Annotated in this window: 56 protein-coding genes, 1 tRNA gene and 1 pseudogene (2 of these 58 cut by a window edge); 29 read left to right on the forward strand and 29 right to left on the reverse strand. The window is 69.7% G+C overall.

Annotated features, from left to right (window positions below; translation table 11 throughout):
• Positions 1 to 166, reverse strand: partial view of an APC family permease gene (locus AC1DG4_RS04320; RefSeq protein WP_477376445.1) — the 5' portion only. Its footprint begins 1247 nt before the window's first position; the window shows 166 of its 1413 coding nt (coding positions 1–166); it begins with the start codon at positions 164 to 166; its stop codon lies off the left edge, out of view.
• Between the two features lie 14 nt (positions 167 to 180).
• Positions 181 to 1902: an amidohydrolase gene (locus AC1DG4_RS04325; RefSeq protein WP_477376447.1), complete on the reverse strand. Its 1722-nt coding sequence runs from the start codon at positions 1900 to 1902 to the stop codon at positions 181 to 183.
• Between the two features lie 143 nt (positions 1903 to 2045).
• Between AC1DG4_RS04325 and AC1DG4_RS04330 the strand changes: the two genes are divergently transcribed.
• From AC1DG4_RS04330 to AC1DG4_RS04355, 6 genes are all read left to right on the forward strand, one after another.
• Positions 2046 to 2642 (forward strand): TetR/AcrR family transcriptional regulator, encoded by a 597-nt coding sequence (locus AC1DG4_RS04330; protein ID WP_477376448.1) that lies wholly within the window; start codon positions 2046 to 2048, stop codon positions 2640 to 2642.
• A 92-nt stretch (positions 2643 to 2734) separates the two neighbouring features.
• Positions 2735 to 2908: an alpha/beta fold hydrolase gene (locus tag AC1DG4_RS04335; RefSeq protein ID WP_477376450.1), complete on the forward strand. Its 174-nt coding sequence runs from the start codon at positions 2735 to 2737 to the stop codon at positions 2906 to 2908.
• Positions 2909 to 3327: 419 nt separating this feature from the next.
• On the forward strand, positions 3328 to 3957 hold the full coding sequence (locus AC1DG4_RS04340) for a DNA-directed RNA polymerase subunit beta (RefSeq protein ID WP_477376452.1): 630 nt from the start codon (positions 3328 to 3330) through the stop codon (positions 3955 to 3957).
• A 158-nt stretch (positions 3958 to 4115) separates the two neighbouring features.
• Positions 4116 to 4490, forward strand: coding sequence for a VOC family protein (locus tag AC1DG4_RS04345; RefSeq protein ID WP_477376454.1), 375 nt, complete (start codon positions 4116 to 4118; stop codon positions 4488 to 4490).
• Positions 4491 to 4684: 194 nt separating this feature from the next.
• Positions 4685 to 5575 (forward strand): aminodeoxychorismate lyase, encoded by an 891-nt coding sequence (locus AC1DG4_RS04350; protein ID WP_477376456.1) that lies wholly within the window; start codon positions 4685 to 4687, stop codon positions 5573 to 5575.
• 50 nt (positions 5576 to 5625) lie between these two features.
• On the forward strand, positions 5626 to 6357 hold the full coding sequence (locus AC1DG4_RS04355) for a flavodoxin family protein (RefSeq protein WP_477376457.1): 732 nt from the start codon (positions 5626 to 5628) through the stop codon (positions 6355 to 6357).
• A gap of 74 nt (positions 6358 to 6431) precedes the next feature.
• On the opposite strand, the gene pstB is transcribed toward AC1DG4_RS04355, so the two are convergent.
• The 7 genes from pstB to AC1DG4_RS04390 all read right to left on the reverse strand — a co-directional run bounded on the left by pstB (position 6432) and on the right by AC1DG4_RS04390 (position 14716).
• Complete coding sequence (gene pstB, locus AC1DG4_RS04360; protein WP_477421092.1) at positions 6432 to 7211, reverse strand: phosphate ABC transporter ATP-binding protein PstB; 780 nt, start codon at positions 7209 to 7211, stop codon at positions 6432 to 6434.
• An 18-nt stretch (positions 7212 to 7229) separates the two neighbouring features.
• Positions 7230 to 8285 carry a phosphate ABC transporter permease PstA gene (pstA, locus tag AC1DG4_RS04365; RefSeq protein WP_477420193.1) on the reverse strand — a complete coding sequence of 352 codons (1056 nt, stop codon included), beginning with the start codon at positions 8283 to 8285 and terminating at the stop codon, positions 7230 to 7232.
• Positions 8286 to 8320: 35 nt separating this feature from the next.
• Entirely contained in the window at positions 8321 to 9334 is a 1014-nt protein-coding gene (gene pstC / locus AC1DG4_RS04370) for a phosphate ABC transporter permease subunit PstC (RefSeq protein WP_477376463.1), read from the reverse strand.
• Positions 9335 to 9502: 168 nt separating this feature from the next.
• The gene (locus AC1DG4_RS04375) at positions 9503 to 10630 is read right to left on the reverse strand and encodes a PstS family phosphate ABC transporter substrate-binding protein (protein ID WP_477376465.1); all 1128 of its coding nucleotides are present in this window, start codon (positions 10628 to 10630) and stop codon (positions 9503 to 9505) included.
• Between the two features lie 122 nt (positions 10631 to 10752).
• Positions 10753 to 11760, reverse strand: a complete 1008-nt coding sequence (locus AC1DG4_RS04380) for an NUDIX hydrolase (RefSeq protein ID WP_477376467.1) — start codon at positions 11758 to 11760, stop codon at positions 10753 to 10755.
• The gene (locus tag AC1DG4_RS04385) at positions 11757 to 13922 is read right to left on the reverse strand and encodes an RNA degradosome polyphosphate kinase (RefSeq protein WP_477421093.1); all 2166 of its coding nucleotides are present in this window, start codon (positions 13920 to 13922) and stop codon (positions 11757 to 11759) included. The genes AC1DG4_RS04380 and AC1DG4_RS04385 overlap by 4 nt, the downstream gene beginning before the upstream one ends.
• A 101-nt stretch (positions 13923 to 14023) precedes the next feature.
• Positions 14024 to 14716, reverse strand: coding sequence for a winged helix-turn-helix transcriptional regulator (locus AC1DG4_RS04390; RefSeq protein WP_477376470.1), 693 nt, complete (start codon positions 14714 to 14716; stop codon positions 14024 to 14026).
• Positions 14717 to 14784: 68 nt separating this feature from the next.
• On the opposite strand from AC1DG4_RS04390, the gene AC1DG4_RS04395 reads away from it, so the two are divergent.
• The 5 genes from AC1DG4_RS04395 to AC1DG4_RS04415 all read left to right on the forward strand — a co-directional run bounded on the left by AC1DG4_RS04395 (position 14785) and on the right by AC1DG4_RS04415 (position 20098).
• Complete coding sequence (locus AC1DG4_RS04395; RefSeq protein ID WP_477376472.1) at positions 14785 to 15075, forward strand: hypothetical protein; 291 nt, start codon at positions 14785 to 14787, stop codon at positions 15073 to 15075.
• A 220-nt stretch (positions 15076 to 15295) separates the two neighbouring features.
• Positions 15296 to 15919: a nitrobindin family protein gene (locus tag AC1DG4_RS04400; RefSeq protein ID WP_477376474.1), complete on the forward strand. Its 624-nt coding sequence runs from the start codon at positions 15296 to 15298 to the stop codon at positions 15917 to 15919.
• 2 nt (positions 15920 to 15921) lie between these two features.
• A complete protein-coding gene (gene ygfZ, locus AC1DG4_RS04405) occupies positions 15922 to 17052 on the forward strand; it encodes a CAF17-like 4Fe-4S cluster assembly/insertion protein YgfZ (protein ID WP_477376476.1) in 1131 nt (376 codons plus the stop codon).
• Positions 17053 to 17065: 13 nt separating this feature from the next.
• Complete coding sequence (gene pabB / locus AC1DG4_RS04410; RefSeq protein ID WP_477376478.1) at positions 17066 to 19192, forward strand: aminodeoxychorismate synthase component I; 2127 nt, start codon at positions 17066 to 17068, stop codon at positions 19190 to 19192.
• A gap of 81 nt (positions 19193 to 19273) precedes the next feature.
• Complete coding sequence (locus AC1DG4_RS04415) at positions 19274 to 20098, forward strand: DUF1206 domain-containing protein (RefSeq protein WP_477376480.1); 825 nt, start codon at positions 19274 to 19276, stop codon at positions 20096 to 20098.
• Between the two features lie 53 nt (positions 20099 to 20151).
• Here the strand turns inward: AC1DG4_RS04415 and AC1DG4_RS04420 are convergent, their stop codons facing one another.
• From AC1DG4_RS04420 to AC1DG4_RS04430, 3 genes are all read right to left on the reverse strand, one after another.
• A complete protein-coding gene (locus AC1DG4_RS04420; protein WP_477376482.1) occupies positions 20152 to 20544 on the reverse strand; it encodes a hypothetical protein in 393 nt (130 codons plus the stop codon).
• A gap of 117 nt (positions 20545 to 20661) precedes the next feature.
• Positions 20662 to 21483 carry a class I SAM-dependent methyltransferase gene (locus tag AC1DG4_RS04425; RefSeq protein ID WP_477376484.1) on the reverse strand — a complete coding sequence of 274 codons (822 nt, stop codon included), beginning with the start codon at positions 21481 to 21483 and terminating at the stop codon, positions 20662 to 20664.
• A gap of 68 nt (positions 21484 to 21551) precedes the next feature.
• On the reverse strand, positions 21552 to 23624 hold the full coding sequence (locus AC1DG4_RS04430) for a HelD family protein (RefSeq protein WP_477376486.1): 2073 nt from the start codon (positions 23622 to 23624) through the stop codon (positions 21552 to 21554).
• Positions 23625 to 23736: 112 nt separating this feature from the next.
• Between AC1DG4_RS04430 and AC1DG4_RS04435 the strand changes: the two genes are divergently transcribed.
• Positions 23737 to 24240 carry a GNAT family N-acetyltransferase gene (locus AC1DG4_RS04435; protein ID WP_477376488.1) on the forward strand — a complete coding sequence of 168 codons (504 nt, stop codon included), beginning with the start codon at positions 23737 to 23739 and terminating at the stop codon, positions 24238 to 24240.
• Between the two features lie 12 nt (positions 24241 to 24252).
• Here the strand turns inward: AC1DG4_RS04435 and AC1DG4_RS04440 are convergent, their stop codons facing one another.
• Entirely contained in the window at positions 24253 to 25218 is a 966-nt protein-coding gene (locus tag AC1DG4_RS04440; protein ID WP_477376490.1) for an intradiol ring-cleavage dioxygenase, read from the reverse strand.
• A gap of 146 nt (positions 25219 to 25364) precedes the next feature.
• On the opposite strand from AC1DG4_RS04440, the gene AC1DG4_RS04445 reads away from it, so the two are divergent.
• Positions 25365 to 26108 (forward strand): phosphoglyceromutase, encoded by a 744-nt coding sequence (locus AC1DG4_RS04445; RefSeq protein ID WP_477376492.1) that lies wholly within the window; start codon positions 25365 to 25367, stop codon positions 26106 to 26108.
• 163 nt (positions 26109 to 26271) lie between these two features.
• On the opposite strand, the gene phoU is transcribed toward AC1DG4_RS04445, so the two are convergent.
• A complete protein-coding gene (gene phoU, locus AC1DG4_RS04450; protein WP_477376494.1) occupies positions 26272 to 26982 on the reverse strand; it encodes a phosphate signaling complex protein PhoU in 711 nt (236 codons plus the stop codon).
• Between the two features lie 228 nt (positions 26983 to 27210).
• Between phoU and AC1DG4_RS04455 the strand changes: the two genes are divergently transcribed.
• Both AC1DG4_RS04455 and AC1DG4_RS04460 read left to right on the forward strand, forming a co-directional pair.
• Positions 27211 to 28473, forward strand: coding sequence for a sensor histidine kinase (locus tag AC1DG4_RS04455; protein WP_477376496.1), 1263 nt, complete (start codon positions 27211 to 27213; stop codon positions 28471 to 28473).
• Positions 28470 to 29153 carry a response regulator gene (locus AC1DG4_RS04460; protein ID WP_477376498.1) on the forward strand — a complete coding sequence of 228 codons (684 nt, stop codon included), beginning with the start codon at positions 28470 to 28472 and terminating at the stop codon, positions 29151 to 29153. Before AC1DG4_RS04455 ends, AC1DG4_RS04460 begins: the two co-directional genes overlap by 4 nt.
• Positions 29154 to 29237: 84 nt before the next feature.
• Here the strand turns inward: AC1DG4_RS04460 and AC1DG4_RS04465 are convergent, their stop codons facing one another.
• Positions 29238 to 29783, reverse strand: coding sequence for a DNA modification methylase (locus tag AC1DG4_RS04465; RefSeq protein ID WP_477376500.1), 546 nt, complete (start codon positions 29781 to 29783; stop codon positions 29238 to 29240).
• A gap of 168 nt (positions 29784 to 29951) precedes the next feature.
• Between AC1DG4_RS04465 and AC1DG4_RS04470 the strand changes: the two genes are divergently transcribed.
• A complete protein-coding gene (locus AC1DG4_RS04470; RefSeq protein ID WP_045273462.1) occupies positions 29952 to 30434 on the forward strand; it encodes a CarD family transcriptional regulator in 483 nt (160 codons plus the stop codon).
• A 71-nt stretch (positions 30435 to 30505) separates the two neighbouring features.
• On the opposite strand, the gene AC1DG4_RS04475 is transcribed toward AC1DG4_RS04470, so the two are convergent.
• From AC1DG4_RS04475 to AC1DG4_RS04490, 4 genes are all read right to left on the reverse strand, one after another.
• Positions 30506 to 31324, reverse strand: a complete 819-nt coding sequence (locus tag AC1DG4_RS04475; RefSeq protein WP_477376502.1) for an ABC transporter permease — start codon at positions 31322 to 31324, stop codon at positions 30506 to 30508.
• Complete coding sequence (locus tag AC1DG4_RS04480; protein WP_477376504.1) at positions 31321 to 32349, reverse strand: ABC transporter ATP-binding protein; 1029 nt, start codon at positions 32347 to 32349, stop codon at positions 31321 to 31323. The genes AC1DG4_RS04475 and AC1DG4_RS04480 overlap by 4 nt, the downstream gene beginning before the upstream one ends.
• A 92-nt stretch (positions 32350 to 32441) precedes the next feature.
• Positions 32442 to 33338 (reverse strand): permease prefix domain 1-containing protein, encoded by an 897-nt coding sequence (locus AC1DG4_RS04485; RefSeq protein WP_477376506.1) that lies wholly within the window; start codon positions 33336 to 33338, stop codon positions 32442 to 32444.
• 4 nt (positions 33339 to 33342) lie between these two features.
• Complete coding sequence (locus AC1DG4_RS04490; protein ID WP_045273464.1) at positions 33343 to 33684, reverse strand: PadR family transcriptional regulator; 342 nt, start codon at positions 33682 to 33684, stop codon at positions 33343 to 33345.
• A 92-nt stretch (positions 33685 to 33776) separates the two neighbouring features.
• Here AC1DG4_RS04490 and ispD point away from each other — a divergent pair, with 92 nt between their 5' ends.
• From ispD to AC1DG4_RS04515, 5 genes are all read left to right on the forward strand, one after another.
• On the forward strand, positions 33777 to 34988 hold the full coding sequence (gene ispD, locus AC1DG4_RS04495) for a 2-C-methyl-D-erythritol 4-phosphate cytidylyltransferase (protein ID WP_477376508.1): 1212 nt from the start codon (positions 33777 to 33779) through the stop codon (positions 34986 to 34988).
• 116 nt (positions 34989 to 35104) lie between these two features.
• Positions 35105 to 36082: a zinc-binding dehydrogenase gene (locus AC1DG4_RS04500; protein WP_477376510.1), complete on the forward strand. Its 978-nt coding sequence runs from the start codon at positions 35105 to 35107 to the stop codon at positions 36080 to 36082.
• Between the two features lie 97 nt (positions 36083 to 36179).
• Positions 36180 to 37607 (forward strand): cysteine--tRNA ligase, encoded by a 1428-nt coding sequence (gene cysS / locus AC1DG4_RS04505; RefSeq protein ID WP_477376512.1) that lies wholly within the window; start codon positions 36180 to 36182, stop codon positions 37605 to 37607.
• Complete coding sequence (gene rlmB / locus AC1DG4_RS04510) at positions 37600 to 38625, forward strand: 23S rRNA (guanosine(2251)-2'-O)-methyltransferase RlmB (RefSeq protein ID WP_477421094.1); 1026 nt, start codon at positions 37600 to 37602, stop codon at positions 38623 to 38625. Before cysS ends, rlmB begins: the two co-directional genes overlap by 8 nt.
• Before the next feature lie 184 nt (positions 38626 to 38809).
• Complete coding sequence (locus tag AC1DG4_RS04515) at positions 38810 to 39451, forward strand: NAD(P)-dependent oxidoreductase (protein ID WP_477376516.1); 642 nt, start codon at positions 38810 to 38812, stop codon at positions 39449 to 39451.
• Positions 39452 to 39744: 293 nt separating this feature from the next.
• On the opposite strand, the gene AC1DG4_RS04520 is transcribed toward AC1DG4_RS04515, so the two are convergent.
• On the reverse strand, positions 39745 to 41049 hold the full coding sequence (locus AC1DG4_RS04520) for a DUF4032 domain-containing protein (protein WP_477376518.1): 1305 nt from the start codon (positions 41047 to 41049) through the stop codon (positions 39745 to 39747).
• 81 nt (positions 41050 to 41130) lie between these two features.
• Entirely contained in the window at positions 41131 to 42234 is a 1104-nt protein-coding gene (locus tag AC1DG4_RS04525) for an ABC transporter ATP-binding protein (protein WP_477421095.1), read from the reverse strand.
• A gap of 283 nt (positions 42235 to 42517) precedes the next feature.
• Here AC1DG4_RS04525 and AC1DG4_RS04530 point away from each other — a divergent pair, with 283 nt between their 5' ends.
• Positions 42518 to 43486 carry a DsbA family protein gene (locus AC1DG4_RS04530; protein WP_477376522.1) on the forward strand — a complete coding sequence of 323 codons (969 nt, stop codon included), beginning with the start codon at positions 42518 to 42520 and terminating at the stop codon, positions 43484 to 43486.
• A gap of 79 nt (positions 43487 to 43565) precedes the next feature.
• A tRNA-Thr gene (locus AC1DG4_RS04535) sits at positions 43566 to 43638 on the forward strand.
• A gap of 10 nt (positions 43639 to 43648) precedes the next feature.
• Here AC1DG4_RS04535 and AC1DG4_RS04540 read toward each other — a convergent pair.
• Positions 43649 to 44284, reverse strand: coding sequence for an SOS response-associated peptidase family protein (locus AC1DG4_RS04540; protein ID WP_477376524.1), 636 nt, complete (start codon positions 44282 to 44284; stop codon positions 43649 to 43651).
• Between the two features lie 73 nt (positions 44285 to 44357).
• Between AC1DG4_RS04540 and AC1DG4_RS04545 the strand changes: the two genes are divergently transcribed.
• Positions 44358 to 45350, forward strand: a complete 993-nt coding sequence (locus AC1DG4_RS04545; protein ID WP_477376526.1) for a DMT family transporter — start codon at positions 44358 to 44360, stop codon at positions 45348 to 45350.
• 136 nt (positions 45351 to 45486) lie between these two features.
• Here the strand turns inward: AC1DG4_RS04545 and AC1DG4_RS04550 are convergent.
• Positions 45487 to 46029: pseudogene (locus AC1DG4_RS04550) on the reverse strand (nitroreductase family protein); the annotation flags it as partial.
• Positions 46026 to 46442 (reverse strand): peptide-methionine (R)-S-oxide reductase MsrB, encoded by a 417-nt coding sequence (gene msrB / locus AC1DG4_RS04555; RefSeq protein WP_477376528.1) that lies wholly within the window; start codon positions 46440 to 46442, stop codon positions 46026 to 46028. The pseudogene AC1DG4_RS04550 and the gene msrB, both read right to left, overlap by 4 nt.
• A gap of 115 nt (positions 46443 to 46557) precedes the next feature.
• Here msrB and AC1DG4_RS04560 point away from each other — a divergent pair, with 115 nt between their 5' ends.
• The 3 genes from AC1DG4_RS04560 (at position 46558) to groL (ending at position 49232) form a co-directional block, all read left to right on the forward strand.
• Positions 46558 to 46815 (forward strand): DUF3263 domain-containing protein, encoded by a 258-nt coding sequence (locus AC1DG4_RS04560; protein WP_477376530.1) that lies wholly within the window; start codon positions 46558 to 46560, stop codon positions 46813 to 46815.
• A gap of 74 nt (positions 46816 to 46889) precedes the next feature.
• Positions 46890 to 47495, forward strand: a complete 606-nt coding sequence (locus AC1DG4_RS04565) for a LytR C-terminal domain-containing protein (protein ID WP_477376532.1) — start codon at positions 46890 to 46892, stop codon at positions 47493 to 47495.
• A 117-nt stretch (positions 47496 to 47612) separates the two neighbouring features.
• Positions 47613 to 49232 (forward strand): chaperonin GroEL, encoded by a 1620-nt coding sequence (gene groL, locus AC1DG4_RS04570; protein WP_477376534.1) that lies wholly within the window; start codon positions 47613 to 47615, stop codon positions 49230 to 49232.
• A 113-nt stretch (positions 49233 to 49345) separates the two neighbouring features.
• Here the strand turns inward: groL and AC1DG4_RS04575 are convergent, their stop codons facing one another.
• The 3 genes from AC1DG4_RS04575 to AC1DG4_RS04585 all read right to left on the reverse strand — a co-directional run bounded on the left by AC1DG4_RS04575 (position 49346) and on the right by AC1DG4_RS04585 (position 52178).
• Positions 49346 to 49633 (reverse strand): WXG100 family type VII secretion target, encoded by a 288-nt coding sequence (locus AC1DG4_RS04575; protein WP_477376536.1) that lies wholly within the window; start codon positions 49631 to 49633, stop codon positions 49346 to 49348.
• Between the two features lie 142 nt (positions 49634 to 49775).
• Positions 49776 to 51482, reverse strand: coding sequence for a sensor histidine kinase (locus AC1DG4_RS04580; RefSeq protein ID WP_477376538.1), 1707 nt, complete (start codon positions 51480 to 51482; stop codon positions 49776 to 49778).
• 3 nt (positions 51483 to 51485) lie between these two features.
• Positions 51486 to 52178, reverse strand: coding sequence for a response regulator transcription factor (locus AC1DG4_RS04585; RefSeq protein WP_292720678.1), 693 nt, complete (start codon positions 52176 to 52178; stop codon positions 51486 to 51488).
• Between the two features lie 123 nt (positions 52179 to 52301).
• Here AC1DG4_RS04585 and AC1DG4_RS04590 point away from each other — a divergent pair, with 123 nt between their 5' ends.
• A complete protein-coding gene (locus AC1DG4_RS04590) occupies positions 52302 to 52895 on the forward strand; it encodes an NADPH-dependent FMN reductase (protein ID WP_477376541.1) in 594 nt (197 codons plus the stop codon).
• 199 nt (positions 52896 to 53094) lie between these two features.
• On the opposite strand, the gene AC1DG4_RS04595 is transcribed toward AC1DG4_RS04590, so the two are convergent.
• Positions 53095 to 53631, reverse strand: coding sequence for a TetR/AcrR family transcriptional regulator (locus AC1DG4_RS04595; RefSeq protein WP_477376543.1), 537 nt, complete (start codon positions 53629 to 53631; stop codon positions 53095 to 53097).
• Between the two features lie 109 nt (positions 53632 to 53740).
• On the opposite strand from AC1DG4_RS04595, the gene AC1DG4_RS04600 reads away from it, so the two are divergent.
• Positions 53741 to 54643, forward strand: coding sequence for an alpha/beta fold hydrolase (locus AC1DG4_RS04600; RefSeq protein WP_477376545.1), 903 nt, complete (start codon positions 53741 to 53743; stop codon positions 54641 to 54643).
• Between the two features lie 45 nt (positions 54644 to 54688).
• Here the strand turns inward: AC1DG4_RS04600 and AC1DG4_RS04605 are convergent, their stop codons facing one another.
• Positions 54689 to 55679, reverse strand: the 3' portion of a protein-coding gene (locus AC1DG4_RS04605) for a DNA repair helicase XPB (RefSeq protein WP_477376547.1). 653 nt of this gene lie beyond the right edge of the window; the window shows 991 of its 1644 coding nt (coding positions 654–1644); the start codon falls outside the window, past its right edge — the gene reads right to left on this strand; the stop codon is at positions 54689 to 54691.

Below are 55679 nucleotides of genomic sequence, written 5' to 3' on the forward strand. Positions count from 1 at the left end.
TGCCGAACATGTCGAACACCGCGAGCGGTGCCATGTAGGCGAGGCCGATGAAGACGAGGTGGCGCAGCTTCAGGGTGCGCTTGAGCGCTCCCGGTTCGTGCGTGACGGCATGGGCGAGCTGATCGTCGCCGGCGGCGACGGCGGAGTGGGATGGCAGCGTTGACATCGTGGGGATCGTCCTCAGTGGGTGTGCGAGTGGCAGTGGTGGTCGGCGGAGGGCTCGCTGCAGCTCTGCCCGGCTCCGCCAGGGTCCTGGATGGGAGCGGCGGTCTCGGCCGTGCCGAGCTCACCGCGCGCGTCGTGCACCGCCGTGCCGCCGACGACGGTGAGGTCGGCGCACTGTGCGAGGATCTCCGCCGGCTCCATGGCGTAGAGATCGCCCGACCATACGACGAGGTCGGCGAGGTATCCGGTGCGGAGCATCCCGAGCGACTTCTCGTGATGGAACGCCCCCGCGCCGCCCTTCGTGTAGGCCTCGAGCGTGCGATCGAGATCGAGGCGCTCGCCGGTCGTCCAGGCGTCGCCGCCGTCGAGACGGGCGCGGGTCATCGCGCTGTAGACGCCGACGAGCGGATCCATCTCGCCCACCTGCCAGTCGCTCGAGAACGTGACGCGCGCGCCGGAATCGATCATGGAGCGGAACCGCCAGGCGCGATCCCAGCGCGCTTCTCCGACGTTGTCCATCCAGGTGCCGGCGACGAGGTCGGGGGAGGCGTGGCGGGGCTGCATGGCCGCGACGACGCCCAGGTCGCGGAAGCGCGGGAGGTCCTCCGGGGCGAGGCACTCCACGTGCACGATGCCGTGCCGGGCGTCCCGCGTGCCGTTCGCGCGCTGGGCGGCCTCGATCGCGTCCAGGGTGAGTCTGATCCCCCAGTCGCCGGTCGCGTGCGTGTGCACCTGGTAGCCCAGGCGGTCGAGCTCGACGAAGAGCCGGGTGAACTCGAGTGGCTCGAGGCTCGTGTGCCCGCGATGGCCCGGGCGGTTCGCGTAGTCCTCGAGCATCGCCGCCGTGTGCGGCTCGATCACATCGTCCGCGTACAGCTTGACCATGCCCAGACGGAAGCGGTCGTGCTGCGGGGTCTCTCGGATCGCCTCGGTGATCCGAGAGCGGAAATCGCCGTCGGAGCCGACCGGATGATAGATCGCTGCGATCGTCCGCGAGGTGAGCTTGCCCTCGCGCTCCGCCCGGTCGAACAGTGGCAGCTCGGCGAGCGGAACCTGCGGTTCGACGACCGTCGTGATGCCGAAGCGGCGGGCCATGTCGAGGCTGTTCACGATCTTGCGGTAGCGCCGGTCGGGGGAGTACATCGGGATGTCGCGCTGCAGCTCGGCGAGACCATCGGTCGTCATGGCGCTCGTGTAGAAGTCGGTGACCCAGCCCGTCGGCTCGCCCGTGCGGTGGTCGATCTCGGGGTTGCCCCAGGCGATGTCGCCGCCGCCCAGGATCCCGAGCTTCGCGAGCGCCGGCCGGTTCAGCCACACCGAGTGCTGGTCGTAAGTGGTGATGAAGACGGGCCGGTCGGTGACGCCGGCGAGGTCGTCGGCGCGCGGGCGGCGCCCTTCGACGACCGAGTAGAGGGCGTTCTCCGCGCAGATCCACTCCAGGGCGGGGTGCGCCTCGGCGAACGCCGCGATGCGCGAGCGCACGACATCGAGGCTCTGCACCTGGTCGAGGCTCACGGCGAGGTCGTCATAKCCGAGCAGCAGGTGGTTGTGGGTGTCGGCGACGCCGGGGGTGACCAGACGGCCCTCCAGGGCCACCGTGCGGCGGCTCGCCGGTGCGTCGGCGGCGGACCCTACGTAGGTGATCCGGTCGCCGGTGATGCCGACGGCCTCGGCCCAGGGCTGTTCGGGATCGAAGGTGCGGACGCGTCCGCCGGTGTAGAGGGTGTCGACCGCCATGTCGGTGCTCCAACGTCTCGGGGCGGCGCTGCTCGGGGGAGTCGCCGCAGTTCTTTGACTCAAGAGTAAATTAATTAACTCAGATGTCAAGAAACTCTTCCGATCGGATCCGGATCCCTTCTCGGGACTGCGATACTTGCTTCATGGCACGCCCGAGCACCCAGGAGCAGCGTCGCCGCGAGGTGATCGACGCGGCGCTCGACGCCGCCGCCGAGCATGGGCTGCGCAACCTCTCGCTGACGGATGTCGCGAATCAGGCCGGGGTCACCCGGGGCGCGTTGCTGTACTACTACGAGGACCTCGATGCGATCCTGGTCGAGGCCCACGCCGCAGGCATGCGCCGGGTCGGCGAGGAGCGCGAGGCGCTCGTGGCCCAGTCGGAACACCCGGCGGAGCAGCTCGCGGTCGCCATCCGCGCCGGTCTGCCGAGTGGCCCGGATGACGCGCTGATGCGGCTGCTCTACGAGTTCGACGTGCTCGCGGGCAAGTCGCCGCTGCACGACGAGCTCGTGCAGCGCCTCTACGGCGAGCAGCTTGGGCTGTACCGGCGGATCCTGCAGGCCGGCGCGGACAGCGGAGACTTCACGCTGACCGGTCCGATCGACGACATCGCGATGAACTTCGTCGCCCTGGAGGACGCCTACGGCCTGCACATCGTGGCCGGCGGCAGCATCTCCGTCGCCGACGCGGAGCGGGCCATCGCGCTGTTCGCCCGCCAGGCGGGGGCGCCACTGCCCTGAGACGCGGCCGGAGAGTCAACTGGTACCGAAACCTCAACCGCGCCTGGCATCAGCTCGCCGAAGCTGACCCGATCATCCGTCAGCCTGCGCTCATGATCTACGGCGAACGCGACGCCGTCGCCCCGGCCGAGCATCTCGCGACGTTCGTGCCCAATTTTGAGGAAACCAGCCTCGACAGCGGGCACTGGATTCACCAGGAGCGGTCCGAGGAGACGAACCGTTTGATCCTGAAGTGGCTGGTGGCGCAGGAGGCCAGCAAGAGCTGAATTCCCGCGATGACAAGAGCAAGAGGGGGCCCGGTCATTGCTGACCGGGCCCCCTCTTCACGGTGGGCCCCGTGGGGCTCGAACCCACGACCCGCGGATTAACCTGCCACTTCGGCTTTCGCCGCCGCCCGGTGGGCGTTCGTGGTCTGGACTGTCCCTTCACCCTGGCTTTCGCTGTAGGTGCCACCCGTCCAGTCTCTACACCTTCCGGACTCGCGTCCGGCTTGGCTCGGGATTGCCAACTGGTCTCCCAGGAAGGGTTCCCCGACTTTGAGTGGTGTCATCCCCGGGGTTTCCCCCGAGGCGCTCCTATTGTGTTGAAGTCCGATGCTCTGCCAACTGAGCTAGAGGCCCGTACTCCCGAGTCTATCGGTCGCGACTGGGTGCCCTGCGTCGGACAGCGCGCGTAGCCTGGGTCGGTGCCCGCACCCTTCCACCGCCCCGTCCGTCTCTCGCCGGAGACGTTCGACTACCTGCTCGGTTCCCACGATCCCGCGGAGCAGACGCGCATGGCGCACGCCACGGCGTCGGCGCTGCTGGCGCGGGTGCGGGCTGATGACAGCGGAGTGAGCGCGGAACGGCTGGTCGCGTACGCGACCGAGCACGGCATCGACGAGGTCGCCGAGCTCTGGGCGAAGAGCCCCGCGGTCTCCTTGCCCGGCGCCCTCTGGCGCCTGTACCTGCTGCAGGCGTCGATCCACGCGGATCCGTCCCTCGCCGCGCTCCTGCACGAGCGCGGGCGCATCGAGCTGCCGTCGGTCGACGCGCTGGTCGCCGGCGCGCCGGTGCCGGCTGGCCCCGAGGAGCTCGTCGGGCTGATCGACACGATCCTGCACGGCGCGTTCTCCGGCGACTTCGCGATCGCGCTCGAGCGGGCCGCGGCGTTCTGCCGCGTGCAGGCCTCGGGAGCCACGCATGTCGCCGACGACTACGAGCACACGGAACCGGAGCGTGCGAGCGAGCTGACCACTCGCGCATCGCGCCTCAGCGCCTACGCGCAGGACCTCACCGCCTCGGCCGGTGCCTGGCGCGACGGGTCGCTGAACTGAGCGGATCCGGTCCTGCCTCCCGCGCTAGGCTGGAACCGATGATGACCAGTCAGGCCCGCGCGGGCCGTTCCCGGATCGGCGATCTGGTCGCCGACTGAGCCGCGCCCCTCCTCGTCTCTGCCCGTCCCGACAGCGCAGAACAGACACAGAGGAGAGACATGACAGCGCATTTCAACCACACGATCATCGCGTCCACCGACACCGCCGAGATGGCGGACTTCTACCGCGATCTGCTCGAAGCCGACGACGCCCCGTCCTGGGGCCCGTTCACGAACGTGCAGATCGGAGGCGGGATCCTGCTTCAGTTCGCGGCACCGCCGATCGAGTTCCCGCCGCAGCACTACGCCTATCTCGTCGACGACGAGCACTTCGATCGCGCCTACGCGACGATCACCGAGCGGGGGATCACGCACTGGGCGGATCCGCAGCGCGCCAAACCGGGCGAGATCAATCACGAGCACGACGGTCGAGGGGTGTACCTGCTGGATCCGTCCGGGCATTATCTCGAGCTGCTCACGCGCCCGTACCTGTGAGATCCAGGGCCGCAGCGGCCCGGGCAGGAAGAAGCCGGGCCGCAAGAACGCCTCTCGGCGGAAGGCCGCTCGCAGCGGCAAAAAATGGAGCCCGGGGTTATGCGGCCCGGCCGATCAAGTGTAACGCTTCGGGGGCGGCGGTATTCCCGTCGTCCCCGACGCCGGGCGCGTCGTCCACGCCCTAGGCTCGGAGCATGGCCGCAGCCCGATTCGCCCTGCTGATCACCCCCGCCGAGTCCACGGACGAGGAGCGGGCCGATTTCAGCGACAGCTTCCGCCGGATCGATCCGGGTGCTCCGGCGCTCAGCGTGGGCGAGCTGAGCACGCAGCGCGGCGATGGCATCTTCGAGTCGATCGGCGTCGTCGACGGCCACGCCCAGGAGGTCGAGCCGCACGTGCAGCGCCTGGCTCATTCGGCCGCTCTCTGCGACCTTCCTGAACCGCACCGCGAGCAATGGCGTCAGGCGATCGCGCTCGGGGCGGCGGAGTGCGGCCCCGGCGAATGGGTGATCAAGCTCATCCTGAGCCGCGGCGTCGATCACGGACCGGCGCCGACCGCCTGGGTCACCGCCGCACCCGCAGGGGACTTCACCGCCGCCCGCACGGAGGGCATCCGCGTCGTCACGCTCGACCGCGGCTACGACAGCGGCGCCGCAGAGCGCTCGCCCTGGCTGCTGCTGGGGGCGAAGACGCTCTCGTACGCGGTGAACATGGCGGCGCTCCGCGAGGCGCACCTCCGCGGCGCCGATGACGCGATCTTCGTCACCACCGATGGCGTGGTGCTGGAGGCGCCCACGGCATCGCTCATCCTGCGCTTCGGCGACCGCTTCGTCACCCCCGCTCCGCACGGCGGGATCCTGCAGGGCACCACCCAGATCAGCCTCTTCGCGCACCTGCAGTCGCAGGGGCACGTTACGGAGTACGCCACGGTGCCGACCGACGAGCTCGCGACCGCCGATCAAGCCTGGCTCCTGTCCAGTGTGCGGCTGGCCGCGCCGATCACGGCGATCGACGATGCTGCGCTCGCGGTCGACCACGCGTTCACGGACGGCCTGAACCGCTACCTGCTCTCGCCGCGCGACTGAGCGTCGCGAGGGGACTGGTACGCCGTGGGGGATGGTCGTAGTCTGCCCCCATGACAGAGCAACCGGCCGCACCTGCGGCCTACGACGACCTCCGCGCGGTGTTCGTCAACTGCACCCTGAAGCGCAGCCCCGATCTCAGCCACACGCAGGGCCTGATGGATCGCAGCATCGCGCTGATGCGTTCTCAGGGGGTCACCGTCGAGAACATCCGCTTCATCGATCATGACGTCGCGACCGGCGTCTATCCCGACATGCGCGAGCACGGCTGGGCCGACGACGCCTGGCCGGACGAGATCTGGCCGCTCATCGACGCCGCGGACATCCTCGTGGTGGGCGGTCCGCTGTGGCTCGGTGACAACGCCTCGATCACCCGCAAACTCATCGAGCGGCTCTACGCGATGAGCGGCCTGTTCAACGACAAGGGCCAGTACGTCTACTACGGCAAGACCGGCGGCGCGCTCATCACCGGCAACGAGGACGGCGTCAAACACGCCGCGATGTCGATCCTGTACAGCCTGCAGCACATCGGCTTCACGATCCCGCCCGCGGCGGACGCGGGCTGGATCGGCGCCATCGGCCCCGGCCCGAGCTATCTGGATCCCGGTTCGGGCGGCCCGGAGAACGATTTCACAAACCGCAACACCACCTTCATGACCTGGAACCTGCTGCACACCGCGCGCCGGCTCAAGGACGCCGGTGGCATCCCCGCCTACGGGAACCTCCGCGAGGCCTGGAACGACGGCGAACGCTGGGGCTACGAGGCCAATCCCGAGTACCGCTGATCGCGTCCTCCCGCGCGACGCAGGAGGGGCCCGGGCGCCGCAGCGCCGAGCCCCTCATGACGGATCAGATCGGATCATCCGAAGCGGCCAGAGACGTAGTCCTCGGTGGCCTGCTCCTTCGGCGACGTGAAGATCGTCGCGGTGTCGGCGTACTCGATGAGCTTGCCGGGCTTGCCCGTGCCCGCGATGTTGAAGAAGGCCGTCTTGTCGCTCACGCGCGAGGCCTGCTGCATGTTGTGGGTCACGATCACGATCGTGAACTCGTTCTTGAGCTCCGTGATCAGCTCCTCGATCGCGAAGGTCGAGATCGGGTCGAGGGCCGAGCACGGCTCGTCCATCAGGACGACCTGCGGGGAGACGGCGATGGTGCGGGCGATGCACAGGCGCTGCTGCTGACCGCCGGAGAGGCCGGCCCCAGGCTTGTCGAGACGGTCCTTCACCTCGTTCCACAGGTTGGCGCCGCGCAACGACTTCTCCACGAGGTCGTTCGCGTCGGAGGCGGAGATCCGCTTGTTGTTGAGGCGGACGCCCGCGAGGACGTTCTCCTTGATCGACATCGTCGGGAACGGGTTCGGCCGCTGGAACACCATGCCGACCTGGCGGCGCACGAGCACCGGATCCACGCCCGGCGCGTACAGGTCCTCACCGTCGATGTAGACGTTGCCCTTGACGGTCGCGCCGGGGATGACCTCGTGCATCCGGTTGAGCGTGCGCAGGRACGTCGACTTCCCGCAGCCCGACGGACCGATGAAGGCGGTCACCGTGCGGGGCTCGATGTTCATGGACACACCCTCGACGGCGAGGAAGTCGCTGTAGAAGACGTTCAGATCGTTGACTTCGATGCTCTTGGACACGCTGCGTGCCTTCCTGAGTTAGCGGCTCTTCGGCGCGAATGCCTTCGCGACGATCCGAGCGATGAGGTTGAAGATGACGACGACGATGACCAGCAGCAGGGCAGCGCCCCAGGCCTGCGCCTGCGACGCCGGGATGTCCTTGCCCGGGAAGCTGTAGGCCGTGTAGGCCATCACCGGCAGGGTCTGCATGGGCCCGCTGAAGGGATTCGCGTTGAAGTTGTCGGTGAAGCTCGCAGCGATGAAGATCGGGGCGGTCTCGCCGATGACACGGGCCACGGCGAGGACGACCCCCGTCACGATACCGCTCGCCGCTGTACGGAGCACCACCTTGATGATGGTCGTCGCACGCGGCACGCCGAGGGCGAGCGAGGCCTCCCGCAGCTCGTTCGGCACCAGCCGGATCATCTCCTCGGTGGAGCGGATCACGATCGGGATCATCAGCACGCAGAGGGCGATCGAGGCGGAGAAGCCGCTGAACGCCTTCGGGCCGACGATGAGTGCGAACAGCGAGAACGCGAACAGACCAGCGACGATCGAGGGGATGCCCGTCATGACGTCCACGAGGAACGTGATCGTCCGGCGCAGCGGGTTGCTCGGCTGCGCGTATTCCGTCAGGTACACGGCGGCGAGGATGCCGATCGGCACCGAGATCAGCGCGGCAATGCCGGTGATGATCAGCGTTCCGACCACCGCCTGCAGCGCTCCGGGGGTGTTCGTCACGGCCAGCGTGTTCGGGTCGAACACGCTTCCGCCGACCTTGGTCACGAAGTCCCAGGTCAGCACCTTGATGCCCTGGGACACCACGGTCCAGAGCGTCGAGATCAGCGGTGCCACGGCCAGGACGAAGGCGCACACCACGAGGCCGCGCACGACGCGGTCGACGGACTTGCGGCGACCCTCTACGATGCCGGATCCGATGCTGATCGCGATGAGGTAGATCACGGCGGTGAGCACGAGCCACACCGCCGGGTTGAACAACTGGATCACCAGGAGCACGGCCGCCACGACCACGGCGGTGCCGACGGCGAGCACCGGTTCGATCCAGCGGGGCAGCTGCCCGCTGGTCAGGCTCATCGGCTGTGCCGTCGCCGGAGCAGAACTGACCGCGGTCATACGCGCTTTCCAATCTTCGGCGAGGTGCGAGCCTTGCGGTCGGAACGGCCGAGGATACCGCGAGCGATCATGTTGACCGCGAGCGACACCACGAACAGCATGAGGCCGGTGCCGATCAGTGCGGAGCGCTGCAGGTCGGTGGCGATCGGGAAGTTGTTCGCGATGTTCGCGGCGATCGTCTGCGAGTTGTATCCGTCGGTGAGCAGCGCGACCGAGAACAGCAGCGAGGGCGAGATGATCAGCGCGATCGCCATCGTCTCGCCGAGCGCCCTGCCGAGGCCGAGCAGGATGGCGGAGACCATGCCGCTGCGCGCGTAGGGGAAGACGGCGAGCCGGATCATCTCCCAGCGCGTCGCGCCGAGGGCGAGGGCGGCCTCCTCGTTCAACCGCGGCGTCTGCAGGAAGATCTCGCGGGTCAGCGCCGTGACGATCGGCAGGATCATGACGGCGAGGACGACGCCTCCGGCGAGCGTGGTCGAGCCCGTGCTCGAGACCGGCCCCTGGAAGAGCGGGATCCAGCCGAAGTACTGGTTGAGGAAGTCGGCGAGCGGCAGCAGGAACGGGCGGATCACGATGACGCCCCACAGGCCGAACACGATCGACGGCACCGCGGCGAGCAGGTCGACGACGTATGCGAGCGCGCTGGCGAGTCGGCGGGGAGCGTAGTGCGAGATGAACAGCGCGATGCCGATCGCGACGGGGGCACCGAGGACGAGCGCGATCAGCGCCGACCAGATGCTGCCCCAGAGGAGCGGCGCGACGTAGTTCCAGAAGCTGCCCCAGTGCTTGTTCTGGTACCCGGCGAGGTCGCCGTTGGTCTCCCAGTTCGCCGTGATGGCGGGCAGTCCCTTGAGGATCAGGAAGATCGCGACACCGGCGAGGATCACCATGATGGACGCGGCGGCCGTCGTCGACAGACCGAGGAAGAACCTATCGCCTGCGCGACGCTTTCCGATGAGGTTCTCAGAGGCGACCGTTGTCGTCTCTTCACGCTGCGCGACGTCAGTCACGGTGCCACTCTTGATCTCGCATGTGTGTGCACGTCTTTCTTTGTGCTCCGGCCAGTGGCAGGAGAGGGATCGGGCCAGCACGAAAAACTCGGCAGGGCCTCCGATCGGGTCGGCTGCCCTGCCCAGCCCGGGTCGGCTCCGAAGAGCCGACCCGGGCCGGCCTGATGCTTACTTGATGGTCGCGAGCGACTCCTGAGCCGCCTTCAGAACGGAGTCGGGCAGCGGCGCCGCACCGGCGTTCTTGACGGCGACCTGCTGGCCGATCGTGCTGTCGATGAAGCCGATGTAGCTCTTCACGAGCGCGGCCTGCGCCGGGGTCTTGAAGGTCGTGCACGCGATCGCGTAGGAGACCAGCGGGATCGGGTAGGTCTCAGCGGTCAGCTTCGAGTAGTCGAACTTCTTCGACAGGTCGCCCTTGACGCCGTTGGAGGCGTCCACCGCGGCGACGTCGAACGTCTTCGAAACGGCCTCGGCGCTGAACGGGACCGCCTTGCCGTCCTGCAGGATCGACGCGCTGGCGAGCTTGCCGATCGCGGAGTGGTCGGCGTAGCCGATGGTGCCCGTGCCGGCCTCGACGGCCTGGACGACGCCCGAGCCGCCCTTCTGCTTGGAGACGTCGCCCTCGACCGGCCAGTCCTTGCCTGCGGGGTAGGTCCAGACGGAGGACTGCGTGCCGGCGAGGTAGTTGGTGAAGTTCGCCGTGGTGCCAGAGCCGTCCGAGCGCGCCACCGTGGTGATCTTGCCGGCGGGGAGCGCCTTGCCGTTGTCCTTGGTGATCGCCGCGTCGGACCAGTCGGTGATCTTCAGGGAGAAGATCTTGGCGATGGTCTCGCCGCTGAGCGTGAGGTCCGTCACGCCAGGAACGTTGAAGACGATGGCGACGCCATCGAGGTAGACGGGGATGTTGATGCCGCCCTCGGTGCACAGGGCCTTCGACGAGGTGGTCTGGTCCGCGTTCAGCGGGGAGTCGGATCCGGCGAAGTCGTACGCGCCGCTGAGGAAGTTGGTGACGCCGCCGCCAGAGCCCTGGGACTTGTCGTAGTTGATGGTGACGCCCTTGACCTGGGCGTTGTACGCAGCGGTCCACGCCGCCTGCGCGTTCGCCTGAGCGCTCGAGCCACCGGAGGTGATCGTGCCGGTCAGCGATGCGTCCACCTTCGAGGTGATCGCGCTCGAGGACGGCGCCGCAGAGGGGGAGTCGGTGCTCGTGCTGCTGGGCGTCGCCGAGCAACCCGCCAGCGCGATCGCGGCGAGCACGCCGGCAGCGCCGAGGGTGGTGATGCGGTTGAGCTTCACTATGTAAGTCCTTCGCTGTGTCGAGTGTGCCCTGGTGCAGGGCCACGCCAGACGATATGCGTCGTCTGTTACGCGATCAAAGATCGAAGGTAAACGGGGGGTGAACGACGATCTGCGCCCGTTCAGATCTTCGGCAGGTGCGTCTCGATCGAGATGATGCCGGATCCGGGGTTCGTCGCGCTGAGATGCACGACGCTGAACGCCCCGACCTCGAGCGCGGAGGCGCTGCCGAGGTAGGAGCCGGGCAGCGTGCCGGTGGCCAGTGCGATCTCGCGCATGATGTCGGGGAGCACCGGTCCGTGGCTGCACAGCAGGGCGGGCTTGCCGGAGCGCACGCGCTTGCCGATGACGGCCCGGGGGTCCGCCAGGCCCTCCTCCCAGGCGTCCTGGCTGAGCAGGTCGGTCTTGCGGACCTTGTGCCCGATGGCCTTGGACAGGGGCAGCACGGTCTCCACGCAGCGGCGGGCATCGCTGGTCACGATCCGCTCCACGCCGAATGCCCGCAGCGGTCCCACGATCGCGTTCGCCTGGGCGTGGCCGCGCGGGGTCAGCGGACGCGACGCGTCGGATCCGAGCCACACGCCGCGGTTGGCGGCCTTCGCGTGCCGCAGCACGACGAGCGGGAAGGTGCGCAGGGCGCCGTCGTCGACGAGCTTGGCGAACGCGTCCAGGATCTCGACGTCGACCGGGTAGCTGAGCCGCGCGCGCGCCTTCTTCAGGCTCACCCATTCGAGGGCGGCGATCTCGCGATTGGGCACGAACGCGGACACCCGCACGGCCTCGTCCGTGGCCTCCGCTGCCCAGTAGTGCACGACCTTCTGCTTGCGGTTGGCCATCGTGTAGCGGGAGACGCCCACCGGAGCGCCGAGCGAGACGCGGATCCCGGTCTCCTCGAAGATCTCCCGTACCGCGGTCTCCGCGAGCATCTCGCCCGGATCGACCTTGCCCTTGGGGAGGGTCACGTCCCGGTACTTCGTGCGATGGATCAGCAGGATCCGCAGCTTGTCCTCGACGACGCGCCACACCAGGCCGCCGGCCGCGTACACGGCGCGGTCCGGGCGGTCCGCCACGACGGTGACACCCGTGGTGTCCGCGGTGGCGCCGGAGGGTCCGAGGGGGCTGGGGGTCATCGCACCGCCCTGGCCCTGCGGCGCTGCTGGATCTGCGACATGGTCCTATCCTGCAGGTCGATGAGCGGAGCGCCAACCTCGGAGAACGCGCGGCGGGTCCATTCCCCGTTCGCTCCCAGGTGCCAGGACGACGTCTCGGGGGAGAGGGCGACGTCGAAGAACCCGAGCAGCTCGTCGATGTGGGCGGGTTCGGTCACCCGTACCAGCGCCTCCACCCGACGGTCGAGGTTGCGGTGCATCATGTCGGCACTGCCGATGAAGACCTGCGGATCTCCATCGTTGTGGAACGCGAAGATGCGCGAGTGCTCGAGGTAGCGCCCGAGGATCGAGCGCACCGTGATGTTGTCGGTGATGCCGGGAAGATCCGTCCGCAGGCTGCAGATCCCGCGCACCCACACATCCACGGGCACACCGTCTGCGCTCGCCCGGTACAGGGCATCGATGATCTGCTCGTCCACCATCGAGTTCACCTTGATCCGGATGTGCGCCGGCTTGCCGTCGAGGGCGTTCTGGCGCTCCTTCTCGATGTGCCGGAGCAGGCCCTTGCGCAGGTGCAGGGGGGCGACCAGGAGGCGCTTGAACTTCTTCTCGATGGCATACCCGCTGAGCTCGTTGAAGAGGCGGGTGAGATCCTTGCCGACCTGCGGGTCGGCGGTGAACAGGCCGAAGTCCTCGTAGATGCGGCTGGTCTTCGGGTTGTAGTTGCCCGTGCCGATGTGGCTGTAGTTGCGCAGCACGCCGTCCTCCTCGCGGATGACGTTGACGAGCTTGCAATGGGTCTTCAGCCCGACGAGGCCGTAGACGACGTGCACCCCGGCCTTCTCGAGCTTGCGCGCCCAGACGATGTTGTTCGCCTCGTCGAAGCGGGCCTTCACCTCGACGAGCGCGAGCACCTGCTTGCCGGACTCGGCGGCGTCGATGAGGGCCTGCACGATCGGGCTGTCACCCGAGGTGCGGTACAGCGTCTGCTTGATGGCGAGCACGTGCGGGTCCCGCGCAGCCTGCTCCAGGAACGCCACGACGCTCGTCGTGAACGACTCGTAGGGGTGGTGCACGAGCACGTCCGCCTTGCGGATCGCCTTGAAGATGTCGATGCGCTCGTTCGCTCCGGGCTTGAACGCCAGCGCGGTCGTGGGCACGTGCGGGGTGTACCGCAGGTCGGGGCGGTCGATCCGGCCCAGCCCGAACAGGCCGCGCAGATCGAGGGGGCCGGGGAGGCGATAGACCTCCTGGTCGGTGATGTCGAGCTCGCTGATCAGCAGATCGAGCGTCRCGTCGTCCATGTCGTCGGTGATCTCGAGGCGGATCGGCGGGCCGAAGCGGCGGCGCAGCAGCTCGGCCTCGAGCGCCTGGATGAGGTTCTCCGACTCGTCCTCCTCGATCTCCACGTCTTCGTTGCGGGTGAGCCGGAACGCGTGGTGATCGAGCACCTCCATCCCGGGGAAGAGGTCGTCGAGGTGGTTGGCGATGAGCTCCTCGAGGCGGATGAAGCGCAGCGCGCCATCCACCGAGGGCACCTCGACGAAACGCGGCAGCATCGGCGGCACCTTGAGGCGCGCGAACTCCTGGCGGCCGGTGCGGGCGTTGCGGATCCGGATCGCGAGGTTGAGCGACAGTCCGGAGATGTACGGGAACGGGTGTGCCGGGTCGACCGCGAGCGGCATCAGCACCGGGAAGACGTTGGCCTGGAAGTAGTCGGTCAGCTCGGCCTTGGCCTCGCCGTCCAGATCGTTCCAGTCCACGATCGTGATGCCCTCGGCCGCCAGCGCGGGCCGGATCAGCTCGGTCCAGGCGGAGGCATGGCGTCGCTGCAGCGTGTGCGCGTCCGCGGAGATGTCGGCCAGCACGTCGGCCGGGGCGCGCCCGACGTTGGTGGGCACGGCGAGGCCCGTGACGATGCGGCGCTTGAGGCCGGCGACGCGCACCATGAAGAACTCGTCCAGATTGCTGGCGAAGATCGCGAGGAAGTTCGCCCGCTCCAGCAGGGGCACCGTCTCGTCCTCGGCGAGCTCGAGCACCCGCTGGTTGAAGGCCAGCCAGCTCAGCTCGCGGTCGAGATACCGGCTCTCAGGGAGGAGTGAGTCGTCCGGCGCGATGAGCTCGTCGAAGTCGTCGTCCTCGGCGTCGCCGAGTCCGGAGTCTGCCAGTGCGGGATCGATCATGCGCCCCATCATTGCAGGATGACGTGACCTAGAGGTGAACGCGTCGCGATCCGGATCCGCGGTTCGCTCCCGGAGCCGGATCTCGCCGTCGCGGGGCCCGGTCAGCGAGCGCCGGGGGCGACCGGACGCGCTTCGTCCTCGTCGACGTTGAAGCGGTAGCCGACGTTGCGCACGGTGCCGATGATGTGCTCCTGGTCGCCGAGCTTGGCCCGCAGCCGCCGCACGTGCACGTCGACCGTGCGGGTGCCGCCGAAGTAGTCGTAGCCCCAGACCTCACTCAGCAGCTGCTCGCGAGTGAACACGCGGGAGGGGTGCGTGGCGAGGAAGTGCAGCAGCTGGAACTCCTTGTACGTGAGATCCAGCGGGGTGCCGCGCAGCTTGGCGGAGTAGGACTGCTCGTCGATCGTCAGCCCGGAGGTCTGCACCTTGACGGGCTCGGCGGACGACGCCTCACGGGACAGGGCGAGCCGGATGCGGGCGTCGATCTCGGCGGGGCCCGCCCCGGTGAGCAGCACGTCATCGATGCGCCACTCGCCGTTCACCGCGGTCATCCCGCCCTCGGTGACGACCAGCAGCAGCGGCCCGCGCAGTCCGGTGGCGCGGATCAGGGTGCACAGCGACTTGGCCGCCACGAGGTCGGTGCGCGCATCCACGATCACGGCATCCGCGTCGGGCGCTGTCACGAGTTCCGCGGGCTGCGCGGGAATCGTGCGGACGCGGTGGCCCAGCAGCTCCAGGGCGGGCAGAACGGGCGTCTCGGAGGGGGACGACGTCAGAACCAGCAGTTGCGCCACGCAGATCCTTTCCTGCTGACACCTTACTCAGGACCGCGCGCACAGCGCGTATGGGTGACAATGGGCGCATGGCCGATCCCGTCCTCGCTCCGCGCAGTCCCTTCGTCGGACTCGTCGTCACCTGGGCCGTCGCCGCGGTGGGGGCGATCCTCATCGGGGTCGTCGCGCCCGACGATCTGCTCATGACCTGGTACGCGATCGGGTTCGGGATCTGCGTGCTGCTGTCCTTCGCCGTGCAGCTCTTCCGCGGGGAGACCCGCGGGTTCATCCTTCGCGTCTCGGCAGGGAGCCTCGGCGCGCTGCTGGTGATGGGGATCGTCTCCGCGGGCTTCGGCGTCGCGGCGCTGTTCGGCGCCTGAGCCCGCATCCGTCACACGGGTCCCGCCCGACGCAGCAGGGGCTCGGGACGGCATAGAGTAGTCGCATGGACATCGTCGCGCTCGAACTCTTCTTCGTCGGCCTGCTGGTCCTCGCGGGGCTCGCGATCACCTTCTGCGCAGGGGCCGTTCTCGTCAACCTGTTCCGCGGCCAGCGCTGATCAGCGACCGCTTCGCGACAACTGCTGAGAGAAGGCTCCCCGTGCTCGATCTCCCCTCCGATCTGCCCGCCGACATCGTGCCGCTGTCCTGGCTGCTCGGCGTCTGGGAGGGCTCCGGCGTCATCGACTACGAGGTCCCTGGCCCCGATGGGGATGATGACGCGCACCGCTATCAGGGCGAGTTCGCGCACCGCGTGAGCTTCAGCCACGACGGCGGGCCGTTCCTGAACTACGCGGCGACCGCGACCTTCACCCCCGAGGACGGCGAGCCGCTGGCGCTCGTGGCCGAGTCGGGATTCTGGCGCCTGACGCGCCCCGCCGACGCGCAGGATGCGGGGCCGGGACTGCTCCCGCCGCGCGAGGCCCGCACCGCACCGCGCACCGTGGATGACGTCGAAGCGCTGCGGCGGCCCGAGGGCGGGTTCGCGATCGAGGTGTCGATCGCGCACGCGGACGGCATGCTCGAGCTCTATCTCGGCCGCATCGACGGGCCGCGCATCGACATCGCGACCGACGCCGTGGTGCGTGCAGAGGGCGCCAAGGAGTACGGCGCCGCCACCCGGATGTACGGTCTGGTCGACGGCCACCTGCTCTGGGCCTGGGACATCGCCGCGCTCGGCGCGGGGTTGCGCTCGCACGCGTCGGCGCGGTTGGCGAAGGTCTGATCATGGCCGGTTTCCCGTCCCTGATCGGGGTGATCGCGGAGGGCGACGTCACTCTGCACTTCGGGGATCCCGTCCGGGAACAGCGTGCGCTGGAGCGCGGTGAGGCGCTGGCGCCTCTCGGCGACCGCACCGTGATCGAGCTGACCGGATCCGAACGGCTCACCTGGCTCGACTCGATCACCACGCAGTCCGTCGCCCGCCTGCACGCCGGGCAGAGCACCGAGCTGCTCGTGCTGGATCCGCAGGGGCGGGTCGAGCACGTCGCCGCGGTCTTCGACGACGGCTCCTCGACCTGGCTCATCGCCGACACCGCAGACGCGGAGCCGCTGGCGACCTGGCTGCAGCGCATGGTGTTCCGCGCCGATGTGAAGGTCGCGGTGCGACCGGAACTGCTCGTCGTCGGCTTCTTCGCCGGCTCGGGCGCAGAACAGCGCGCGGAGCGGGCCGCGCTCGCCCCGCACGGTCAGGCCGTCGTCTGGACGGATCCGTGGCCGACCGTGCAGCCCGGCGGGCATCAGTACCACGTCGGCGAGCATCCCGGCTCCGACTACCACTGGCGCACCGCCGTGCTCGACGAGCCAGCGGCCGCGGCGCTCGCCGCGGACTCCGAGACGATCTGGGCCGGCGCGCTCGCCGCGGAGGCCCTGCGGATCGCGGCCTGGCGCCCCCGCTGGGCCGCCGAGGTGGACGAGCGCTCGCTGCCGCACGAGACCGACTGGATCCGCAGCGCCGTGCACCTGAACAAGGGCTGCTACCGGGGCCAGGAGACCGTGGCGAAGGTGCACAACCTGGGTCACCCTCCCCGTCGGATCGCGGCGCTGCACCTGGACGGCAGCGAGAGCCTGCTGCCCGACGCCGGCGCTCCGGTGCTGGTCGTCGGAGCGGACGGCACGGAGGACGAGGTCGGGCACATCACCTCGGCAGCCCGGCACCACGAGCTCGGGCCGATCGCGCTGGCGATCCTGTCCCGGCGTGCGCCGGTCGGCGACCTCGTGGTGCGCACGCCAGATGGCGACATCGCGGCCGCGCAGGAGGTCATCGTCCCCGGCGACGCCGGAGCGACGGCCGAGGTGCCGCGGCTGACGCGGCTTTCGCGTCGTCCTTCCGCGCCGGATCCGCGCGACGCGCACTGACGCGGTGCGACCGGTGGGCTCGGAGATCGAGAGCGCGGGGACCGACGGCGCTGCGGGCGCGGAGCACGGGGAGCCCCGACCGCTGCGCATCCTGCTGATCGACAACTACGACTCGTTCACCTACAACCTCGTTCACCAGATCGCGGCGACCGCGGGCCGAGCCCCGGATGTCGTGCACAACGACTGGGCGGGGTGGGATCCGTCCGTCCTGGACCGGTACGACGCGGTCGTGCTCTCGCCGGGACCGGGGGATCCCCGGGTGGCGGAGGACTTCGGGATCTGCGCCGACGCGATCCGGATCGCGGCCGAGCGGCGCATCCCGCTGTTCGGGGTGTGCCTCGGGCTGCAGGGGATCGGACACGCGTTCGGCGCCACGGTGCGGCGCGCTCCCGAACCGCGGCACGGCAGACCCTCCCCGGTCACGCACGACGGCACCGGCGCCTTCGCGGGCCTGCCGTCACCCGTCGAGGCGGTGCGCTATCACTCGCTCATGATCGACGACGTTCCGGACGAGCTGGTCGTCACCGCGCGTGCGGACGACGGCGTGATCATGGGGATCCGGCACCGCGAGCTGCCGCTGTGGGGAGTGCAGTTCCACCCCGAGTCGATCGGCACCCTCGACGGAACGCACATGATGGCGAACTTCGTCGCGTTCGCGTTCGCGCGCGCGATGCCGGTTCGGCGACGGCGATCCGCTCCCGAGAACGTCCGTTCGGAGCCCGTTTCGCACGTGCCGATCGCGCCGCGCGCCGTGCAGCGGCGCACGATGCCCCTGCGTGTCACGACCGAGGCGCTTTTCACCGCTCTGTTCGGCACGGCGATGCAGGCCGTGTGGCTGGACGGCAACCGTCCAGGGGATCCCCGCGCCCGCTACTCGATCCTCGGCGGCGGGGACGACCTGCCGACCGCGATCGCGGACGTGCAGGCGGGCACGGTGACGGTGCGAGGCGGCGCGCGGGAACGCGAGCTTCGGACGGGCCTCTTCGACTGGCTCGACGCGGAGCTGGCAGCCACCGCGACCGAGGCGGGCGAGCTCCCGTTCGCCCTGGGCTGGGTCGGAGCACTCGGCTACGAGCTGCGCGCGGAGTGCGGATCCCCGCACCAGCGTCGCGCCGCCACGCCCGACGCGGCGCTGGTCCGCCTCGACCGCGCCGTCGTCGTCGACCACGAGGAGGAGCGGATCCATCTGCTCGCCCTCGATGACGAAACCTGGCTCGCCCGGACGGCGGCCGCGATCGCGGCGCTCGAGACGGCGTCCTCCGGCGTGACAGGACCGGACCCGGATCCCTTCGCCGCGCCGCCGCTCGCGCTCACCGCCCGGCACACCCGCGCCGAGTATCTGCGGCTCATCGCCGAGGCGCAGGAGGAGATCGCGGCGGGCGAGACCTACGAGGCCTGCCTGACCAACATGCTGCACGCCGCGGCGCCCGGCGCGGGTGATCCGCTCGCCGCCTACCTCGCGCTGCGTGTCCAGAACCCGGCCCCGTTCGGCGCGTTCCTGCGCATCGACGGGGTGAGCGTGCTGAGCACCTCGCCCGAGCGGTTCCTGCGGATCACGGCGGACGGCGCGGTCGAGTCCCGTCCGATCAAGGGCACCCGCCCGCGCGGCGGGACCCCGGAGGAGGACGAGCGGATCAGGGCGGAGCTCGCGGCATCGGAGAAGGACCGTGCGGAGAACCTCATGATCGTGGACCTCGTCCGCCATGACCTCGGGCGCACGGCGGAGCTCGGGTCCGTGCGCGTGGACGGGCTGTTCCGCGTGGAGAGCTACGCCACGGTGCATCAGCTGGTCAGCACCGTGCGCTCCCGGCTCGTCGACAGCCCCGTGGCGTGCGTGCGCGCGGCTTTCCCTCCCGGTTCCATGACCGGCGCGCCGAAGCTGCGCACGATGGCGATCCTGGACCGGCTCGAGGACGCGCCGCGCGGACTGTACAGCGGCGCGCTGGGCTACTTCTCGTTCGACGGCTCGGTGGACCTCAGCGTCGTGATCCGCACCCTGGTCGCGCACGACGGCGGCTTCGACTACGGCGTCGGCGGGGCCATCGTCTCGCTCTCGGACCCCGATGAGGAGTACGCGGAGACGGTGGTCAAGGCCCGTCCGCTGCTGCAGCTGACCGGCGCGGCGTTCCCCGAGGCCTGAGGCCCGGCTCAGGGAGAGGCACACCGGCTGCCGTGCCGCAACCCTCTGTCTCCACCGGATCGGGCCGTCTACTCTGCCGAGATGGATACCGGCGAGGATGCGTCCGCCCGGGCGAAGGAGGCCGCGCGCTCCACCCAGCGCTCGCCGGCGCTCCGGCGCGCGGCCCGCATCGGTTTCGTCGTGCTCGGTGTCCTGCACATCCTCATCGGGGCGATCGCCGTCTCCGTCGCGATCGGTGGCGACGCGCGCACGGCCGACCAGGGCGGCGCGATGGAGCAGCTCCGGCAGAACGCGATCGGCGGGCTCCTGCTGCTGGTGGTCGCCACGGCCCTCGCCGCGCTCGCCGTCTGGCGGATCGCGGACGCCTTCCTCTCGAGCGGCGCCGAGAACCCGAGGCGATGGGTCCTCCGCGGCAAGAATCTGGGCGTCGCCGCGATCTACCTCATCCTCGCCGGGACGGCGGTCGTGTATGCGATCGGCGGGCGCACGGATTCATCGCGGAGCTCCCAGACGCTGAGCAGCCGGATCCTCTCGGCCCCGGGAGGAGGGATCCTGCTCACCGTGATCGGCCTCGCCGTGGTTGCCATCGGCGGAGGCTTCATCGTCAGTGCGCTCACGCGCTCCTTCACGAAGGAGCTCCGCGTGCCGCGCGGAACACGGAAGGCGGGCATCGAGGTGTTCGGCGTGATCGGCTATCTCGGGAAGGGCGTCGCCGTGGTGGCGACAGGCGCGCTGTTCGTGATCGCCTCGGTCACGAAGGACCCGCACAAGGCGGCCGGACTCGATGCCGCACTGCGCGACATCGCGGCTCTGCCGTTCGGCCAGGCCATGCTCTCCGCGGTGGCAGCGGGGCTCGTCGCGTACGGGGTGTTCTGCATCGCCCGCGCCCGGTACGAGCGGATGTGAGGTCGCTGCTGCGGCTGACGGACGCGCCGTTCCCCGAGGCCTGAGGCCCCGCGCTATCGCTCGACGATGAGGCGGGGGCGCGGGCCTTCGATGCGCGCGATCGCGATCCTGACCTCGGCGAATTCGTGCTCGACCGTGGTGCGGAACTCGACCAGGTTCCGATCGACGGCCTCGATCTTCTGCTCGAGCTTCTGCTCGACCGCGTCGATCCTCTTGTCGAGCTTCTGCCCGACCGCGTCGATCTTCTTGTCGAGCTTCTGGTCGACCGCGTCGATCTTCGTATCGAGCTTTTGCTCGACGGTCTCGATCTTCGTCACGAATCTCTGCTCCAGGCTGTCCATCCGGCGGATCACCCAGGCGAAGCCGGCGAACATCGCGACGCCGAGCGTCAGCAGGCCGCCGAGGCCGCTGCCGATCAGCGCGAGAGTGTCCGTGGACATGTACATGCCTCCATTCTGCGCATCCGTCCTGGTGAAGGCCAGCATAGACAGGCACTTGTACCCTGGGGTGCGTCGTGCGAGATCCGTGCAGATACTGCTCGTCCGCCTGGCTGTGCGGATCGTTCAGCCTGGCGCGACCGCGGCCCACGGCACGGTCAGTTCGCCGAGGCGCCAGCGGGCGCGTGTGCCGAGCACGGGGTGGCCGGCGTCGCGGAGTGCGGTGACCGCGGCGAGGAAGCGCTGGGTGGCCCCGAACGTGGACAGGGGAGCAGCCCGCTCCCACTCCCGGTCCAGATCCGCGAGCAGGGTGTGGATCCGCTCGCCGGGCACGTTGTGGTGGATGAGTGCCTTCGGCAGGCGCTCGGCGACGATCGACGGCCGCTCCAGATCCGCGAGGCGGAGCGACAGCGTGAAGCGCTGCGCGACGCCCTCGGGATCCACGTCGATGAAGCTCGCGATGCGGCCGATCTCGTCGCAGGTGCCCTCCACGAGCAGCCCGCCCGGTGCGAGGCGCGACGCCATCCGCGCCCACGCGTCCGGCACGTCGGCTTCGTCGTACTGCCGCAGCACGTTCATGGCGCGGATCACGGCCGGGCGCCGTCCGTGTGGCAGCGGCACCTCGAAGCCGCCGCGCGCGAAGGACACCGGCAGGTCGGCGGCGAAATGTCCGTCTCCGCCGCGGAGCTCGGCGAGCTGTGCGCGCGCCGTGGCGACGCGGGCCGGATCCAGCTCGAGCCCGAGCACCTCGGCGTCTGCGCGCACCCGGACGAGCCGCGTGGCGAGCTCGAACGCGGTCACCCCGCTCGCGCCGAAGCCGAGGTCGATCACGAGCGGATCCGCCGCACGGCGGAAGGCGGGCGACGCGGCGATCCAGCGGTCGTTGCGCCGCAGCCGGTTGGTGCCGGTCGTGCCGCGGGTGGGCCGGCCGAGCGGAGAGGACGCCATGGATCCATCCTGCCCGGTTCCGGTTCCGGCTTCGGAGGCGGTCCCGGCGGTTGCCGGTCTCCGCCGCATCACGAGAGATCGGCCGGGTCCCCGAGCACGGTGCGTGTCCCGGCCCCGGTGGGAGCGATCGCGAGGGTGATGAGGCGTTTGGTCGCTCGCGTCTGCGCGACGTAGAGGTCGCGCAGACCGGCCTCGCTCGCGTGCTGGATCTCGTCTGGATCGATGATGATCACGGTGTCGAACTCCAGGCCCCGCGCATCGGGCGCTGCGACGATCGTGGCTGCGGTACCGTCCGTCTTCGTGTCCAACCAGGCCGATCGTCGCGTGGTGGCGATGATCCCGATGAGGTCTTCGAGATGGGCGTGCCGGGTGTCCGCGATCAACTCGTCGAGCCGGGAAACGAGATCCTCCTCGGTGACGGCGATGAGCGCAGGCGGCTGGCCGTGGCGGATGGAGCGGGAGAGGCGCTGCTCGGGAGCGATCCGGGCGAGCAGAGACTCCGTCGCCCGCAGGATCTCCTCGGTGGTGCGGTAGTTGACCGTGAGGGTGTGGTGGGCGAACGTCTCGCTGACGAACGGTGCCAGCGCGTCGCCCCAGGTGCGGATGGTCGTGGTGGGACCTGCTTGCGCGAGGTCGCCCACGATGGTCATGGAGCGCCCGGGGCATCGGCGCATCAACGCCCGCCATTGCATCTCGGAGAGCTGCTGGGCTTCGTCGACGACCACATGCCCGTAGACCGTTTCGGGAGGGCCGTCGATGAGCGCACGGGCCTCATCCAGCAGTGCGAGGTCGGCGCTGCTCCAGCCGCTTCCCCGGTGGTCCGTGCCGAGGCTCCGGACCGCGTCCTCAGCACGGAGCCGGGGCCAGACTCGGTCGATGATCCGATCGATGCCTGGATCATCGAGAAGGTCTTCACGGATTCGATCCCAGTCGATCTCCAGACCATCCGCAGACCGGTCGGCATCCGCGGAACCGGCATCGTCCGAGCCTTCCGCGAACATGCGGTGGAGGTCGATGCCCTGCACCTCTTTGAGATCGGCTTCGAAGTCGGAGAGCTCGTGCGCGGTCTGCTGCTCCAGCTCGGTCACCAGCTCGTCGACGACATGTTCGGCGAACAGCTCCCGGGCGGGATTGTGCCCGATGCCGCCCTGCAAGGCGCCCTGCCGCGCCGCGTCGATCACGCGGGAATCGAGGATGACGGTTCCGTGGGCGGTGCGCATCTCGAGGGGCACTCCGCGAGGCTCACGGGCGTGCACCCAGCGTGCGAGCGCGTCGGCAAGACCGGCACGGCCCTTGAGCCGTGCGAGTTCGTCCGGCTCGGTCTTCGTCGGCTCCACGCCGATCATGTCGGGGAGCGTCGCCAGCCGCACGTCGTTCTCCCCGAGYGAGGGCAGCACGTCGGAGATGTAGGTGAGGAACCGGCTGTCCGGTCCGAACACGAGGATCCCGCGCTCGGTGATCGAGGGGAAGGCGTAGAGGACGTAAGCCGCCCGGTGGAGAGCGACGATCGTCTTGCCCGTTCCCGGGCCGCCATCGACCACCATGATTCCGCGATGCGGGGATCTGACGATCTCGTCCTGCTCCGTCTGCAAAGTCGCGGCAGCCTCTCGCATCCGTCCCGACCGCGCACCCGTCAGTGCAGCGACGAGAGGGCCATCGCCGACGACGTCCTCGCCCGTCGGTGCGGTTCCGTCAAGGATCTCGTCACTGACGTCGAGGACCTTCCGGCCGTCCAGGCGCAGGTGCCGCCGCCGGCGCAGACCCATCGGCGAGATCATTGTGGCCGAGTAGAACGGGCGCGCTGCGTCGGCTCGCCAGTCCATCAACAGCACGTCTCCCGAGGCCGCCCGCAGGCCGATTCGGCCGATATGCACCGACGTTCCCCGTTCGGCATCATCGATGCGTCCGAAGCACAACGACTGCTCTGCCGACCGAAGCTGGCGAATCCGGTCCGTCAATCGCGAGACCTCGTGATCCCGTGCCGAGAGATCCTCCGGTCCTTCGACCTGCCTGCTCATCGCTCGGTCTCGCGCCGAGAGACTGCCGGTCAGCTCCGCGTCGAGACGCGAATACATCGCGTCGATCAACCGCTGTTCCGCGCCGACCTGCTCCGCCTTGACCGCGCCCGCAACCGAATCCATCCGCATCGTCCTCCCCCTCGTCGGGCGTCCACTCTGCGGCTCACATCCGGTAAAGGCAACTTTGACATTCCCGCCGAAGTTTGGCCTTCCGACAACGCCTAGGCTTTTGCATGTGCAGACGATCGAGGTCGGGATCCCGGGAACGGCGGACGCGGACGAGATCGTGCGCACTTACCTGACCGAGGTGGTCTCGCGGTACCACGGCCGGCCCGCCACGGACGGCGAGCGCGACAAGGCGCTCGCGGACGAGCCGTACGACGACCTCGAGGGCGACACCGGGGTCCTGCTCCTGGCGCGGGAGGACGGCACCGTGGTCGCGTGCGCAGGGGCGCGCTACGTGGAGGACGACGCCGAGCTCACCAAGGTCTTCACCCTGCCGTCGGCGCGGGGGCGGGGGATCGCGCGGCAGCTGATCCTGGCGCTCGAGGAGGTCGCACGCGGACGCGGCGCCCGTGCGATCCGGCTGAACACCCGCTCCGACCTCGTGGAGGCGTGCGCGATGTACGAGGGTCTCGGCTTCCGCTCGGTCGAGGCGTTCAACGCAGAGCCCTACGCCGACCGCTGGTATCGGAAAGACCTGAGCCCGGCGACGGAGCAACCGCCGGCGGCGCCGTAGCCGTCGCGCCGGTCAGCGCGGGCCGCCGCTCATCGATCCGCCGGTCGGGGCGGTCCGAGTGTCCACGCGCACCGTGAGCGTCGCCGTGTAGCCGCTCGTGGCGTCGCCGGTCATCGCGGCGATCTGCAGCGCCCCGCCATCGTCGCCGAACACGCCGTCGGAGGAGAGCGAGGTCTGCGCGAGATTCCGCGCCGAGCCGTCGTAGCCCCCGGTCGCGTACACCGCCTCGCACGCGGACTGCGGCAGGGCGATCTGCGAGGTGGCGATCGCGTTCGCGGAGTCCGTGACGGCGGCAGCGCTCGGATACACCTCGAAGTGGATGTGCGGCCACCGACCCGGGTAGCACCCCGGGAAGATCGACGTGAACGACACCCGCCCGTCCGCGTCAGCGACCTGCGCCCCGCGCAGGTAGGTCTCGTCCTCGATGCCCGACGAGTACATCGAGTATCCGCCGGTGGCGTTGCAGTGCCAGGCGTAGACGGCCACGCCCGCGAACGGCGCATCCCCGTTCGCCGTATCGAGGATGTTCAGGGAGAACGTCAGCGGCACACCCGCCGCCGTGGTGCCCCCGCCGAGCGACGAGCGGATGTCCTGCCGCACGATGCCGGAGTCGGTCAGCGCATCCGGACCGTTCGATCCGTCGCCGGGGTAGGGGCCTGCCGTCTCGTCGGGGATCTCCGCCGCCGGCACCGCCGTGGTCGCGGTCGACGTCGCGGAGGGGACGGGCGTGCTGGTGACCGTGGGGACAGTGGTAGAGGACGACGCCGGCGCGGCGCTCGATGCGATCGGCGCGCACGCCGCGAGCACGGCACCGCCCGCGCCGAGCCCGACGAGGCTCAGCACCATGCGCCGTGACATCAGGGTGCGGATGTCGAACGGCGCGCCCTGATCCACGACCTCCTCCTCCGGGCGGTCGAGCAGGCGACCCTCGTACGCGGGGCCGTCCGGGGTGCGGGTCGGGTCGGGGAAGGTGCTCATGTCCGGATCCTCTCGTGGCTGATAGAAGTATCCTCTCGGGCCGACCGGATCCTGGCCTGTGCGCTTGCTATGCATTGCATAAGCGATCTCCGTCATGCGAAGACCCCGGCTTCGGAGCGGCACGGTGCACGCCGTAGGCTGGAAGCATGACGCGCACCCTCATCCTGCTCCGTCATGGGCAGAGCGAATGGAACGAACTGAACCTGTTCACCGGTTGGGTGGACGTCCGCCTGACCGAGCAGGGCAAGAACGAGGCCCGCCGCGGCGGAGAGCTGCTGGCGCAGTCGGGGATCCTGCCCGACGTGCTGCACACCTCGCTGCTCAGCCGCGCGATCCAGACCGCGAACATCGCGCTCGACGCCGCCGACCGGCTGTGGATCCCGGTGACCCGCTCGTGGCGGCTCAACGAGCGCCACTACGGCGCTCTGCAGGGCAAGGACAAGGCGCAGACGCTCGAGGAGTTCGGTCCCGAGCAGTTCCAGCTGTGGCGCCGCTCCTTCGATGTGCCGCCGCCCCCGCTCGACGACGCGAGCGAGTACAGCCAGGTGAACGACCCTCGTTACGCGGGCATCGACGCCGAGGTTCCCCGCACAGAGTCCCTCAAGCTCGTCATCGACCGGCTGCTGCCGTACTGGTCCTCGGCGATCGTGCCCGATCTCGAGGCCGGCAAGACCGTGCTCGTGACCGCGCACGGCAACTCGCTGCGCGGACTCGTGAAGCACCTCGAGGGCATCAGCGACGACGACATCGCCGAGCTGAACATTCCCACCGGGATCCCGCTGGTCTACGAGCTCGACGAGAACAACGTGCCCACGGGGTCCGGCCGCTACCTCGACCCGGAGGCCGCCGCCGCGGGCGCCGCCGCCGTGGCGAACCAGGGCAAGAAGTAGCCTCGCAGACGTCGATCCCGTCCCGACCGGTTCTCTGAGCCGGTTTCGGGGCGGGATCCGTCGTTTCGGGGCGCGTTCTCTCGGATCTCCCGGTCGTGGCGCGCCCCGAAACGAGAAGATCCGCCCCGAACCGGATGGCGGGGCGGATCCTCGAAGCTCGGAGTCAGGCGTGGCCGGATGCGGACTCCGCCTCGTGCTGCGCCTCGACGGCGAGGGCGATGTCCTCCTCGTCGATGGCCCAGTCGCCGGTGGCCAGGTAGACGACCTTCTTCGCGACGGCGACCGCGTGGTCGGCGAAGCGCTCGTGGTAACGGCTGGCGAGGGTGGCGTCGACCGTCGCACCCGCCTCACCCTTCCAGTTGTCGCTCAGCACCTTCTCGAAGACGTTGGCGTGCAGCTCATCTACGTCGTCGTCGGCGTTGCGGATGGTGTCCGCGAAGCGCAGGTCCTGTGTGCGGAGCAGCTCCGAGAGCGTGCGCGCGATCTCCACGTCCAGCTCGCCCATGCGGGTGAAGGTGCCCTTGAGGCCCTTCGGGATGGCGCGCTCGGGGAAGCGCAGCCGCGCGAGCTGGGCGATGTGCTCCGACATGTCGCCCATGCGCTCGAGCGACGCGCTCACGCGCAGCGCGGTGACGACGATGCGCAAGTCGCGGGCGACCGGCTGCTGGCGGGCGAGGATCTCGATGGCCTGCTCGTCCAGCGCGACCGCGAGCCCGTCGATGCGGGCGTCGTCGGCGATGACCTCTTCGGCCAGGGCGACATCGCTGGTCGCGAACGAGCGGGTGGCCTTCTCGATCGACACGGCCACGAGGTCGGCGATCTCGACGAGCTGCGACTGCAGATCCTCGAGGGACTGGTGGAAGACTTCGCGCATGGCTGCGCACCTTTCGTTCTGTGACCCTGGCACCGGATGGTCTGAGTCGCACGGCGGCCCGCAGAGCGGGCACGGGACGATGCTCGTCACGGGTCGTGACACGCACGTGGCGATTCTCTTCGGAGAAGGTTAACGATTGGTGCCGTCCTCGTGAACACTAGCGCGCCAGGGGGTGCGAGAGGCGGGAAACCGCGGATCCGGAGGGTGAACGACCTCTACGCTGGACCCATGGACAGCACTCTGCTCGCCCTCCTCGCCCTCGGGCTGGGAGTCGCGATCGGCGCAGGCATCGCCGCGATGATCGTGGCCGCGATGCGGGCGCGGACCGCCGCAGAGCAGCAGGCGTCCAGCGAGCTTCCGGACGGCCTCACCGACGTGCTGGCAGCCATGGACGACGCCGCCTGCGCGGTCGATCCCTCGGGGCTCGTCACGGCCGCGAGCACGGCTGCCGCACGTTTCGGCATCCGGGTCGGCGCCACTCTGTACAACCCTGAGCTGAGCCAGCTCGTGCGCTCCGTACGCGAGGGGGGATCCCAGGCGAGCACGCTGCGCCTGACGCGCGGTGGCCGCAACCTCGATCCGCGCCTCGTCGCCGCGCGGGCGAGCCGCATCGGACCCCGATTGAGCCTGCTCATCATCCGCGACGTCACGGAGCAGGAGCGCCTCGAGCAGATGCGCACCGACTTCGTCGCCAACACCAGCCATGAGCTGAAGACCCCGGTCGGAGCGGTGAGCCTGTTGGCCGAGGCGATCGAGTCGGCGGCGGAGGATCCCGCCCAGGTGCGCGCGTTCGCCACCAGGATCCAGGCGGAGGCGGGACGACTCGGCCAGCTCACCGGGCGCATCATGAGCCTCTCCCGCCTGCAGTCCTCCGACGGTCTCGGCACGTTCGGCCCCGTCGCGATCGACGAGGTGATCACGACGAGCGTCGAAGGCCACGCGGTGCAGGCGGCCTCCGCGGGCGTCGACCTCACCCGCGGCGGTGACCGCGGCGCGTGGGTGCAGGGCGACGCGCAGATCCTGATCGAGGCCGTCGGCAACCTGATCGCCAACGCGATCGTCTACTCGCCGCGCGGATCCCGGGTGGGCGTCGGCGTGCGAGTCGACGACGGCGTGGTCGAGATCTCGGTCTCGGATCAGGGGATCGGCATCGATGAGGCCGACCGCGACCGCATCTTCGAGCGCTTCTACCGCGCGGATGAGGCCCGTTCTCGGCGCACCGGCGGCACGGGGCTCGGGCTGTCGATCGTGAAGCACGCCACGCAGCGCCACGGCGGCGAGGTGCGGCTGTGGTCGCGCCCTGGCCGCGGATCCACGTTCACCATGCGCCTGCCCCAGATCGCAGCGCCCGACGTCGAGGACGACGAGGGCAAGCGCAAGAAGCCGAAGAAGGACAAGAAGAAGCGCCAGGCGCGCAAGGCCGCGCGCCTCGCCGCGTCGCCCGCGCCGACCACGGACCCGATCCGCACCGATACCGGAGAACTCGTATGACCCGCATCCTCCTCGTCGAAGACGAACCTGATCTCGCCGACCCGCTCGCGTACCTGCTGCGCCGCGAGGGCTACGAGGTCGAGATCGCCGAAGACGGTCCGACCGCGCTCGCACTGTTCCGCGAGAGCGGGGCCGACATCGTCCTGCTCGATCTGATGCTGCCGGGGATGCCGGGCACCGAGGTGTGCCGGCAGATCCGTACCGGCTCGGCCGTGCCGATCATCATGCTCACCGCCAAGGACTCCGAGGTGGACATCGTCGTGGGTCTCGAGCTCGGCGCCGACGACTACATCACAAAGCCGTACTCGTCGCGCGAGCTGCTCGCCCGCATGCGCGCGGTGCTGCGAAGGGTCGTGCAGGCCGAGGAAGACGTCGACGAGCGGATCCTCGAGGGCGGTCGTGTCACGGTCGACCTCGATCGGCACACGGTCGCCGTCGACGGCGATGTGATCAACATGCCCCTCAAGGAATTCGAGCTGCTCGAGGTGCTCATGCGCAACTCCGGCCGGGTGCTCACCCGAGGCCAGCTGATCGACCGCGTCTGGGGAAGCGACTACTTCGGCGACACGAAGACCCTCGACGTGCATATCAAGCGGATCCGCTCGCGCATCGAGCAGAACCCGTCCGAGCCGGTGATGCTCGTCACCGTGCGCGGACTCGGCTACCGCTTCGAGGGCTGAGCCCGCCGCGCGGCGCCCCCCGCGCACGCGAGAGAGCCCCCGGATCCTGACGGATGCCGGGGGCTCTCTCGCAGATCGAAGGACTCAGCCGACAGGGGTCTCGCTGGGCGTCGGGGTCACCTCGACGGCCGGCGCGACCGGCTTCGTGGTCGGGCTCGGCTGCGGGGTCGGGACCAGCTGCGAGTAGTAGGGGAGCGTGCCGTCGAGCACGGGGATCGCGTACTTGATGCCCTCGGCGTCGCCCGACTGGAAGTAGACGTCGATGGTCTCTCCGGCCTTGGTGTCGAGGCCCTCGAAGGTCATCGGCTTCGCGTCGTCGCCGCCGAGGCTGACCGACTTCTGGCCCGCGATGCGCACGCTCTGGCTCGGGCCGTCCCCGATCGAGATGTGGATCGTCTGGGCGTCGGAGGTGGTGTTCACCAGGCCGGCGACGAGGTTGCCGAGCGTGCCGGCCTCATCCACGACGACGAAGGCGTTGCGGACCTCGATCGGGCCGCTCTTCGGCACGTTCGCGCCGTCGGAGGCCGAGTACTCGATGGTGGTCGCCTGCGGAGTGATCCCGGCGCACCCGGTGGCGCCGACGATGACGACGGCGCTGAGGGCGATGGACGCAGCAAGGCGCGATTTCACGGGTCCTCCAGAAAATTCACGTGATGATCCAGCACCATTCTAGGGGCACGCGCCCGCGCTGCTCGGCTCGCCCCGCTCGCATGCGGGACGGTCGGCCGGTGCGGGGGGCGCGAACCTTAGCGCATTCCCGCTGTGGTATCCTGGAGGTTGCCGAAAGGACACGACTTTATGCTTTTTGAGGTTGGTGAGACCGTGGTCTATCCGCACCACGGCGCCGCGACGATCATCGAGGTCAAGGACCGTGTGATCAAGGGGGAGACCAAGAAGTACCTGAAGCTGAACGTCACGCAGGGAGACCTCATCATCGAGGTGCCTGCGGAGAACGTCGACCTGGTCGGCGTTCGCGATGTGATCGGCCAAGAGGGGCTGGATCGGGTGTTCGAGGTGCTGCGCGCCCCGTTCACCGAAGAGCCGACCAACTGGTCGCGCCGCTACAAGGCGAACCTTGAGAAACTCGCCTCAGGCGATGTGATCAAGGTCAGCGAGGTCGTCCGCGACCTGTGGCGCCGCGATCAGGACCGCGGGCTGTCCGCGGGCGAGAAGCGCATGCTGGCCAAGGCCCGTCAGATCCTCACCTCCGAGCTCGCGCTCGCGGAGAAGACCGACGAGGAGAAGGCCGGGGCGCTGCTCGACGAGGTCCTCGCCTCCTGAATTCTGCGTGAGAAGGGGTGGATGCGATGGCATCCACCCCTTCCTCGCGTCCGCGGCCAGGCCGACGGGTGTCAGATCGAACGCTGGTAGCTGCGGATCGCGCTCAGCGCCCAGGCGAACGCGAGCACGGCCAGCAGGACGAGACCCCCGGCCTGCCACCAGCCCTCCGCCGGGTACGAGCCGGTGAGACCGCCGCGACCGAGCTCGACCGCCCAGGTCATCGGATTCCACCGGGAGACGTTCTGCACCCATTCCGGCATGGCCGTCGCGGGCATCATGGTCGTCGACAGGAACGTCGCCGGCAGCACGATCAGCTGCGACAGGCTGATGAGTGCGATCTGACTGCGTGAGATGAGCGCGACCGCCGTGGAGGCGCAGCAGAAGATCGTCGCGAGCAGCGTCGCGACGCCCAGCGCGACGAGCATGCCGCCGATGCCGCCGGGGTAGCGGGCGCCGCCGAGCCAGCCGATGCCGAGGACCACGAGCGACTGCAGGACGTTGATCGCGAGCTGCTGCAGGAGCTGTCCCGCGATGATCGACGAGCGCCGCAGGGGAGACGTGAGGTACTGGTCCATGACTCCGGAGTCGATGTCGTCGATGTAGCCGGTGCCGGCCCAGGCTCCCGAATACAGCACCGTCATCATCAGGATCCCCGGGACCAGATAGTCGATGTAGCCGTGCCCGCCGAACTGCGGCAGGGTGCCCAGCGTGCGGAACACCTGCCCGAACAGCAGGATCCAGATCACCGGCTGGATGAGGCTCATGACGGGGCCCCAGGCCTGCCGGATCGAGACGATCGACCAGCGCCGCAGCACCTGTCCTGTCTGCGTGAACCAGGTGGGACGTGCGGGGCCGCCGACGATGGCGGGGGAGAGGGTGATCGCGCTCATGCGGCGACTTCTTCCGTGCGGGCGGACGCGGGGGCGTCGCCGAAGGTGTGGCCGACGAAGTGCAGGTACACGTCGTCGAGGGTGGGGTGGGATGCCGCGACCTGGCCGTAGCGGACCCCGGCGCCGTCGAGCGCCGCGATGACCGCGCCGACCGCGGAGCCGGCGTCGTCCGTGCGGGCGACGAGCAGGCCGTCGACGCCGGCCGCTTCGACGAGCACGTCGCGCAGGCCGGGAACGGGGGAGACCGCGGCACGGACGGCGACCGGATCCGGTTCGATGAGCGTCACGCGGACCGCGTCTCCGTGCAGCGCCGCCTTGAGCTCTGCGGGCGTGCCCTGGGCGACGGCGCGCCCGCGGTTCACCAGCAGCAGCTCGTCGGCGAGCCGGTCCGCCTCTTCCATGTAGTGCGTGGTGAGCACGACGGTGAGGGCCTCTTCGCCGGACAGGCGCCGGATCTCGGCCCACATGGCCGCGCGTGCTTCGGGGTCGAGGCCCGTGGTGGGCTCGTCGAGGAAGAGCACCTGCGGGCGGTGCACGAGGGCCGCCGCGACGTCGAGGCGGCGCCGCATCCCGCCCGAGAACGTGCGGACCGGACGGCGGGTGGCGTCGTCGAGCCCGAACTCGGTCAGGAGCCGCGCGGCGCGTGCTCTGGCGTCGGAGCCGCTCAGGCCGCGCATGCGCCCGGCGATCTCCAGATTCTCCGTCGCGGTGAGGTTCGGATCCGTTCCGGTGCCCTGCGAGACGTAGCCGATCGATGCGCGCACGTCGCCGGGGGCGTCGGTCACGTCGTGCCCGGCCACCGTGGCGCGGCCGGCGGTCGCCCGGGAGAGGGTGGTCAGGATCTTGGTGGTGGTGGACTTGCCGGCGCCGTTCGGGCCGAGCAGCCCGAAGACGCGTCCGACCGGGACGGCGAAGCTCAGGCCGTCCAGGGCGCGGACGGCCGGGCGGCGGCCGCGGCCGCGGTACTCCTTGACGAGGTCTTCGGCGACGATGGCGTCGCCGTCGATGCGCTGGTGTGCGGGCATGACGAACATCCCTTCCGTTCTGAGGGTTCTCTGCGTTGTGGGGAGGGCGGATCCGGTCTCGCCGGAGCGAGAGGTGGGATCCGCCGGATCGGTCAGCGGCGGTCGCCGCTGCGCGGTGCGAAGAGCATGCGTGCCAGAAGCAGCATCATGGCGGCGAGGCCGCCGACGAACGCCACGGGCGCCCACCACCAGCCGACCGTGAAGACGAGCGCGATGATCACCGCGAGGGTGAGGAACCAGATCACCGCCGTATAGATGCCGAAGCGCGCGGCGGATTCCGGGTCGGTCTCGAACCGGTTCGGCGGCATCTGCATCACGGCGCCCCGTGTCCAGGCCTTGTGCCGGTTGGTCTGCGTCGCCCCGAGGTAGGAGAACAGGGCGAGGGAGCCGACCAGGAGCACGGCGGCGAGGATCACGAGCCAGAGCTGATCGAGGGCGAGTGCGAAGCTGCCGCCGAGGCCCAGCGCGAGCAGGGTTCCGCCAGTGGCGAGGCCGAACCCGACCGCACGGGAGGCGGGCAGCGGGTGGTTCGTCGTGGTCTCCTGCAGCAGCGCGTCCGCCGTGACGATGCCGAGCGCGAGTGTGACGACGGCGCCGAGTCCGGCGACCGCGAGCGGCGCGGACGGCTGCACGAGCAGCGCCACGAGGAGGATTCCGACGAGGGCGGCCGCCGCGATGAGGCTCAGCAGCACCGTGCGCACCACGAATCCAGGCTTCGGCCGCACGCGGTTCCGGGCGGTGAGCGCCTCCCAGCCGGGGGCGTGCGGGGCGCCGGCGGCGGGGGCGTCGTCCTCGAGCAGCGCGCGCACGTCGCCGAGTTCGGCGATCGCGTTCTGCGCGGCCTCCGCGGGCGAGGCGCCCGCGGCGACCCGCTCGGCGACCTGTGCGGAGAGGTTCGCGCGGATCTCCTCCTTCAGGTCCTGCGCGGCCGGAGTCATCTCGATCCCGGCGAAGGCCTCGTCCAGGAGACGGTGGATGTCGGTGTTCATGTGCTCAGTCCTTCGCGTCCAGAAGCGTGTCGATCACGCGGCGGGTGGCGACCCAGGCCGCGACGTTGCGCCGGTACACCGCGCGGCCCGCGTCGGTGATCCGGTAGTACTTGCGGCGGCCGCCCTGCGTCTCGTCGCCCCAGTAAGACTCGACCAGTCCGTCCTTCTCCAAACGGCGGTAGGTCGCGTAGAGGGTGGCCTCCTTGATCTCGTGATCCCCTCCGGTGGCGTCCCGGATGGTCTTGTAGATCTCGAAGCCGTAGCGGTCGCCGCCGCGGAGCATGCCGAGCACGATCGTGTCGGTGTGCCCGCGCAGGAGGTCCGCGGAGAAGGCGTCATCGTTCATGTCAAGTACTGTATCAGATCAAGTACTCGTTCACGCAAGGCTTTTTGTCGGGGGATCCGGACGCGTGCAGGATCCGGCGCTAACGTGAGAGCGTGAACGACCTTCCTTCGCCGCTCGCGCGCACCGCCGTGATCATCGTGGCCGCCGGCTCCGGCACCCGGCTCGCGGCAGGGGCGCCCAAGGCGTTCGTGCCGCTCGGCGCGCGCACGATCCTGGAGCACGCGCTCGACGGCGTGTACGCGGCAGGCCCTGCTCAGGTGGTGGTCGTGGTCCCCGAGGGGCTCGCCGACGAGGCGGTGCGGATGGTCGCCGGCCGCGCCGCCCGCGTCGTGCACGGCGGCGATTCCCGCCAGCGCTCGGTGGCCGCGGGACTGGCGGTGATCGGGGAAGACGTCGACACCGTGCTCGTGCACGACGCGGCCAGGGCGCTCGCGCCCGCCGACCAGTTCCTCGCCGTCGCGGCCGAGGTCGCACCCGGCGTCGGAGTGATCCCCGCGCTGCCCGTCGTCGACACCCTCAAGCGCGTCCAGGGCGACGAGGTGCTGGCGCCGGTGGACCGCTCAGAGCTCGCCGCCGCGCAGACGCCTCAGGGATTCCCTCGGGCGGAACTCGTGGCCGCGTACGCGCAGGCCGGGACCCGTGGTGTCGAGTACACCGACGATGCGGCGCTCTTCGCGGACGCCGGGGGAGCGGTGCGTCACGTCCTCGGATCCGAGGAGGCCTTCAAGATCACCACCCCGCACGACCTGGAGCGCGCCCGCATGATCCTCTCGTCCTCGGAGCCAGAGCTTCGACAGGTGCAGCGATCGGTCGAGGGGCCCGTGGTCCCTCGGATCGGCATCGGCACCGACGTGCACGCCTTCGCAGCGAGCGGCACCCTGCGCCTCGCGGGCCTGGACTGGCCGGGCGAGCCTGCGCTCGAAGGGCACTCGGACGGGGACGCCGTCGCGCACGCGATCGTGGATGCGCTGCTGGGTGCGGCGGGACTCGGCGACATCGGCCAGCACTTCGGTACCGCGCACCCCGAGTACGCGGGCGCGCACGGCGATGTGTTCCTCGCCCGCACCGTCGAGATCCTCGCCGAGGCAGGGTTCGTGATCGGCAATGTCTCCGTGCAGTTCCAGGGCAACCGCCCGCGGTTCAGCGCGCGCCGCGCCGAGGCGGAGCAGACCCTGTCCGCGGCGCTCGGCGGCGCCCCCGTCGCGGTCTCCGCCACCACGACGGACGGGCTCGGATTCCCCGGGCGCGGTGAGGGCATCGCCGTCACGGCTGTCGCTCTCGTTCATCGGATCGCCCAGAGCTGAATCCATAACCGTAGGGATCCTCCGGATTCGGATCCGCTCCCGTGCGCACCTGCTTACGCTGGATGGTGCGGCCACCCGCCGCAACATCCAGCTGATGTCGTAGAGAGGCCATCGCCATGCGTGCACTCGTCCACTCCTCCTTCGGGGATCCCGCCGAAGTCCTGTCGGTGCAGGACGTGCCGTCGCCCGAGCCAGGACCGGGACAGGTGCGGCTGCGGGTGCTGCTGGCCACCGTGCACAACCACGACCTGCTGACCGTGCGCGGCCTCTACGGCTACAAGCCCGAGCTGCCGGCCCGCTCCGGCACCGAGGCGGTCGGGGTCGTCGACGCGGTCGGCGAAGGCGTCGACTCCGCGCTGCTCGGGCGACGCGTCACCGCCGGCGGCGCGTTCGGAGCGTGGGCGGAGTACGTGCTGGCCTCGGCCGCAGGGCTCATCCCGGTGCCCGACGACATTCCGGACGAGCAGGCCGCGCAGCTCGGTTCCATGCCGTTCAGCGCGATCAGCGTGCTGGACTCGCTGGGCCTCGCGGCGGGCGACTGGATGATCCAGAACGCCGCGAACGGCGCCGTCGGGCGCATGGTCGCCCAGCTGGGCGCCGCCCGCGGCGTGCACGTGGTCAGCCTGGTCCGCCGGGCGGAGGGGATCGCGGAGCTCGAGGCGCAGGGTGTGCGCAACGTGGTCGCGACCGACGCGGAGGACTGGCAGGACCAGGTGCGCGCTCTCACCGGCGGCGCGCCGATCCGCGCCGGCATCGACTCGGTGGGCGGTGACGCGAGCGGTGAGGTCGCCACCATGCTCGGCGAAGGCGGTCTGCTCGTGGTGTTCGGCGCGATGGCGACGCCGACCATGCGCATCTCCTCCGGGGACGTGATCTTCAAGCAGCTCACGGTGCGCGGCTTCTGGGGCTCGAAGGTCGCCGCGGCGATGCCCGCGGACCAGCGCGGAGCGCTCTTCGGCGAGCTGCTGCAGCGCATCCGCGAGGGCGTGCTGACGCTCCCGGTCGCCGCGGCGCTGCCGTTCGAGCAGATCGCCGAGGCGTCGGAGGGGAACCTCCGGGCCGGGCGCGAGGGCAAGATCCTGCTGCGTCCCTGACCGCGGGGCCGATCCGGGTGCGACCGCGCGCACGGCGCGCGCGATCGCCCCGGAAACCCGCCGCGGTCTCGCAGGGGCGCCCCGGTAGGCTTGAGCGGTGACGATCCGCCTCCATGACACGCGCGCGCAGGAACTGCGCGACTTCGTTCCGCTCGATTCCTCGAACGTGACGATGTACGTGTGCGGACCCACCGTGCAGTCCGGCCCGCACATCGGGCATGTGCGGGCGGCGCTGAGCTTCGACCTGCTGCGGCGCTGGCTGCAGCTGCGCTACGGGCGGGTCACGTTCGTTCGCAACGTCACCGACATCGACGACAAGGTGCTCGCGAACGCGACTGAGGCCGAGCCGTGGTGGGGGCTGGCGTACCGGATGGAGCAGGAGTTCTCGGCGGCGTACGCCGCCGTCGGAATCCTGCCTCCGACCTACGAGCCGCGGGCCACGGCGTCGATTCCGCAGATGCATGAGCTCATCGAGCGCCTCATCGAGCGCGGCCATGCGTACCCTGCGGCCGACGCATCGGGCGACGTGTACTTCGACGTGCGCAGCTGGGCCGCGTACGGCGAGCTCACGCACCAGTCCGTCGACGCGATGGAAGTGCAGGAACCGGTCGCCGAGCCCGTCGAAGGGCCGCGCGGTAAACGCAACCCGCAGGACTTCGCTCTCTGGAAGGGCGCGAAGCCCGGCGAGCCGGCCGATGCCACCTGGGCCTCCCCCTGGGGAGTCGGGCGTCCCGGCTGGCACATCGAGTGCTCGGCCATGGCGCGGCGCTATCTCGGCCCCGAGTTCGACATCCACGGCGGCGGTCTCGACCTGCGCTTCCCGCACCACGAGAACGAGCTGGCGCAGTCGACCGCGGCCGGCGACGCGTTCGCCCGGTACTGGGTGCACAACGGCCTCGTGACCGTCGACGGGCAGAAGATGTCGAAGTCGCTCGGCAACTTCACGCTCGCCGCCGATGTGCTGGCACGGCACGATCCGCTCGTGGTGCGCTACGCGCTGGCTGCGGCGCACTACCGCTCGAGCCTCGACCTCTCCGACTCGTCGTGGAGCGAGGCCGAGGCGGCGCTGGGACGGATCCGCACGTTCCTGGAACGGGCGCAGCGGACGGTCGGCGGGCACGGCTGGATGGCGATGGGATCCCTTCCTGTCGCGTTCATCTCGGCCATGGACGACGATCTCGGCGTGCCGCAGGCGATCGCGGTGCTGCACGAGACCGTGCGCGGCGGCAACGCCGCTCTGGACCGCGGCGACGCCGACGAGGTGCGCGCAACGCTGAGTGCCGTGCGGGCGATGACCGGCGTGCTCGGCATCGACCCGTTCTCGCCCGAGTGGCAGGCGTCCGGATCCGACACGAAGACCACCACCGCGCTGGATGCGCTCGTGCAGGCGATGATCGCCCAGCGCGCGCAGGCCCGCGCAGACAAGGACTGGCCCGCCGCCGACCGCATCCGCGATGCGATCGGTGCGGCGGGCATCACCCTGGAGGACACTCCAGACGGAACTCATTGGAGTATCGATGGCTAAGCCGAGCAGGCCCGGAGCGGGCAACAGCAAGAAGAAGGGCGCCACCAAGGGCAGCGGGGGCAACGGCCGCAAGGCGCTCGAGGGTCGCGGCAGCACGCCGAAGGCAGAGGATCGCGCCTGGCACGTCGCCGGCAAGCGCAAGGCGGCGCAGGAGCGCTACGCCGCCTCGGGCGGCAAGGGTCGTCCCGGATCGCGATCGGGCGCGGGCCAGAAGCCGCAGGGCGGATCCAACCCGAACCGTCGAGTGTCCTCCTCGTCGGCGTCGAACGACACCGAGACCGTCACCGGGCGCAACTCGGTGCTCGAGGCCCTGCGGACCAAGATCCCCGCGACCACGATGTACATCGCGCAGCGTGTGGAGATGGACGACCGCGTCAAGGAGATGCTCGCGATCGCCCGGCACCGCGAGATCCCCGTGCTCGAGGTCACCCGTCAGGAGCTGGACCGCATGGCCGGCTTCGACGGCGTGCACCAGGGCGTCGCGCTCAAGGTGCCGCCGTAMGAGTACGCGCATCCGCAGGATCTGCTCGAGGAGGTCATCGACCGCGGCCAGACCCCGCTGTTCGTGGCGCTGGACGGGATCACCGATCCCCGCAACCTCGGTGCGATCATCCGTTCGACGGCCGCGTTCGGCGGGCACGGCGTGATCCTGCCGCAGCGCCGCTCCGCGAGCGTGAACTCCGCCGCGTGGAAGACCAGTGCAGGAGCTGCGGCCCGCATCCCGGTCGCACTCGCCGCGAACCTCACCTCCATGCTCAAGGAGTTCAAGAAGCAGGGCGTGTTCGTGCTCGGTCTCGACGGCGGCGGCGACGTCTCGCTGCCGGCGATCGAGCTCGCTGACCGGCCGGTCGTGATCGTGGTCGGTTCCGAGGGCAAGGGGCTCTCCCGTCTCGTCACCGAGACCTGTGACCAGATCGTCTCGATCCCGATCTCTGCGACCACCGAGTCGCTCAACGCCGGCATCGCCGCCTCGGTCGCGCTGTACCAGGTCTCGACCGTCCGCGCCGCGAAGGGCTGACGCTCCGCAGGACCGCACGGCGCCATAGGCGCGCCGTGCGGCGCATGACCCACAGCGCATCGTGTTGACCGGACGCGCACATCCGTGCAGGATCCGGTCGACGCGGAATAGTGCACGGCAGCGGATCCTTGCATCTGCCGTACCCGGTGCAGAAACAACCGGGACGCGAACGGAAGGAACGCGCATGGCTCGCATCGTCGTCATCGGAGGGACCGGCTACGCCGGTCGTCACATCGTGCAGGAAGCTGCCTCGCGCGGACACGAGGTCGTCTCGGTCTCGCGCTCCGAGCCGACTGCTCCCGTCGACGGCGTCACGAACGTGCAGGGTTCGGTGACCGACCTCGACACCCTCGGCGACGTGTTCGAGAACGCCGACGTCGTGGTGTCCGCGCTGTCCCCCCGCGGTGACATGGAGCAGGCGGTCATTCCCGCTCTGACCGCGCTGGTCGACAAGCTCAACGGCACGGGCACGCGCGTGAGCGTCGTCGGCGGTGCCGGCGGCAGCCTGTCGGCGCCCGGCGGCCCTCGCCTGATCGACCTCGACTTCCCGGACGAGTACAAGCACGAGGCGCAGGTCGGCATCGACTCCCTCGCCGTGCTGCAGAACGCCGACGCCTCGCTGGACTGGTTCTTCGTGCACCCCGCCGAGGTCTTCGGCCCGTGGGCCGAGGGCGAGCGCACCGGTTCCTACCGGGACGGCGGAGACGTGGTCGTGCGTGACGCCGACGGAACCTCGACCATCTCCGGCGCCGACTTCGCGGTCGCCGTCGTCGACGAGATCGAGAACGGCAAGCACCGCCGCGAGCGCTTCACCGTCGGCTACTGACCCGCACCTGAGGGCGGGCGTCCTTCGTCTCGTCGCTGCGCTCCTCGCTCAGGAACCGGTGTCCGCACCGGTTCCTGAGCGAGCGCAGCGAGTCGAAGGACGCCCGATGGTTTCGGTTCCTGAGCGAGCGTAGCGAGACGAAGGACGCCCGGCCACACCGGTTCCTGAGCGAGCGCAGCGAGACGAAGGACGCCCCGCCGCACCGGTTCCTGAGCGAGCGCGGCGAGACGAAGGACGCCCGGCCGCACCGGTTCCTGAGCGAGCGCAGCGAGACGAAGGACGCCGGGTGCGCCTCAGACGAGGTCGCGCCAGTCGATGTCGGGATCCTCGTCGTCGACGGGGACGGATCCGGTGATCACCGGCAGTGACATCGTCTCGGTGGGCGGGCCCATGATCGTCGCCTCGTCGCGGCGATGCCGCAGCACGTCGTTGATGTACGAGGTGAGCACCTCGGCGAGGGACACCGACCTGCCCTGCGCCTGCGACATGTACCAGCGATGCTCGAGCACCTGGTGGAACACCTCGGCCGGCTCGAGCTTGGCGCGCAGGTCGTAGGGGATCGCGCGCACCACCGGCTCGAACACGCGCGTGAGCCATTCGTGCGCGTACATCTCCTCGTCCGCCCAGTGCTTGGTGGAGCGGGCGCGGAACTCGTCCAGGTCGTTCAGCAGCCGCCGGGCCTGGTTCTCCTCGACGTCCAGGCCGGTGAGACGGATGAGGCGGCGTTGATGGTGGCCTGCGTCCACGACCTTCGGCTCGATCTCGACCCGAGTGCCGCCGGCGGTGGTCTGGATCGACATCTCACCGATGTCGAAGCCGAGCGCGTTCAGCCGCTCCACGCGCTCGGTGATCCGCCAGGCCTCGCCCGCGGCGAACGACTCGTGCGCGGTGAGCGCGGCCCACAGAGAGCGGTACGACGACACGATGCCGTCCGCGATCGCGACCGCATCCACCCCTCGCTCGAGCCGTCCGCCGGCGGCGAGATCCAGGATCTCCCCGGCGATGTTCGTGCGGGCCAGATCCAGGTCGTAGGCGCGCTGCCCGTCGGTCAGCCCCTCCTCGTGCAGCTCGCCGGTCTCGGCGTCGACGAGGTAGGCGGCGAACGCCCCGGCGTCGCGGCGGAACAGCGCGTTCGACAGCGACACGTCGCCCCAGTAGAAGCCGACGTTGTGCAGGCGCACGAGCAGCAGCGCGAGCGCGTCGACCAGGCGCGTTGCGGTATCCGGCCGCAGCACCCGGGTGAACAGCGCGCGGTACGGCATCGAGAAGCGCAGGTGGGAGGTCACCAGCGCCGCAGGCAGAGGTTCGCCCTTGCTGTCGGCGCGACCGGCGATCACGGCGACCCGGGAGACGCAGGGAACGTCGAGACGGGCGAGGTTGCCCAGCATCTCGTACTCGCGGCGCGCCATCTCCTGCGTGGTCTCCTTCACGGCGACGACGGATCCGGACAGATCGGCGAAGCGCACCAGATGGCGGGAGAGGCCCTTCGGCAGCGAGACGATCACTTCGGACGGCCACTTCGACAGCGGCTGCGACCAGGGCAGCGACAGCAGTCCCGGATCCACGGCGCTCGCGGTGATGGTCAGCGCGTCCTTCAACGGTGCTCCTCAGGGGATCGGCGGGGGAGACGACGACGCGGCGCGGGGGAGAACCCCCGCGCCGCGTCGATCAGACGGTGATCAGGAAGCGGCGATCGGCTTCTTGTTCAGGCGCTCGCCCGACTCGATGTCGAAGGCGTGCGCGTGGCCCGGGTTCGCCGCGAGCGTGACGGTCTCGCCGGCGTTCGGGTGGCTGCGGCCGTCGACGCGCGCGACCAGGTCGGTGCGCTTGCCGTTGATCTCGGTGTGACCATAGAGGTAGCCGTCCGCGCCGAGCTCCTCGACGAGGTCGACGACGACCGAGAGGCCCTTGCCGTCGGCAGGTCCCACCGTGATGTCCTCCGGACGCACGCCGATCGTGACCTGCGAGCCCGTGGCGCCGCTGACCGTCTCACGGTCGAGCGGGACGACCTCGGAGCCGAACTGCACGCCGCCGTCGGCGAGGTCGGACGTGAACAGGTTCATCGCGGGGGAGCCGATGAAGCCGGCCACGAAGACGTTCTGCGGGTTCTCGTACAGGTCGCGCGGCGAGCCGACCTGCTGCAGCAGGCCGTCCTTGAGCACGGCGATGYGGTCGCCCATGGTCAGCGCCTCGGTCTGGTCGTGCGTGACGTAGACGGTGGTGACGCCCAGGCGGCGCTGCAGCGAGGCGATCTGGGTGCGGGTCTGGACGCGGAGCTTGGCGTCGAGGTTCGACAGCGGCTCGTCCATGAGGAACACCTGGGGCTGACGCACGATGGCGCGGCCCATGGCGACGCGCTGACGCTGGCCGCCGGAGAGCGCCTTCGGCTTGCGGGTGAGGTACGGCTCCAGGTCGAGGAGCTTGGCGGCCTCGAGGACGCGTGCGGCGCGCTCGTCCTTGCCGACGCCGGCGATCTTGAGCGCGAAGCCCATGTTCTCGGCGACGGTCATGTGCGGGTACAGCGCGTAGTTCTGGAACACCATCGCGATGTCGCGGTCCTTCGGCGGGACGTCGGTCACGTCCCGGTCGCCGATGAGGATGCGGCCCGCGTTGACCTCTTCGAGGCCGGCGAGCATGCGCAGGGAGGTGGACTTTCCGCAGCCGGAGGGGCCGACCAGAACCAGGAACTCGCCGTCGGCGATCTCGATGTTCAGCTTGTCGACCGCGGGGCGGGTGCCGCCGGGGTAGAGCCGGGTGGCCTCGTCGAAGGTCACAGTTGCCATTGTCTTCTCCTTCACCGGCAGGTACGTGCCGGACGATCCGTAGTGAAAAAGCGACGAGGGTGAACCCGCCGTGGCCCGCCATCGGGCCGGGATCAGTATGACACGAGAGCTCCCGGTGGGTCCAGCATCACCGGTGAAGCGCTTTCCGAGCCGAATCTCGCAGGGGCCGGCCAGGGGCCGTCTGGTCATTTCTCAGCCTCCCTGGCTAGCATCGAACCGTGCCGTGCCGCTCCCGTCGGCAGCAGGCTACGGGGATGCCCATCCCGAGGAATCAAGAGGAACGATGTCGAGCGACGAAACGCCGAACGTCCCCACGCCCTCGCACTCACGTGCGGCCGTGCGGGAGAAGGCCCAGCAGGTGAACGCCAAGCAGTCCCGTGCGCGGATCATGCGACGAGTGATCATCGCCGTGGTCGCGATCGTCGTCGTCGGCGCCGCCGGAGGCGCCGTGGCCTGGGCCGTCGGCTCCGCCGTGTCGAAGCCGTCGCTCACCCCGTCGAACCTCCAGGACGACGGAGTCGTCGTGACCAAGGAGGATCTCGCCGCCGCGCGTGCCGGATCCGCGAGCACGCCCACGCCGTCTCCGACCACCGCGGGCACGCCTGCGGCCACCGGAACCGCGACGCCGACGCCCGACCCGACGGCCACCGCTGGAACGGTCGACGTCCACGTCTACGTCGACTACCTCTCGCCGGGCGCGAGCGACTTCGAGCGCGCGAATGCGAAGCAGCTCGCCACCTGGGTCGATCAGGATGCGGCCACCGTGACGTACCACCCCGTCGCCCTGCTGACCGCGAACTCCAACGGCACCAAGTACTCGCTGCGCGCCGCGTCCGCCGCCGCCTGCGTCGCCTCGATGCAGCCCGACGTGTTCTACGCGTTCAATCACGCGCTCCTCATGGACCAGCCGAAGCAGGACACCGACGGCAAGAGCGACAAGGAACTCATCGATCTCGCCGTCTCGAGCGGCGTCAAGGATGCCAAGGGTCTGCAGAACTGCGTCGACGACAGCACCTACGACTCCTGGGTGAAGGATGTCACGCAGCGGGCTGTCGACGGTCCGCTGCCCGGCTCCAAGAAGGGCGCCCTGAGCGGCGCTCCGACGATCGTCGTGAACGGCCAGATCTACGCCGGATCCCTCACCGATGCCGCCGAGTTCAGCCAGTTCGTGCTGTCTGTCGCGAGCGACTCCTACTACGGTACGAGCGCCCCGACGGTCTCACCCACGCCGTCGCCCACGACTGCGAAGTAACGCGCGCGGATCCGCCCCGGTGCGTGCATGCCGGGGCGCCGCGGATTGCTACGCTGGGAGCGGCTCTCGGGCCACTCTCGCCTCCTTAGCTCATCTGGTAGAGCAGCGGCCTTGTAAACCGCAGGTGGCCGGTTCGAGTCCGGCAGGAGGCTCCGACCCTGCTCAGGGGGATGCGGTCATGGATGCGCTCTGCACCCGTTGCGTCGCGTCCGCTGAGGCCAGCAGTGCTTCGTCCATGAGTTCGCGGGTGGCCGCGCCGTTCAACCAGTCCTGGGCGAACGCCGCGGGCAGCAGCACCGGCATGCGGTCATGGATACCGGCCAGGCGCTCGGGCGCGGGCTGCATCACGATCGAGTAGCAGGTGAACCAGGATCCGTCCTCGGCGCGCCCGCGCTGTGTCACCGCCGCCATGCCGAACAGCGCGCCCTGCAGGCCGAACTCGTGCCACGTCTTGGACGGCTTCTGCATCTCGAACCAGCGCGTGGCGGGCACGATCGCCCTGCCGTGCAGGCTTCCCGGGCGTTCCTGCAGGCGCTCGGAGCGCGTGTTGATCGACGGGAAGCGCGAAGGTCTGCCGTCGATGAGGAAGCCCCACCAGGCCTCCTCGAGCTGCGGTGTTCGCGACTCCGAGGGCACGAGGATCGGATTGAGATTGCGCAGCAGACGACCGGTCGGGCGCAGGGTCTCATCGGCGTTGCGGCGCGCCCAGCCGCGTATGCCCTCCATGAGTTCGTCATCGGCCTCTTCGATCAGCTGCTGATCGCTGAACCGGGGATCCAGACCGTAGCTCGCGCACATGGAGGGAGCGTACCTCCGCCCTCGGACATCGGCGAGACCGGGTGAGCGCACGTGCGGCGGTAGGCTCGGGACAGTGACAGTGCACTCCCCGACGCCGAGACGCGGTCGCACCGCTCTGGCGCTCGGCGGAGCGGTCGCCATCGGGGCGATGACGGCGATCCAGGCACGCGTGAACGGCCAGCTCGGGGTGCACCTGGACAACGGGATACTCGCCGGCTGGGTGTCCTTCGCGGTGGGGCTCGTGCTGCTGAGTTTCCCTGTGCTGCTCACGCGCTCGGGGCGCGCCGCGCTCGGACGCCTCTGGCGGGGGATCCGCACGGGGAGCGTGCCGTGGTGGATGCTGCTCGGCGGCGCCTGCGGCGCGCTCACCGTGTCGACGCAGGGGCTCGTCGCGGGCGTGCTCGGGGTGGCCCTGTTCAGCGTGGGCGTCGTCGCGGGCCAGACGCTGCACGGCCTGCTGCTGGACCGGTTCGGTTTCGGGCCGGCGGGCGTGGTGGCCATCACTCCCGGCCGGCTCATCGGCGGCGTGTGCGCCCTCGTCGCGGTCGGCGTCTCGCTCGGCGGGGACGTGCTCGGCCGGGCGCCGTTGTGGATGCTGGTGCTGCCGTTCCTCGCCGGGGCCGGCATCGCGTTCCAGTCGGCCGTGAACGGCAGGCTCGGACAGCGCATCGCGTCGCCTCTCGGTGCGACGTACATGAGTTTCCTCGGGGGAGTGCTCGTGCTGTCCGTGTCGGCGGGCGCGAGCCTGCTCGTCACGGGAGCGCATGAGCCGTTCCCGACGGAGTTCCCCGGCGATCTGTGGCTGTACCTGGGCGGGCTGCTCGGCGCCTGCTACATCCTGTTGGGCGTCGTCATCGTAGCCCGCACGGGAGTGCTGCTGATGGGACTCGGCGCGGTCCTCGGTCAGCTGGCGGTATCGGTGCTGATCGATCTCATCTGGCCTCCTGCGGCGGGACCCGCGGCGTGGCAGGTCGTCGTCATGGTGCTCGCCGCGGTGCTCTCGGTGCTGGCCGCGCTGCCCTGGCGGAGCCGCCGTCGGCTCAGCTCCGTTTCTCCGCCTTCCTGAGCCGTCGCTCCGCCTTCTCAGCCTTCTTCCGCTCCTCGGCGCGCTTCTTCGCCTTCTTGGCGGCCTTCTTCGCCTTCTTCGTCTTCTTCCCGCGGGCGTCGGGCTTTCCGGGCTCCTGCGCCGGCGCGCCGACGTCGTCCGTTCCTTCGGCCGGCATGCGGGAGAGCAGCGCCTCGGCGTCGACGGGCGTGCGCCGGCCCGGCTCCTTGCCCGGTTTGCCGCCCACGTAGAGCCATCCGAGCAGCTCCTCGTCCGGGCCGAGCCCGTGTGCGCGCGCCACGGCTGCGGTACGGGTGTATCCGCCCGTGCGCCAGATGACGCCCCAGCCGGCCTCGTCGAGCAGCAGGCTGAGCACGTGCGCGACGCCGGAGGCGACGGCCTCCTGCTCCCAGTGCGGCACCTTGTCGCTGCGCCGGTAGCTGGCGACGACGGCGATCAGGAGTGATGCGCGCAGCGGCTTGGACGACGGCGAGGAGTCGCCCGTCGCCTCCGCGATAGAGGCTCCCAGCCGCTCCCGGTCTTCTCCGCGCAGCTCGATCAGGCGCCACGGCCGGAGCGAGGAGTGATCCGCGACCCGGCCGGCGGCGGCGATCAGCGGCAGCAGCTGTTCCCGGGTGGGCGCCTCGGGGGTCACCTTGGACCAGGACTGGCGGCGTTGGACGGCGTCGAGTGCGCTCATGCCTCGGCGGCGGAATCGTCGGGCTGGAAGGACAGCGCGATCGAGTTCATGCAGTACCGGTCTCCGGTCGGCGTGCCGAACCCGTCCGGGAAGACGTGGCCCAGGTGCGAACCGCAGTTCGCGCAGCGCACCTCGGTGCGGGTCATGCCGAGGCTCGTGTCCTCGATCAGCTGGACGGCCTCTGGGCGGACGGACTCGTAGAAGCTCGGCCAGCCGCAGCCCGAGTCGAACTTCGTGCCGCTGCGGAACAGCTCGGAGCCGCAGGCGCCGCAGGTGTAGAGGCCCGCGCGGTGCTCGTCGAGCAGCTCACCGGTCCACGCCCGTTCGGTCGCGGCCTCGCGCAGCACGGCGTACTGCTGCGGGTCGAGTTCTGCCCGCCATTCGGCGTCGGTCTTGGTCACGCGGTGCGACATGGATCCTCCCGGGGTCGGATCCATTCTCCCGCGTTCCGGGTGCGGAGGGGCGCGGAGAGGCGCGGAGAGGGCGCGCCGTCCCCGGACGGCGCGCGCTGCGACGTAGCCTGGGAGCGTGACGGACCTCCTCAGCGACAGCGAACGCGTCATCCTCGCGTTCGAGGCGCGGCGTCCCGGGCACTCCAGTGCCAAGGAGGAGGCGATCCGCGCCGAGCTCGAGATCACGCCGGCGCGGTACTACCAGCTGCTGGACCGGGTCATCGACTCCGAGCAGGCGCTGGTCGAGGATCCGATGCTGGTGCGCCGTCTGCGCCGGATGCGCGAGGATGCGGCCGCGCGTCGGGCTGGTCGCACCGCGTTCTCCGCCGGCTGAGGCGAGGGCTGCACCTCGTGCTCACGGCCTGTCGTTCACGGAAACCGCAGGAGCAGCCCGGATAACATCGTGGAATGCCAGACTCCGCCCGCGACCGATTCGACGTGATCCCGCACGCACAGGGTCGCGTCGGCGCCCACCGCGCCGAGAACCCCGGGATGCGCGGCTGGTTCGTACTGCTCTGGGCCGCCGTGGCGACCGCGGTGCTCATCGCCGTCGGCATCTTCGCCGCGATGCTCGCCATGGGCAAGATCAGCTTCGACGGCGGAACGCCGATGCCCAGCGTCTCGCGGACGGCGACCGCCTCCGCCCCGGCGCTGGACACGTCGTACGCCGTGCTGGTGCTGAATGCGACCACCGCGAACGGCCTCGCCGCGAGCACGCGCGACACCATCGTCGCCGCCGGGTTCGCCGGGAACGCCGTGGCTGCGAGCGACGCCAGCGAGCAGGACTTCCCCGCGACCACCGTCTACTACAAGTCGGAGGCGGACAAGTCCGCGGCGCAGGCGCTCGCGAACCTGATCGGGGCGACGAAGATCGCTCTGAGCGGCCAGTACGGCGACGATGTCGTGGCCGGCCAGAAGCAGCTGACGGTGGTGCTCGGGCTGGATCTCGCGAAGAACGCCCCGACGACGGAGCCGACCCCCGCTGACACGTCGGGCGACGGCGCGACGGGCTGAGGCCTGACGGCCCTCCGCGGCTTGCACTCACAGGGGTCGAGTGCCAGACTGGGTTTAGCACTCGACTGATCTGAGTGCTAAACCCAATGTCTACGTCCAGGAGGGACGACAGAACTCATGGCAAAGATCATCGCTTTCGATGAGGAGGCCCGTCGCGGTCTCGAGCGCGGCCTGAACATCCTGGCCGACGCGGTCAAGGTGACCCTCGGCCCGCGTGGCCGCAACGTCGTGCTTGAGAAGAAGTGGGGCGCCCCCACCATCACGAACGACGGCGTGTCCATCGCCAAGGAGATCGAGCTCGACGACCCGTACGAGAAGATCGGCGCGGAGCTCGTCAAGGAGGTCGCCAAGAAGACCGACGACGTCGCCGGAGACGGCACCACGACCGCGACCGTGCTCGCCCAGGCGCTCGTCCGCGAGGGCCTGCGCAACGTGGCCGCCGGTGCCGACCCGATCAGCCTGAAGAAGGGCATCGAGAAGGCCGTCGCCGCCATCACCGCCGAGCTGCTCGCCTCCGCCAAGGAGATCGAGTCCAAGGAGCAGATCGCCGCGACCGCGTCGATCTCGGCCGCGGACCCGGAGATCGGCGCGCTCATCGCCGAGGCCATCGACAAGGTCGGCAAGGAGGGTGTGGTCACCGTCGAGGAGTCCCAGACCTTCGGCACCGAGCTTGAGCTCACCGAGGGCATGCGCTTCGACAAGGGCTACCTGAACCCCTACTTCGTCACGGACCCGGATCGCCAGGAGGCCGTCTTCGAGGACGCGTACATCCTCATCGCGAACCAGAAGATCTCGAACATCAAGGACCTTCTGCCCGTCGTCGACAAGGTGATCCAGGACGGCAAGGAGCTCGTCATCATCGCCGAGGACGTCGAGGGCGAAGCGCTCGCGACCCTGGTGCTGAACAAGATCCGCGGCATCTTCAAGTCCGTCGCCGTCAAGGCTCCGGGCTTCGGCGACCGTCGCAAGGCGCAGCTGCAGGACATCGCCATCCTCACCGGCGGCACCGTGATCACCGAGGAGGTCGGTCTCAAGCTCGAGAACGCGACCCTCGACCTGCTGGGTCGTGCGCGCAAGGTCATCGTCACCAAGGACGAGACCACGATCGTCGAGGGTGCCGGCGACGCCGAGCAGATCGCCGGTCGCGTGACCCAGATCCGTCGCGAGATCGAGAACACCGACAGCGACTACGACCGCGAGAAGCTGCAGGAGCGCCTCGCCAAGCTCGCCGGCGGCGTGGCCGTCATCAAGGCGGGCGCGGCCACCGAGGTCGAGCTCAAGGAGCGCAAGCACCGCATCGAGGACGCCGTCCGCAACGCGAAGGCCGCCGTCGAAGAGGGCATCGTCGCCGGTGGTGGCGTCGCCCTGATCCAGTCCGGCACGAAGGCCCTCGCGGGTCTCGAGCTCGAGGGTGACGAGGCGACCGGTGCGAACATCGTTCGCGTCGCGATCGAGGCTCCGCTCAAGCAGATCGCGCTCAACGCCGGTCTCGAGCCGGGCGTCGTCGCGCACAAGGTCTCCGAGCTGCCCACGGGCCACGGCCTGAACGCGGCCACGGGCGCCTACGGCGACATGTTCGCACAGGGCATCATCGACCCGGCCAAGGTCACCCGCTCGGCGCTGCAGAACGCCGCGTCGATCGCCGGCCTGTTCCTCACGACCGAGGTCGTCGTCGCCGACAAGCCCGAGAAGGCTGCCGCCCCGATGGGCGACCCGTCCGGCGGCATGGACTTCTGAGTCCAACCCCCTTTCGAGAAGGCCCCCGGGATCCGTCCCGGGGGCCTTCTCCGTCCGCTGAGCGAGCCTGCGCACGTCTGCGCGTCTGCGCGTCTGCGCGTCTGCGAGCCCGCTCAGCGGAACAGCGCCGCCGACTCGCTCTCGGCCTGCGTGTAGAACTGCTCGGCGGATCCGAGGGCCTGCGCGATCGCCGCGAGCGCCTGCTCGAGGTGAGCCTGCGCACCGCGCCACTGCTCCGCGGCATTCTGACACGCGAGGGCGGCCGGTCCTCGCCAGGACGCCTGCAGCAGCGTGAGCTGCGAGAGCATCGTCGCCGTGTCGCTCTGCAGCCGCTCGGCGGTGGCCTGCACGGAGAGCCGGGTGGTGGAGACCGCGTCGGTGTCGACGCTGAAGACGGTCATGGGGATCCTTTCGTCGAGGTGCATCGGATGCGTTCGACGATAGGGAGCAGGGCCACGCCGGTCGGGGTTCATCACGCAACCGGTGCGGAACCCCGCCGCGTCCGCGATGTGCGGACCGATCCGGGCGCCGGCGAAGGGGCCCTCAGCGCGACAGATCGAGCGGCTCGATGGGCTGGGTGTCCTGCAGCAGGTGCTCGGGCGTCGCCCGCGGCGCAGCGAGCGGCAGCGACACGGTGAACGTCGCGCCGCCCCCCGGCGTCTCGCTCACCTGCACCGAACCGTTCAGGGCCCGCACGATGGACGCCACGATCGCGAGGCCGAGGCCCGCACCGCCGGTGTCCCTGGTGCGGGAGGAGTCCGCGCGCCAGAAGCGCTGGAAGATCTGATCCCGGATCTGCTCGGGGACGCCCTCGCCGTGATCCACGATCGAGAACCAGCCCACGTCCCTGCGCCGATCCGCACCGACGACCACCTCGATCGGGGAATCGCCAGGGGAGAATCGCCGGGCGTTGCCGAGCAGGTTCGCGATGACCTGGCGCACCTTGTTCTCCTCGCCGAGCACGATCGGCGGGGTGGAGACGGGAGCGACGATCGCTTCGGAGAAGTCGATCTCGGGAACCGGGTCGCCGTCTCGCGGACGACGGCGCAGGATCGCGGGGATGCGGCCCCGCGTGGGCGTACTGCGCGTCACCGGGGCTGGCCGTGTGATCGCGGTGGCCGAAAGAGCGGGCGGATCCGTGGGATGCGCCTCGGCGGTCATGTCGACGACCGTCACGGGGCGCTCCGGCGCCGCCGCGCGCAGATCGAGGGCGGCGTCCTGCGCGAGCGGACGCAGGTCGAGCGGCTCGATGGTCAGCTCGCGCTGCTCGTCCAGGCGGGCGAGGGCGAGCAGATCCTCGACGAGCACGCCCATCCGCAGCGCCTCCTTCTCGATCCGGTCCATCGCGCGCGCGGTGTCCTCACCGGGCTTGATGGCACCCATCCGGTACAGCTCGGCATAGCCGCGCACACTCACGAGCGGTGTCCGCAGCTCGTGGCTGGCGTCGCCGACGAAGCGGCGCATCTGCTGCACGGAGCGGTCGCGCTGGGCGATCGCCGCATCCAGGCGGTCGAGCATCGTGTTGATGGCGCCGTTCAGCCGCCCGACTTCGGTGGTCGGCTCGAGGTCCGTGAGTCGCTGGCTGAAGTCGCCCGCGGCGATCGCCATGGCCGTGGACTCCACGCGTCCCAGCCGGCGGAACGCGAGAGTCACCAAACCCCGGGTCGCCAATGCCGCGAGGATGATCGTCACGAGCGCGACCGTGGTGAACACGCCGAAGAACGTCGCGAGGATGCGATCGGGCTCGTCCAGCGAGACCGCCACCATCTGGATGTAGGTGATGTTGGTGTTCGGATCCTCGCGGACCGCCACCGCCGCGCGGAACTCGGATCCGTCCGCGCCGCGCAGGACCATCGGCTCCGTGCGTCCGGCGTCGAGCGTGGCGCGGGCCAGCGGGTAGGAGGTGGGGAACTCGGGCTTGACGGCCTTCGGTGCGCCCCCGCCGGAGTACACGAGCGCGCCCGCCGTGTCGTAGACGGCGACGACGTAGTCGGCGAGGCCGAGCGTCTCGTCCTTCAGGGTGACGCTGAACGCGCCGGAGCCGTCAGGGGTGATCGTGGCCAGGTCGCTCGTCACGAGCGTCGGCAGCTGGGACTCGACGTTGTCGATGAGCAGATTGCGCAGAATCGGCATGGTGCCGACTCCCGTGACGACCAGACCGAGCGCGAGCACGCCGACGGTGACGCCGGTCACCTTCGCGCGAAGGCTGATCCGGCGCCACCATCGCGTGATCGCGTCGGGCTCTGCCATCCGTTACGCGGACTTCCCCACCTTGAGCATGTAGCCGAAGCCGCGCTTGGTCTGGATGACCGGCTCCTCGGTGTGCGGATCGATCTTGCGGCGGAGGTACGAGATGTAGCTCTCCACGATGCCTGCGTCGCCGTTGAAGTCGTATTCCCAGACATGGTCGAGGATCTGCGCCTTCGACAGCACGCGGTTGGGGTTGAGCATGAGGTACCGGAGGAGCTTGAACTCCGTCGGGCTGAGCTCGATGGGGGTGGATCCGACGAACACGTCGTGCGTGTCCTGATCCATCGACAGCTCGCCTGCGCGGATCACGGACTCCTCGTCCGCCTGCATCGTGCGACGCAGGATCGCCTGCGCGCGGGCGACGATCTCGTCCAGCGCGAAGGGCTTGGTGACGTAGTCGTCGCCGCCGGCGTTCAGGCCCTCGATCTTGTCCTCGGTGTCGTCCTTCGCAGTGAGGAACAGGATCGGCGCCGTGAATCCGGCGCCCCGCAGGCGCTTGGTGACGCTGAACCCGTTCATGTCGGGGAGCATCACGTCGAGGATGATGAGGTCGGGCTCCTCCTCCAGCACGGCCGAGATCGTGGCGGCGCCGTTGGCGACCGTCTTCACCGAGAATCCGGCGAAGCTCAGGCCCGTGGAGAGGACATCGCGGATGTTGGGTTCGTCGTCGACGACCAGGATGCGCGCTTCAGTCATGCCCCCATTATGGTGACCCGATCCGTGTTCGCGCTGATTGCAGGCGGAACTTCCCTAGGGAATGGCTATGTGACCGCTCAGGAAACGTGACGATCAGGCCTCTCCGGGTGCAGAGTGAGACCCATGAAGATCGACATCATCGAGCACGAAGGACCGTACCGTGTCGGCGTCGTCATCGGCAGCCTCTCCCGGGAGTCCATCAACCGCCGCCTTGCGAACGCGCTGACTCATCTGGCCCCAGAAGGCTTCGAGTTCTTCGAGATCTCCTATGCCGACCTGCCGCTGTACAACCGCGACTTCGACGCCGACTATCCGCAGGTCGCCCTCGACTTCAAGGCCGCGGTGGCGAGCGCGGACGCGGTGCTTTTCGTCACGCCCGAGTACAACCGCTCGCTGCCAGGGCCGTTGAAGAACGCGATCGACTGGGGCAGCAGACCCTGGGGCCAGAACGTATGGGCGCACAAGCCGACCGGCGTCGTGGGCGCGTCGATGGGCGCGATCGGCACCGCGGTCGGTCAGCAGTCGCTGCGCGGCACTCTCGGCTTCCTCAACGCACGGCAGATGACCGCGCCCGAGGCCTACATCCACTACTCGCCGGGCCTCATCGACGACGACGGCCGCGTGACGACGCCGGGGACCGAGGAGTTCCTGCGCCAGTTCATGACCGCTTTCGCCGAGTTCACCGCCCGCGTGCTGACCGTCATCCCGCAGACCTGAGCGTTCGGATCCGGTCGGCGGGCCGCGAAGGAGCGTTCAGAGCATGGACGACGAGGAGCGCGTCGGTGATGCGGCGTGCTGGCTCTCACGGGTGTGCCCTGAATGCGGCGCGCTGCTCGATGACCTCGCCGCACCGTGCTGGCGCTGCGGGCTGAGCCCTGGCGAGGAATCGTCCGCCCGGTCCGAGGGGTGACGGGGCTCAGCTCCGCAGTGCCGCGTCCACTGCACGAGCGATCACGTCGGCGATCGGCGCGTCCGGGTCCACCGTGAGACGGTGCAGGAGGAGACCGTCGCACGCTGCCATCAGAAACGTCGTGCTGCGTGCCGCGCTCTCGCCGCCGAGCTCCGTCAGGACGCCGCGGATCCACTCCTCCATGCCCCGGCGCTGATCTCGCAGCGGCCGGATCGCGTCGTCATCGGCCTCGAGGAACAGTGCGTATCTCGCGCGGGTGCGCGTCGCCAGCGGGCCTGTCTGCGCGGCGCCCATGCGGGAGAGCAGAGTCACGAGCTCGTCCCGGCTATGGGGCTCGGGAAGGCCTCCGTCCGCGCGCTCCTGCTGGGCGAGCCACTCGACCACGCCCGCGACGAGGGCGGCCCTGGTGCGGAAGTGATTCGACGTGGAGCCCGCGGGCAGCGCGGCTGCGGCGTCCACCTTCCCATGCGTGAGCGATCGGATGCCTTCGGTCCCGATCAGGGTCACGGCGGCATCGAGGGCGCGGCGGCGGGTACTGCTCATGAGGAAGAGGGTAACTACTATGTTCCTAGTGACGCGACACTATAAACGTAGTAATATCAGATCGGCGGGCCAAGGGACCCGCGTTGTGCGACGACAGGGAGGTCTCGCCATGGACACGCAGGCGTCTTCACAGGGGGCGGTCGGACGCACGTGGTCTCCGCCGCTCCCCGAGGCGGACGGCTTCGAGCACCTCATGATCGAGACTCCGGGCCTGCGCACGCACGTCGCGGTCATCGGGGAGGGCGAGCCGGTCGTCGCCTTGCACGGATTCCCGATGCACTGGTGGCAGTGGCATCTGATCGCGCCCGCGATCGCCGCGCAGGGATACCGGGTGCTCTGCCCGGATCTACGAGGATCCGGCTGGACCGAGAGCGAGGACCCGAGGTTCCACGCCGAGTCGCAGGTCGACGACGTCGAGGCGGTGCTCGACGCTCTGGACATCGAGAGCGCGTTCCTCCTGTGCCACGACATGGGGGCGATCGCCGGGATGCAGCTCGCGTACCGGAGTCCGAGGCGCGTGCGTGCGATCGTCCAGGTCTCGGTGCCGCCGGGGTTCATGGAGTTCACGCCCCGAGTGATGCCGGCGTTCGCGCACATGCCTGCTCTGCTTGCTCATCGTCCCGGGCGTTCGCTGCGATATTTGTTCGGGCCGCACTATGCGGCGCAGCCGATGGCCGACAGCACGATCGACACGTATCTGAGCGTCCATGAGCGACCCGAGGTCGAGCGCGCCGTCACCGCGCTGTACCGCGGCATGGTKATTCCGGTGTCGATGCGGCTCATGCGCGGGGTCTACAAGCGAATGCGGCTGCATCCGCCCATGCTGTGCGTGTTCGGCCGGCAGGACGGACCGTTCGCCGAGCCGACGGCGCGCCGCGTCTGCCGCAACGACGCCGAGCACGCCGACCGGTTAGCCCTGGCCTTCGTCGAGGGCGGCGCGCATTTCCTCACCGACGACAGGCCCGACGACGTCGTGCGGTTGAGCCTGGACTGGTTCGCAGGCGCGGTGTAGGGGCCCGGAGGGATCGCGGCGGGCGAGCGCACGGCGGGGGAGCGGTCAGGCGGCCTCGAGCTCGTGCGCGTCCAGGATCGTGTAGCTGTAGCCCTGCTCCGCGAGGAAGCGCTGACGGTTCTGCGCGTAGTCCTGATCGACCGTGTCGCGGGCGATCAGCGTGTAGAAGCTCGCCGTGTGCCCGGACTGCTTCGGGCGCAGCAGGCGCCCGAGCCTCTGCGCCTCCTCCTGCCGCGAGCCGAAGGATCCGGAGACCTGGATCGCGACCGAGGCCTCGGGCAGGTCGATTGAGAAGTTCGCGACCTTGGAGACCACGAGCAGCTCGATCTCGCCCTCGCGGAACTGGCGGTACAGCTCCTCGCGCTCGTCGACGGGCGTGGCGCCCGTGATCGACGGGGCGTTCAGGGCCCCGGACAGCTCCTGGAGCTGGTCGAGGTACTGCCCGATCACGAGGATGCGCTCGCCCGGGTGCTTCGCGATGAGCTCGCGCACCGCGGTGATCTTGGCCGGCGCGGAGGCGGCGAGGCGGTAGCGCTCGTCGTCGGTCGCGGCGGCGTACTCCAGCCGGTCGTCCGGCGGCAGGTCCACGCGCACCTCGTAGCACGCGGCGGGGGAGATGAAGCCCTGTGCCTCGATCTGCTTCCACGGCGCGTCGAAGCGCTTCGGTCCGATGAGGCTGAACACGTCGCCCTCGCGGCCGTCCTCGCGTACGAGCGTGGCGGTGAGGCCGATCCGGCGCCGCGCCTGCAGATCGGCGGTGAGCTTGAACACCGGCGCGGGCAGCAGGTGCACCTCGTCGTAGACCACGAGGCCCCAGTCCATCTCATCCAGCAGCGAGAGGTGCGCGTACTGACCCTTCCGCTTCGCGGTGAGGATCTGGTACGTCGCGATCGTGACCGGCTTGACCTCCTTCACCTGCCCCGAGTACTCGCCGATCTCCTCGGCGGTCAGGCTCGTGCGCTTGATGAGCTCGTCGCGCCACTGCCGCGCCGAGACGGCGTTCGTGACCAGGATGAGCGTGGTCGTCCTGGTCGCG

Source organism: Microbacterium sp. 05N427, from assembly GCF_056397105.1.

Coding starts and splice junctions, on each gene's coding strand:
- AC1DG4_RS04330 (WP_477376448.1), top strand. CDS start 2,046: ATGGCACGCCCGAGCACCCAGGAGCAGCGTCGCCGCGAGGTGATCGAC.
- AC1DG4_RS04335 (WP_477376450.1), top strand. CDS start 2,735: ATGATCTACGGCGAACGCGACGCCGTCGCCCCGGCCGAGCATCTCGCG.
- AC1DG4_RS04345 (WP_477376454.1), top strand. CDS start 4,116: ATGACAGCGCATTTCAACCACACGATCATCGCGTCCACCGACACCGCC.
- AC1DG4_RS04350 (WP_477376456.1), top strand. CDS start 4,685: ATGGCCGCAGCCCGATTCGCCCTGCTGATCACCCCCGCCGAGTCCACG.
- AC1DG4_RS04355 (WP_477376457.1), top strand. CDS start 5,626: ATGACAGAGCAACCGGCCGCACCTGCGGCCTACGACGACCTCCGCGCG.
- pstA (WP_477420193.1), bottom strand. CDS start 8,285: ATGAGCCTGACCAGCGGGCAGCTGCCCCGCTGGATCGAACCGGTGCTC.
- AC1DG4_RS04380 (WP_477376467.1), bottom strand. CDS start 11,760: ATGACCCCCAGCCCCCTCGGACCCTCCGGCGCCACCGCGGACACCACG.
- AC1DG4_RS04395 (WP_477376472.1), top strand. CDS start 14,785: ATGGCCGATCCCGTCCTCGCTCCGCGCAGTCCCTTCGTCGGACTCGTC.
- ygfZ (WP_477376476.1), top strand. CDS start 15,922: ATGGCCGGTTTCCCGTCCCTGATCGGGGTGATCGCGGAGGGCGACGTC.
- AC1DG4_RS04415 (WP_477376480.1), top strand. CDS start 19,274: ATGGATACCGGCGAGGATGCGTCCGCCCGGGCGAAGGAGGCCGCGCGC.
- AC1DG4_RS04420 (WP_477376482.1), bottom strand. CDS start 20,544: ATGTACATGTCCACGGACACTCTCGCGCTGATCGGCAGCGGCCTCGGC.
- AC1DG4_RS04425 (WP_477376484.1), bottom strand. CDS start 21,483: ATGGCGTCCTCTCCGCTCGGCCGGCCCACCCGCGGCACGACCGGCACC.
- AC1DG4_RS04440 (WP_477376490.1), bottom strand. CDS start 25,218: ATGAGCACCTTCCCCGACCCGACCCGCACCCCGGACGGCCCCGCGTAC.
- AC1DG4_RS04445 (WP_477376492.1), top strand. CDS start 25,365: ATGACGCGCACCCTCATCCTGCTCCGTCATGGGCAGAGCGAATGGAAC.
- phoU (WP_477376494.1), bottom strand. CDS start 26,982: ATGCGCGAAGTCTTCCACCAGTCCCTCGAGGATCTGCAGTCGCAGCTC.
- AC1DG4_RS04455 (WP_477376496.1), top strand. CDS start 27,211: ATGGACAGCACTCTGCTCGCCCTCCTCGCCCTCGGGCTGGGAGTCGCG.
- AC1DG4_RS04460 (WP_477376498.1), top strand. CDS start 28,470: ATGACCCGCATCCTCCTCGTCGAAGACGAACCTGATCTCGCCGACCCG.
- AC1DG4_RS04470 (WP_045273462.1), top strand. CDS start 29,952: ATGCTTTTTGAGGTTGGTGAGACCGTGGTCTATCCGCACCACGGCGCC.
- AC1DG4_RS04475 (WP_477376502.1), bottom strand. CDS start 31,324: ATGAGCGCGATCACCCTCTCCCCCGCCATCGTCGGCGGCCCCGCACGT.
- AC1DG4_RS04480 (WP_477376504.1), bottom strand. CDS start 32,349: ATGCCCGCACACCAGCGCATCGACGGCGACGCCATCGTCGCCGAAGAC.
- AC1DG4_RS04485 (WP_477376506.1), bottom strand. CDS start 33,338: ATGAACACCGACATCCACCGTCTCCTGGACGAGGCCTTCGCCGGGATC.
- AC1DG4_RS04490 (WP_045273464.1), bottom strand. CDS start 33,684: ATGAACGATGACGCCTTCTCCGCGGACCTCCTGCGCGGGCACACCGAC.
- AC1DG4_RS04500 (WP_477376510.1), top strand. CDS start 35,105: ATGCGTGCACTCGTCCACTCCTCCTTCGGGGATCCCGCCGAAGTCCTG.
- AC1DG4_RS04515 (WP_477376516.1), top strand. CDS start 38,810: ATGGCTCGCATCGTCGTCATCGGAGGGACCGGCTACGCCGGTCGTCAC.
- AC1DG4_RS04530 (WP_477376522.1), top strand. CDS start 42,518: ATGTCGAGCGACGAAACGCCGAACGTCCCCACGCCCTCGCACTCACGT.
- AC1DG4_RS04540 (WP_477376524.1), bottom strand. CDS start 44,284: ATGTGCGCGAGCTACGGTCTGGATCCCCGGTTCAGCGATCAGCAGCTG.
- msrB (WP_477376528.1), bottom strand. CDS start 46,442: ATGTCGCACCGCGTGACCAAGACCGACGCCGAATGGCGGGCAGAACTC.
- AC1DG4_RS04565 (WP_477376532.1), top strand. CDS start 46,890: ATGCCAGACTCCGCCCGCGACCGATTCGACGTGATCCCGCACGCACAG.
- groL (WP_477376534.1), top strand. CDS start 47,613: ATGGCAAAGATCATCGCTTTCGATGAGGAGGCCCGTCGCGGTCTCGAG.
- AC1DG4_RS04575 (WP_477376536.1), bottom strand. CDS start 49,633: ATGACCGTCTTCAGCGTCGACACCGACGCGGTCTCCACCACCCGGCTC.
- AC1DG4_RS04580 (WP_477376538.1), bottom strand. CDS start 51,482: ATGGCAGAGCCCGACGCGATCACGCGATGGTGGCGCCGGATCAGCCTT.
- AC1DG4_RS04585 (WP_292720678.1), bottom strand. CDS start 52,178: ATGACTGAAGCGCGCATCCTGGTCGTCGACGACGAACCCAACATCCGC.
- AC1DG4_RS04590 (WP_477376541.1), top strand. CDS start 52,302: ATGAAGATCGACATCATCGAGCACGAAGGACCGTACCGTGTCGGCGTC.
- AC1DG4_RS04595 (WP_477376543.1), bottom strand. CDS start 53,631: ATGAGCAGTACCCGCCGCCGCGCCCTCGATGCCGCCGTGACCCTGATC.